At 64.5% G+C, this 55,697-nt stretch carries 54 protein-coding genes and 1 pseudogene (2 of these 55 running past the window's edge); 23 read left to right on the top strand and 32 right to left on the bottom strand.

All coding sequences use genetic code 11. The features are described from left to right. The 11 genes in view from CCOS191_RS12860 to CCOS191_RS12910 are tightly spaced (at most 57 nt apart) and all read right to left on the bottom strand, a layout consistent with a single transcriptional unit that may run on beyond the window. Positions 1–173, bottom strand: partial view of a hypothetical protein gene (locus CCOS191_RS12860; RefSeq protein WP_046855538.1) — the start only. 1,639 nt of this gene lie to the left of the window's left edge; 173 of the gene's 1,812 nt are visible here — the first part of the coding sequence; the start codon lies at positions 171–173; the stop codon falls past the left edge of the window. Between the two features lie 3 nt (positions 174–176). Continuing rightward, entirely contained in the window at positions 177–1,469 is a 1,293-nt protein-coding gene (locus CCOS191_RS12865) for a hypothetical protein (RefSeq protein WP_046855539.1), read from the bottom strand. 19 nt (positions 1,470–1,488) lie between these two features. Next, a complete protein-coding gene (locus tag CCOS191_RS12870) occupies positions 1,489–2,412 on the bottom strand; it encodes a hypothetical protein (protein ID WP_046855540.1) in 924 nt (307 codons plus the stop codon). 57 nt (positions 2,413–2,469) lie between these two features. Continuing rightward, entirely contained in the window at positions 2,470–4,857 is a 2,388-nt protein-coding gene (locus CCOS191_RS12875; protein WP_046855541.1) for a hypothetical protein, read from the bottom strand. A gap of 10 nt (positions 4,858–4,867) precedes the next feature. After that, positions 4,868–6,010: a hypothetical protein gene (locus tag CCOS191_RS12880; protein WP_046855542.1), complete on the bottom strand. Its 1,143-nt coding sequence runs from the start codon at positions 6,008–6,010 to the stop codon at positions 4,868–4,870. Beyond that, positions 5,989–7,434, bottom strand: a complete 1,446-nt coding sequence (locus CCOS191_RS12885) for an alkaline phosphatase family protein (protein ID WP_046855543.1) — start codon at positions 7,432–7,434, stop codon at positions 5,989–5,991. The genes CCOS191_RS12880 and CCOS191_RS12885 overlap by 22 nt, the downstream gene beginning before the upstream one ends. Next, entirely contained in the window at positions 7,424–8,656 is a 1,233-nt protein-coding gene (eboE, locus tag CCOS191_RS12890) for a metabolite traffic protein EboE (RefSeq protein WP_046855544.1), read from the bottom strand. The genes CCOS191_RS12885 and eboE overlap by 11 nt, the downstream gene beginning before the upstream one ends. Further along, a complete protein-coding gene (locus CCOS191_RS12895; protein ID WP_046855545.1) occupies positions 8,653–9,537 on the bottom strand; it encodes a TatD family hydrolase in 885 nt (294 codons plus the stop codon). Before CCOS191_RS12895 ends, eboE begins: the two co-directional genes overlap by 4 nt. A gap of 36 nt (positions 9,538–9,573) precedes the next feature. Continuing rightward, positions 9,574–10,335 carry an EboA domain-containing protein gene (locus CCOS191_RS12900; RefSeq protein WP_046855546.1) on the bottom strand — a complete coding sequence of 254 codons (762 nt, stop codon included), beginning with the start codon at positions 10,333–10,335 and terminating at the stop codon, positions 9,574–9,576. Next, positions 10,332–11,222, bottom strand: coding sequence for a UbiA family prenyltransferase (locus CCOS191_RS12905; RefSeq protein WP_046855547.1), 891 nt, complete (start codon positions 11,220–11,222; stop codon positions 10,332–10,334). Before CCOS191_RS12905 ends, CCOS191_RS12900 begins: the two co-directional genes overlap by 4 nt. After that, on the bottom strand, positions 11,219–13,081 hold the full coding sequence (locus CCOS191_RS12910; protein WP_046855548.1) for a 3-dehydroquinate synthase: 1,863 nt from the start codon (positions 13,079–13,081) through the stop codon (positions 11,219–11,221). The genes CCOS191_RS12905 and CCOS191_RS12910 overlap by 4 nt, the downstream gene beginning before the upstream one ends. A gap of 553 nt (positions 13,082–13,634) precedes the next feature. Between CCOS191_RS12910 and CCOS191_RS12915 the strand changes: the two genes are divergently transcribed. After that, positions 13,635–14,837: a DUF3142 domain-containing protein gene (locus tag CCOS191_RS12915; RefSeq protein WP_046855549.1), complete on the top strand. Its 1,203-nt coding sequence runs from the start codon at positions 13,635–13,637 to the stop codon at positions 14,835–14,837. Then, a complete protein-coding gene (locus CCOS191_RS12920; RefSeq protein ID WP_046855550.1) occupies positions 14,824–16,971 on the top strand; it encodes a hypothetical protein in 2,148 nt (715 codons plus the stop codon). Before CCOS191_RS12915 ends, CCOS191_RS12920 begins: the two co-directional genes overlap by 14 nt. Before the next feature lie 359 nt (positions 16,972–17,330). On the opposite strand, the gene CCOS191_RS12925 is transcribed toward CCOS191_RS12920, so the two are convergent. Genes CCOS191_RS12925 through CCOS191_RS12950 form a run of 6 tightly spaced genes read right to left on the bottom strand, consistent with a single transcriptional unit; the run spans position 17,331 to position 23,553 of the window. Next, positions 17,331–18,872 (bottom strand): ABC transporter substrate-binding protein, encoded by a 1,542-nt coding sequence (locus CCOS191_RS12925; RefSeq protein WP_046855551.1) that lies wholly within the window; start codon positions 18,870–18,872, stop codon positions 17,331–17,333. Positions 18,873–18,906: 34 nt separating this feature from the next. Next, on the bottom strand, positions 18,907–19,881 hold the full coding sequence (locus tag CCOS191_RS12930; protein WP_046855552.1) for an ABC transporter ATP-binding protein: 975 nt from the start codon (positions 19,879–19,881) through the stop codon (positions 18,907–18,909). Beyond that, positions 19,878–20,864, bottom strand: coding sequence for an ABC transporter ATP-binding protein (locus CCOS191_RS12935; RefSeq protein WP_046855553.1), 987 nt, complete (start codon positions 20,862–20,864; stop codon positions 19,878–19,880). The genes CCOS191_RS12930 and CCOS191_RS12935 overlap by 4 nt, the downstream gene beginning before the upstream one ends. Further along, a complete protein-coding gene (locus CCOS191_RS12940) occupies positions 20,861–21,715 on the bottom strand; it encodes an ABC transporter permease (protein WP_046855554.1) in 855 nt (284 codons plus the stop codon). The genes CCOS191_RS12935 and CCOS191_RS12940 overlap by 4 nt, the downstream gene beginning before the upstream one ends. Continuing rightward, positions 21,712–22,659: an ABC transporter permease gene (locus CCOS191_RS12945; protein WP_046855555.1), complete on the bottom strand. Its 948-nt coding sequence runs from the start codon at positions 22,657–22,659 to the stop codon at positions 21,712–21,714. The genes CCOS191_RS12940 and CCOS191_RS12945 overlap by 4 nt, the downstream gene beginning before the upstream one ends. Positions 22,660–22,662: 3 nt before the next feature. After that, on the bottom strand, positions 22,663–23,553 hold the full coding sequence (locus CCOS191_RS12950; protein WP_023631947.1) for a proline iminopeptidase-family hydrolase: 891 nt from the start codon (positions 23,551–23,553) through the stop codon (positions 22,663–22,665). A 172-nt stretch (positions 23,554–23,725) separates the two neighbouring features. On the opposite strand from CCOS191_RS12950, the gene CCOS191_RS12955 reads away from it, so the two are divergent. The 4 genes from CCOS191_RS12955 (at position 23,726) to CCOS191_RS12970 (ending at position 26,749) form a co-directional block, all read left to right on the top strand. After that, positions 23,726–24,487 (top strand): LuxR family transcriptional regulator, encoded by a 762-nt coding sequence (locus CCOS191_RS12955; RefSeq protein WP_046855556.1) that lies wholly within the window; start codon positions 23,726–23,728, stop codon positions 24,485–24,487. Between the two features lie 99 nt (positions 24,488–24,586). After that, positions 24,587–25,486, top strand: coding sequence for a proline iminopeptidase-family hydrolase (locus CCOS191_RS12960; protein ID WP_046855557.1), 900 nt, complete (start codon positions 24,587–24,589; stop codon positions 25,484–25,486). Positions 25,487–25,662: 176 nt separating this feature from the next. Next, positions 25,663–26,085, top strand: coding sequence for a PA0061/PA0062 family lipoprotein (locus CCOS191_RS12965; protein ID WP_046855558.1), 423 nt, complete (start codon positions 25,663–25,665; stop codon positions 26,083–26,085). 52 nt (positions 26,086–26,137) lie between these two features. After that, the gene (locus CCOS191_RS12970; RefSeq protein ID WP_046855559.1) at positions 26,138–26,749 is read left to right on the top strand and encodes a dTMP kinase; all 612 of its coding nucleotides are present in this window, start codon (positions 26,138–26,140) and stop codon (positions 26,747–26,749) included. Here CCOS191_RS12970 and CCOS191_RS12975 read toward each other — a convergent pair. Further along, positions 26,746–27,312: a GNAT family N-acetyltransferase gene (locus CCOS191_RS12975; protein ID WP_046855560.1), complete on the bottom strand. Its 567-nt coding sequence runs from the start codon at positions 27,310–27,312 to the stop codon at positions 26,746–26,748. The two genes, CCOS191_RS12970 and CCOS191_RS12975, sit on opposite strands and share 4 nt — an antisense overlap. Before the next feature lie 156 nt (positions 27,313–27,468). Between CCOS191_RS12975 and CCOS191_RS12980 the strand changes: the two are divergent. Together CCOS191_RS12980 and CCOS191_RS12985 are read left to right on the top strand one after the other, a co-directional pair. Continuing rightward, positions 27,469–28,323 (top strand): annotated as a pseudogene (locus tag CCOS191_RS12980) (helix-turn-helix transcriptional regulator). Between the two features lie 113 nt (positions 28,324–28,436). Then, positions 28,437–28,763, top strand: coding sequence for a putative quinol monooxygenase (locus tag CCOS191_RS12985; protein WP_046855561.1), 327 nt, complete (start codon positions 28,437–28,439; stop codon positions 28,761–28,763). A gap of 12 nt (positions 28,764–28,775) precedes the next feature. Here CCOS191_RS12985 and CCOS191_RS12990 read toward each other — a convergent pair whose 3' ends face one another. Continuing rightward, positions 28,776–29,546 carry an SDR family NAD(P)-dependent oxidoreductase gene (locus tag CCOS191_RS12990; RefSeq protein ID WP_046855562.1) on the bottom strand — a complete coding sequence of 257 codons (771 nt, stop codon included), beginning with the start codon at positions 29,544–29,546 and terminating at the stop codon, positions 28,776–28,778. Positions 29,547–29,658: 112 nt separating this feature from the next. Here CCOS191_RS12990 and CCOS191_RS12995 point away from each other — a divergent pair, with 112 nt between their 5' ends. Together CCOS191_RS12995 and CCOS191_RS13000 are read left to right on the top strand one after the other, a co-directional pair. After that, the gene (locus CCOS191_RS12995) at positions 29,659–30,198 is read left to right on the top strand and encodes a chalcone isomerase family protein (RefSeq protein WP_046855563.1); all 540 of its coding nucleotides are present in this window, start codon (positions 29,659–29,661) and stop codon (positions 30,196–30,198) included. Positions 30,199–30,200: 2 nt separating this feature from the next. Further along, on the top strand, positions 30,201–30,737 hold the full coding sequence (locus CCOS191_RS13000; RefSeq protein WP_046855564.1) for a DUF3833 domain-containing protein: 537 nt from the start codon (positions 30,201–30,203) through the stop codon (positions 30,735–30,737). Positions 30,738–30,749: 12 nt separating this feature from the next. On the opposite strand, the gene CCOS191_RS13005 is transcribed toward CCOS191_RS13000, so the two are convergent. The 7 genes from CCOS191_RS13005 to CCOS191_RS13035 all read right to left on the bottom strand — a co-directional run bounded on the left by CCOS191_RS13005 (position 30,750) and on the right by CCOS191_RS13035 (position 36,257). Beyond that, complete coding sequence (locus tag CCOS191_RS13005) at positions 30,750–31,238, bottom strand: DUF2878 domain-containing protein (RefSeq protein WP_046855565.1); 489 nt, start codon at positions 31,236–31,238, stop codon at positions 30,750–30,752. Positions 31,239–31,240: 2 nt separating this feature from the next. Continuing rightward, complete coding sequence (locus CCOS191_RS13010; protein ID WP_046855566.1) at positions 31,241–32,500, bottom strand: SAM-dependent methyltransferase; 1,260 nt, start codon at positions 32,498–32,500, stop codon at positions 31,241–31,243. Continuing rightward, entirely contained in the window at positions 32,475–33,284 is an 810-nt protein-coding gene (locus tag CCOS191_RS13015; RefSeq protein ID WP_046855567.1) for a DUF1365 domain-containing protein, read from the bottom strand. The genes CCOS191_RS13010 and CCOS191_RS13015 overlap by 26 nt, the downstream gene beginning before the upstream one ends. Then, positions 33,281–34,528, bottom strand: a complete 1,248-nt coding sequence (locus CCOS191_RS13020) for an NAD(P)/FAD-dependent oxidoreductase (RefSeq protein ID WP_046855568.1) — start codon at positions 34,526–34,528, stop codon at positions 33,281–33,283. The genes CCOS191_RS13015 and CCOS191_RS13020 overlap by 4 nt, the downstream gene beginning before the upstream one ends. A 6-nt stretch (positions 34,529–34,534) precedes the next feature. Beyond that, on the bottom strand, positions 34,535–35,287 hold the full coding sequence (locus tag CCOS191_RS13025) for an SDR family NAD(P)-dependent oxidoreductase (RefSeq protein ID WP_046855569.1): 753 nt from the start codon (positions 35,285–35,287) through the stop codon (positions 34,535–34,537). Further along, positions 35,284–35,706 (bottom strand): nuclear transport factor 2 family protein, encoded by a 423-nt coding sequence (locus CCOS191_RS13030; protein WP_046855570.1) that lies wholly within the window; start codon positions 35,704–35,706, stop codon positions 35,284–35,286. Before CCOS191_RS13030 ends, CCOS191_RS13025 begins: the two co-directional genes overlap by 4 nt. A gap of 104 nt (positions 35,707–35,810) precedes the next feature. Continuing rightward, complete coding sequence (locus tag CCOS191_RS13035; protein ID WP_046855571.1) at positions 35,811–36,257, bottom strand: PAS domain-containing protein; 447 nt, start codon at positions 36,255–36,257, stop codon at positions 35,811–35,813. Between the two features lie 143 nt (positions 36,258–36,400). On the opposite strand from CCOS191_RS13035, the gene CCOS191_RS13040 reads away from it, so the two are divergent. Then, the gene (locus CCOS191_RS13040) at positions 36,401–37,282 is read left to right on the top strand and encodes a MerR family transcriptional regulator (RefSeq protein ID WP_046855572.1); all 882 of its coding nucleotides are present in this window, start codon (positions 36,401–36,403) and stop codon (positions 37,280–37,282) included. 218 nt (positions 37,283–37,500) lie between these two features. Here CCOS191_RS13040 and CCOS191_RS13045 read toward each other — a convergent pair whose 3' ends face one another. After that, positions 37,501–39,069, bottom strand: a complete 1,569-nt coding sequence (locus CCOS191_RS13045) for a winged helix-turn-helix domain-containing tetratricopeptide repeat protein (protein WP_046855573.1) — start codon at positions 39,067–39,069, stop codon at positions 37,501–37,503. 236 nt (positions 39,070–39,305) lie between these two features. On the opposite strand from CCOS191_RS13045, the gene CCOS191_RS13050 reads away from it, so the two are divergent. The 4 genes from CCOS191_RS13050 to CCOS191_RS13065 all read left to right on the top strand — a co-directional run bounded on the left by CCOS191_RS13050 (position 39,306) and on the right by CCOS191_RS13065 (position 43,315). After that, positions 39,306–40,049: an SDR family oxidoreductase gene (locus tag CCOS191_RS13050; RefSeq protein WP_046855574.1), complete on the top strand. Its 744-nt coding sequence runs from the start codon at positions 39,306–39,308 to the stop codon at positions 40,047–40,049. 45 nt (positions 40,050–40,094) lie between these two features. After that, positions 40,095–40,523, top strand: coding sequence for a cupin domain-containing protein (locus tag CCOS191_RS13055; protein WP_046855575.1), 429 nt, complete (start codon positions 40,095–40,097; stop codon positions 40,521–40,523). Between the two features lie 69 nt (positions 40,524–40,592). Then, positions 40,593–41,663, top strand: a complete 1,071-nt coding sequence (locus CCOS191_RS13060) for an HlyD family secretion protein (RefSeq protein ID WP_046857779.1) — start codon at positions 40,593–40,595, stop codon at positions 41,661–41,663. Continuing rightward, complete coding sequence (locus CCOS191_RS13065) at positions 41,660–43,315, top strand: MFS transporter (protein WP_231867493.1); 1,656 nt, start codon at positions 41,660–41,662, stop codon at positions 43,313–43,315. The genes CCOS191_RS13060 and CCOS191_RS13065 overlap by 4 nt, the downstream gene beginning before the upstream one ends. Here the strand turns inward: CCOS191_RS13065 and CCOS191_RS13070 are convergent. Continuing rightward, positions 43,289–44,119, bottom strand: a complete 831-nt coding sequence (locus CCOS191_RS13070; protein ID WP_046855576.1) for an oxidoreductase — start codon at positions 44,117–44,119, stop codon at positions 43,289–43,291. The genes CCOS191_RS13065 and CCOS191_RS13070 overlap by 27 nt on opposite strands. A 127-nt stretch (positions 44,120–44,246) precedes the next feature. Between CCOS191_RS13070 and CCOS191_RS13075 the strand changes: the two genes are divergently transcribed. Continuing rightward, positions 44,247–45,137 carry a LysR family transcriptional regulator gene (locus tag CCOS191_RS13075; protein WP_046855577.1) on the top strand — a complete coding sequence of 297 codons (891 nt, stop codon included), beginning with the start codon at positions 44,247–44,249 and terminating at the stop codon, positions 45,135–45,137. Positions 45,138–45,215: 78 nt separating this feature from the next. Here CCOS191_RS13075 and CCOS191_RS13080 read toward each other — a convergent pair whose 3' ends face one another. Together CCOS191_RS13080 and CCOS191_RS13085 are read right to left on the bottom strand one after the other, a co-directional pair. After that, positions 45,216–46,151, bottom strand: coding sequence for a cyclase family protein (locus CCOS191_RS13080; RefSeq protein ID WP_156177567.1), 936 nt, complete (start codon positions 46,149–46,151; stop codon positions 45,216–45,218). Between the two features lie 171 nt (positions 46,152–46,322). After that, the gene (locus tag CCOS191_RS13085; protein WP_046855578.1) at positions 46,323–47,225 is read right to left on the bottom strand and encodes a LysR substrate-binding domain-containing protein; all 903 of its coding nucleotides are present in this window, start codon (positions 47,223–47,225) and stop codon (positions 46,323–46,325) included. Positions 47,226–47,340: 115 nt separating this feature from the next. Between CCOS191_RS13085 and CCOS191_RS13090 the strand changes: the two genes are divergently transcribed. Next, positions 47,341–47,796 (top strand): PACE efflux transporter, encoded by a 456-nt coding sequence (locus tag CCOS191_RS13090; protein ID WP_046855579.1) that lies wholly within the window; start codon positions 47,341–47,343, stop codon positions 47,794–47,796. A 38-nt stretch (positions 47,797–47,834) separates the two neighbouring features. Here the strand turns inward: CCOS191_RS13090 and CCOS191_RS13095 are convergent, their stop codons facing one another. Then, positions 47,835–48,053: a hypothetical protein gene (locus tag CCOS191_RS13095; protein WP_023630431.1), complete on the bottom strand. Its 219-nt coding sequence runs from the start codon at positions 48,051–48,053 to the stop codon at positions 47,835–47,837. A 298-nt stretch (positions 48,054–48,351) separates the two neighbouring features. Between CCOS191_RS13095 and CCOS191_RS13100 the strand changes: the two genes are divergently transcribed. The 3 genes from CCOS191_RS13100 to CCOS191_RS13110 all read left to right on the top strand — a co-directional run bounded on the left by CCOS191_RS13100 (position 48,352) and on the right by CCOS191_RS13110 (position 52,006). Beyond that, positions 48,352–49,212, top strand: coding sequence for an RNA ligase family protein (locus CCOS191_RS13100; RefSeq protein WP_046855580.1), 861 nt, complete (start codon positions 48,352–48,354; stop codon positions 49,210–49,212). Positions 49,213–49,226: 14 nt separating this feature from the next. Beyond that, positions 49,227–50,372, top strand: a complete 1,146-nt coding sequence (locus CCOS191_RS13105) for an AAA family ATPase (protein ID WP_046855581.1) — start codon at positions 49,227–49,229, stop codon at positions 50,370–50,372. A 233-nt stretch (positions 50,373–50,605) separates the two neighbouring features. Further along, entirely contained in the window at positions 50,606–52,006 is a 1,401-nt protein-coding gene (locus CCOS191_RS13110; protein ID WP_046855582.1) for an MATE family efflux transporter, read from the top strand. 192 nt (positions 52,007–52,198) lie between these two features. Here the strand turns inward: CCOS191_RS13110 and CCOS191_RS13115 are convergent, their stop codons facing one another. Next, positions 52,199–53,113, bottom strand: a complete 915-nt coding sequence (locus tag CCOS191_RS13115; protein ID WP_023629001.1) for a LysR family transcriptional regulator — start codon at positions 53,111–53,113, stop codon at positions 52,199–52,201. A gap of 102 nt (positions 53,114–53,215) precedes the next feature. Here CCOS191_RS13115 and CCOS191_RS13120 point away from each other — a divergent pair, with 102 nt between their 5' ends. The 3 genes from CCOS191_RS13120 to CCOS191_RS13130 form a co-directional block, all read left to right on the top strand. Continuing rightward, positions 53,216–54,184, top strand: a complete 969-nt coding sequence (locus tag CCOS191_RS13120) for an ABC transporter substrate-binding protein (RefSeq protein WP_046855583.1) — start codon at positions 53,216–53,218, stop codon at positions 54,182–54,184. Between the two features lie 76 nt (positions 54,185–54,260). Further along, positions 54,261–55,112, top strand: a complete 852-nt coding sequence (locus CCOS191_RS13125) for an ABC transporter permease (protein ID WP_046855584.1) — start codon at positions 54,261–54,263, stop codon at positions 55,110–55,112. Then, positions 55,109–55,697: the 5' portion of a quaternary amine ABC transporter ATP-binding protein gene (locus CCOS191_RS13130; RefSeq protein WP_052752609.1), read on the top strand. The gene runs 245 nt beyond the window's last position; only the first 589 of its 834 coding nucleotides appear in the window; its start codon is at positions 55,109–55,111; its stop codon lies off the right edge, out of view. Before CCOS191_RS13125 ends, CCOS191_RS13130 begins: the two co-directional genes overlap by 4 nt.

The following is a 55,697-nucleotide window of genomic DNA, read 5'->3' on the forward strand; positions in this document are numbered from 1 at the left end:
AACTGATCGTCGCTATAGGACTGGGCGCCCGGCGCCAGGGTCGAGGTGGTCAGGTCGAAGATCGGCCACTCGTCGTTGCCATCGAAGGGGATGGTCGGCGAGTTGTTCGGCAGGCTGACATCGGTGCGGATGCCACCCCAGAAGTTCAGGCGTGGGCCATTCAGGATGCTCATGGTTCAATCCTCGTCCTTGATGGTTTTGCCCAGGGGCGCATGGGCGAATTTGAACAGGTAGGAGAAGTCGGACTTGTACGGGCTCCTGACTGCGGTGGCCATGGAGTGGCAGTTCATGCAGCTGCTGTTGGGCTGGATGTAGCTTTCCATGGTGACATTGGCCGACAGTGCGGGCGTCGGCTGGCCCAGCGGATTGCCGGGGTTGTCGGGCATCAGCGGGCGCTGGGTGGTGACCAGCTGGTAGTACTTGAGCACGCTGCGTTGCAGCCCGGGGTCGGCGCGGTAGGCGGTGTTGACCTGTTGGGTGACATCGGCGATCGGGGTAACGCGGTTCAGCGGGTTGGGGGTCTGGAAGGTGGTGCCTAGCTTGGGCACGCAGACCAGTTGCGTGCCCTGGGTCTGCCAGTCGCAGGGCGACTGGTTGAGGCTCGCGGCGGGCGCGTCGGCGTTGAAGTAGGAGTAGGCGGTACCGGACGCAGGCTGGTCGACCCACTGGCCGCCCACCAGCGCTTTGGGCGGCACGTTGTCGATCTGCTCGAAGGTCGACCAGATCCACTGCGGATAGCCCTTGGCCTTGGTGATCACATGCAGGCCCACCAGGCCGAGGAAGGCCTCGGTCACGCCGTTGCGCCGGCCCTGGTCATCGAAGGTGGCCACCCGCGCCAGCATGGTCAGGTAGCGGCTGGCGTTGTCATGGGGGCCGAGGATGCGCCAGCTCGACTTGATCTCGATGACGCCATAGGGGAACTGGATATTGGCTGCCCTGGATACCACATCGGCGTTGTAGAACTGGTTGGCGACGATGTAGTCGTAGGACGCCTCGTTGGCCGAGATATCGTAGTAGGTCGGGTTGCCGGCCTGGTCGATCAGCCAGCCGCCGACCGCCTGGTCGATGGCGTTGACCAGCGAGCTGTTCTTCAGCGCGGCGATGTTGATGATGCCCAGGCTCCTGGCGCCCTGCGGGGTGTTCCAGGGGCCGGGATCGGCGCCACCGGGCAGGAAGATCTCGTCGACGCTCTTGTAGGTCTGCCAGACGGTGTAGCCGGCGTCCCCAGGCTGCCTGGTGCAGTCCGGGTTGCCGCGTTGGCGGTCCTGGGCCGGCCAGTTCAAGGCAATGAACAGCTGCCAGCTGTAGCGATCGAACTGGTCCTGGCTGGCGTTGGCGGCCGGGGCGCTGCTGGGCGGCTGGCAATCGAGCTGGGTGGCCAGGGATGAGGGCGAGGCCTGTTCCCTGGCCAATACCGGCAGGCTGGCCAAGCCCAGGGCTATCACGGATAAGCGCAGTATGGCTTTCATGGCGATCCTTCGTCGTGGTTCAGGGTTTGCGCTGCATCAGTTTGTTCCACTGCGCCTTGTGCCCGTTGCTCTGCGCCGCTGGCGGCTCGAACAGCTGGCAGGGCGGCGGGTTCGACGGGCACATGGCGGCGACCTGCGCCCAGGTCTGGGCGGGATCGGGCTTGGCGATGCGAAAGCCGGTGTAGTTCTGGCTGACGATCGGCGCGTTGGCGACACTGGCGTCCCCGGAAAAGTAGAACGACTGCGGTTGCCGGTAGGGCGGCTGGCCCGTGGCCTTGTTGTAGAAGGCATAGCCGAACAGGATCGGCCCCTGCGGCGAGTCCAGGTCCAGGGCATAGGCCTGCACGCTGGCGTCCAGGTGCTGGCTGCGGGTGGCGCTGTAGGGCAGGTGCTTGATGAAATCCTGCCGAGGCGGGTGGTTCATCGGCGAGAACATGCAGCAGGCCGGCATGTCCTTGGGGCGGTCCTGCGGGTAGGTGAGGAAGTAGGCCTTGTTGCCCAGGGACACGAACGAGCAGGTGTAGTTGTTGTTCTTGATCGGGAAGATCGGCAGGCAGTACTTCTCGTAGTGCTCCATCATGGCGCCGAAGCCGTCGCCATCCGCTGGAATGTAGGTGGTGTCGTAGTAGCTGGTGCCACGGGACACGGTGTAGTCGGCCGGGGCCAGGGTGGCCGGCGGGTTGCTGTAGGGCGGCGGATTCTGCTGGTAGTTGTGCATCACCCGGTACATCGTCCAGTCGCTGATCCAGTACGCCGGAAAGAACGGATCGGACGGGTCGCTCGGTGCGCGTTTGGCGATGCAGTTGCCGTTGCTTGCATCGCACCCCAGGGTGTTGTGCACACCCATGGTGAAGTAGACGGCGCTGTCGTCGGCCTGGGCGACCAGCGAGGGGCACAGCAGCAGGACAAGCAGCAACAGTCGGTCGAGGATGCGGGTGTTCATGGGACACTCCTGTGAAGTGTGCCGGGTGACAGCCTCGTCACCCGGCAGTCCTGCCGGTCAGCCTTGCGGGAAGTCGCTCATGCTCAGCGGGATGGGTGGGTAGTTGCGTTTCACCAGGGCCTGGGCCCAGAGCTCCAGCACTGCCCGGCGGCTTTGCGGCATGTCCCGGGTGATGGGCATCGCCAGGGTGCTTTCCTCCTGGTACTCCTTGCTGATCAGCACGATGAGCTGGTCGACCGCGCCTTCTATCCGTGCCAGGGAGTTCAGCGGCATGTACTTGTTCATGATCGGGTACATGTAGAAGAACGGCTGCAGGATGAACGGGTAGATGAAGCTTTCCCAGATCAACTGGCCGGCGTTCTGCTGCTTGTAGACCAGGTTCCAGGCATCGACGAACCTCTGCTGTATCTCCGGCTCCTGGGGCAGCACGCGCAGTGGCGCGAGGAAGTCGGTATAGGTTTGCATCAGTTTGAAGCTGAACGGGATCTGCGGCGGCTGCTTGCCGTCATGCACGAAGAAGCGCAAGGTCGGAAAGCCCGGTGCCACGGCCTTGACGGTCAGTTGGGCAACCCCGTTGGCGTCGGTGGTGATCTGCGTGGTGCTGTACTGCACCTTGCCGTTCGGCTCACCCTGCAGCGTGCCCTGACCCTGGATGGGGTTGGCGAACGCCAGGCTGGGGCTCAGGGCCACCGAGCCAGGCGTGGGCAGGTACTGCTGGTAGCTCACCGGATTCATGCCGGTGGTCGGGCCTGCAAGGTGCATCGCCGTAAGCCTGCGGCCCGTGCCTTCGCTCAGCTGCCGAGAGAGCGGCGGGGCGTTGTCGAAGTTCGGCAGGTTGGAGATGTTCTTGGCGCGGTCGTCAGGGTCGTCGAAGAACAGCGTGAAATCGGCCGGGTTGCTGAACGCCAGGTAGTAGTCGGTGGTGCACATCATGTAGGCGTTGTTGTACTCGGCCACCGTCAGCACGGTACCGGCCGGCGCCGGCAGGCCGTCGTACTGCACCATGATCTGCAAGGTCTTGCTGTCGCCGACGTCGATGAAACTGCCGCTCTCGACCACTTCGGCGGTCCACATCTGCTGGGTCGCCGCCTTCACCGGCGTGGTGCCTTGCTGCTGCAACTCCAGCGATCCACTTTGCAGCTGTTTCTGCGCCTCGGCGCTCAACGGCAGGTCGAGGATCCCCGAACGTTTGTCGAAGGCCGCCTGCTGATAGTCTTCGTAGCCGAAACTGGCCAGCGGCGTGAACTGCTCGCCCTGGCGTATGCCGAGTTGGTAGCTGCCGGCGTCGAACTTCGCCGCCACCGGTATCTTGGCCTTCGGGTCAAGCGAATAGCTGGGGAACCCATTGAGCAGGTCCAGCGACAGGGTGTCGTCATGCACCTGCGCCGAGATGACCCCCAATGTCATGGGTTTGAAGTCCACACCGTCCTTCTGCAACTGTACCGGATCACCAGGGACCAGCCGCCGCCCGGCCGGCGCCGTGGGGAACTCGTCGTCGAACCACAAACCCAAGGTGCCCGCAGTGCGGCTATAGGCAGGGTTGAAGAAGATGCTGCCGACATTGTCCAGGCCTTTCTGGTACATCGCCTGCACATAGGCCAGCGCTTGCGGGGTGGTGGCGCGGGTGTCGATGTACGGCTGGTCATTGAAGACGCCGTTCTTGTCGTAGCAGGTCAGGTAGGTAGAGAAACGGAACATCAGCCCTTTGGCCTTCTGCTGCTCCATCTGTTGCTGCAGGTTCTGCAGCAATTGCGAGTTGCCCAGGGCCCAGCTCAGGTTCTCTTTCGGGAAACAGGTCTGCCAGGTGGTGGTTACATACACCAGGCCACCAAGTCTCGCCCAGTTGAAGTTGAGGAAACGGTCGAGCATGCGGTGCTGGCGCTTGAGCGTCAGGCCGCACTGGGCGTCGCCGAGCACCAGCCGGTCGAAGTACAGCGCGGTGAAGGTGTTCTGCCAGGGGCTGACGTCGACGAAACGCGCCGGAGTAGGGGCATCGCTGCCGAACGGGTTGCCGAACAGGTTGTAGGTCTGGTTGATCAACGGGTCCTGGTCGACGTAGCCGCCGTTGGGCAGTTCGCCGCCGGTGATGACGGAGGCTGTCGCCGGGATAGTGGGGTCTGCCGGCGTGTAGTTGACGGTGCCGCAGGCGTTGTCGCCGAACAGGTTCCACTCGCCGGGGATCATCACGTCGACGCCCTGCGCGGCATTACCCGGCACCTGGATGACATAGGTGGGCGCCTCGAGCAGCACCTGCGGAGCGATGACCCACGGCATCAACTTGCTGCTGGCATTCGCCGGGTTAATCCCGTAGTACTCGAGGAAGCGCCAGTTCAAGCGCATCTTCGAGGCGTCGTAGAGCGGGTACATATCGTTGTTGTTGGCGGTCGGCGGGCTCCAGTACATGTGGCCGCCGAGGTAGATGCGCGGGAAGTTCAGTACGCTCATGTCATGCTCCTTAGCGTTGCCACTGGGCGCGTTTCAGCGACCAGACAAAGTCCAGTTTGTTGTACCCGGCGAACTCGGACGCCGGCACTTCGGCAGTCGGATAGACAATCCCGCCTTGCTGCTTCTGGGCGAAATTGAAATAGCCCTTGGTCTTGGAGTAGGCCGCCGTGCCATGGCAGGCGAAGCACGAGGACTGGCTCTGGAAGGCCGACTCGAGCTGGGAGTTGGCCAGCAGCTTCGGATTGGTCTCGGACTGGGTGCCGATCAGCTCGTACTGCGCCAGCGCCGGGTACATGGCCTGGAAGGTGGTGTTGGCGGTCTGCGCCGCCGGGGTCGGCCCGGTGCTGTTGCTCATCGGGGTCGGGGGAATCGCGTTGGTCACGGTGTACTTGCCGTTGTTGCGATTCTCGAAGGTGGTCCAGACCCATTGCGGGTTCAGCTTGTTGACCACGTGCAGGCCACTGAGCGCGGCGTAGCCGACCTGGTACTGGCCGTTGTCCTGCTGGTGGTAGGCCTGGGCGATGTAGTAGCCATCGCCTTGCAGTTGCTGCTGATAATCCGGGTTATTGCCGATCCACAGCCAGGCGGCCTTGAGCTCCCAGGCGGTGGAGGGAAAGGCCAGGTTGCTGGTCAAGGCGGCCTGGCCGTTCACGTTGTACACCTGCTTTTGCACGATGTAGTCGAAGGTGTCCTCGCCCATCAATAGCTGGAAACGCACGGGTTGCCCCTGTTGCGCGGTGGGTACCGCGCCGCCCATTTCCAGGATCAGGCCGTCCACCTGCTGCACGGCGTTGAGGTTGTGGAACGTGCGGCCGGGGTTCAGGCCCTGGGCCTGGGCGGCCTGCAGCACCGCGGCCGGCACCGGCTCGCTCTGGCCCCAGGGCAGCGGCGCGGCGCCATTGCTCAGGTAGACCTGGTCCGAAGGCTTGAGGGTTTCCCATACCCGGTTGGGGCTGTTCGACTCGACCGGCTGGTTCAGGCAGACGAACCAGTTCCAGCTCATGCTTTCCGGCCCTTGGGCGAAGGTCTGCCGGGCCTGGTCGACGTTGCCGCCAAACTGCATGAACTGGTTGCAATCGAAGGGGGTGGTGCCCTCGGCCTGGGCCAGTCCGGCCAGTGCGCTGAGGACGGTTATTGAGATGGCTCGCCGCATGTAAGCTCCTTGGCTTTGGCCAGGTCGGTGTATGAGTGCCCCAGGAAATGCTGCAGGAGCAGTTGCTTCACCGCTGTCGCCGGCAGGCTGCCCGGCAACGGCAGATCACAATCGGTAATGAGCAGTGGCCCGGTCTGCGCGCTGGCGGGCAGACGGCCGTGGCTGCCACGCACCATCGAGGTGTCGAGCGGGATCAGGTCCATGTAGTAGCGAAAGCCGAGCTTCTTCTGCAGCAGGCGCCGCGCCACTTTCAGCCTGGGGAAGCGGATGGCGGGGTCGATGAACAGCTCCAGCGGGTCGTAGCCGGGCTTGCGGTGGATGTCCACGGTGCGGGCGAAGTCCGGTGCCTTGCGATCATCGAGCCAGTAGCGATAGTCGAACCAGTGCTCGGCGGCGGCCACGGCGACCAGTTCGCCACTGCGCGCGTGGTCCAGCTGCCAGGCTTGCTGCTCGGTCCTGTCCAGCACCCGCTCGATGCCGGGCTGGCCTTGCAACAGGGCTTTGACCCGAGGGATGTCGCGGGCCTGGCGGACGTAGACATGGGCAATCTGGTGGTCGACGACGGCGAAGGCAGCGCTGGCGCCGGGGTCGAGCAGTTCCCAGGTCAGTGACTGGCGCACCTGCAGCAGACCTTCGGCGCGCAGCAGGCGATTGATGGACACCGATTGACTGACTGCCTCGATGCCGTACTCCGACAGCAGCATCACGGCCGCGCCTTGCGTCTTGGCGAAGCCCAGCAGGCGGCCGACCTCGGCGTCGATGGCCCGCACTTCGTCGACGATCGACGGGTGCCCTGGGCCCAGGCGCTGCAGGCAGTAGTCGAGGTGTGGCAGGTAGACCAGCTGCAGGTCCGGGTGATCGAGCTGGAACTCGGCCATGGCGCAATCGACGATCCAGCGGCTGGAGGCGATGCCGGCAGCCGGCCCCCAGAACGCCGGGAACGGAAACGCGCCGATCTGCTCTTCGATCCGCGCATGCAGGTTTGCCGGGGACGAGTACAGGCCGAACAGCTTGCGGCCATCGGCCGGATAGTGCGGACGCGGGGTGATGGCGGCATCGACGTCGGCGTACATGTTGTACCACCAGAACAACTGGCTGCAGCGAAAGCCCGGCAGCTCGCGCTTGAGCGTCTGCCAGACCTTCTCGCCCTGGATCAGGGCGTTGGGTTGCAGCCAGAAACGCACTTCGGCCTGGTCGCGAAAGTACCAGCCATTGCCGACGATGCCGTGCCCGGCCGGTGGCAGGCCGGTGAGGATCGAGGCCTGCACCGTGGAGGTGACGGCAGGGAACACCGGTTGCAGGCTGGCCATCCTGGCCTTTTGCAACAGCCGGTTGATGTGCGGCGTTGCCGTGCCCAGCAGCGCAGGCGTCAGCCCGACCACGTTGATCAGCAGCAGCGGTTGGCGGGGCTGTTCAGAGGGCATCGGCACACACCTCCTGTGTGTGGGATTGCAACAGGCGACGCTGGCGCAACTGCTCCTCGACCCAACGCAACTCGTCGCTGATGCCCTGTTGCTGGGCAGGGGCGGTGGTGGGTCGCAGTTGCGCAGGCAGAACGCCCCAGCTGTAGGTTTCCACTTCCAGCACGGGACGGATGTCCTCGTGCGCGGCGAGAAAATCGAAGGTCTGCGCCAGGGCGGCCTGGCTGGCGCCGAGTTCGGGCAGCAGCAGGTGTTCGCTGAACAGCGGGATGTGGAAGTGAACCCGCAACTCCCGGTAGCGCCCGGGCTCCGCCAGGCAGGCGGCGAGCGCAGCCGGCAGGTCCGCCCAGGCGCACAGGTGGCCTTGGCTGTCGCGCGCCTGCACCTGGTGCAGATAGGTGGCTTCGGCAAAGCCGCCCAGCACCTCGAGTACCTGGGCGCAACGGCGAATGTCCTGGGCCGGCAGGCGACAGATCATCGCATTGGACAGCTGGATCTTGCCGATGGGCACCGCGGCCTGGCGCAGCCTTTCCAGGGACTGCCGGCAGTCTTCGAACATCACCGCCTGGTGGCAGACGTCGAAGCACAGTGCCAGGTACTCATGGTTAGGGTCGCTGGCCTGCCAGTGGTGGAAGAAGGCGATGGCCTGGTCGGTGGTCTGCAGCACGCAGTCCGGCTCCATTTCCAGGCATATCATGATCTTCTTGCCGGTTTCCTGGTGCAGCCGGGCCAGCGCCGAGGTGAGCTGGCGCAGCTGTTCCTCGGCACGCTGCTGCAGCGCCGGGCTCCAGTGGGCGGCATAGCCCAGCGGCACGCTGGAAATCACCCCTTGCCGGCACTCCGGCGGCAGGGCCTCGGCCAGCAGCCGCGCCAGCTCCAGGCTGTACGCCAGCCGTTGCGGCTCGGCCCAGCTGGGCAGGTAGACGGCAGCCTTCACCGCGCCCTCATGGAACTGCCCGTAGGGAAAGCCGTTGAGCGAGGTCAGGCGCAGCCCGCTGCGTTGCAGCAGGTCGAGAAACGCCTGCCGTGCCGGCGCCTGGCGCAACTCGGAAGCGGCGCGGGCGCTGATCCACAGCCCGCTGTCTTGCACGTCGAGCCCGCGCAGTCTGCGCACGCCCTGGAAATGTTGCTCGATGGAGGCGCGCAGCGCGGCCAGGTCAGGTGCCGGGTGCACGTTGCCGCAATAGCCGAGCTGTGAGGCGCTCCAACCCCGGCCAGCACTCATTTGACCACCGGATCCTGGCCGCGCAGGGCCGAGTTTTCCTGCCACTGGCGACGCTGGTCGATGGGCAGCGGGGTGCTGACCAAGGCCTTGTCCAGCTGGCCACTCTGGGCAAAGAAATCCACCGGGTTGTGGAACAGCACCTGTTCGACCTGGGCCTCGCTGAAACCTGCGGCCACCATCGCCTGGCCGGTCTTTGGCACCTTGAGCGGGTCACTGATGCCCCAGTCGGCGGCGCTGTTGACCACCATTTTTTCCGTGCCGTACTGCTGCAGCAGCGCAACCATGCGTTGCTCGGACATCTTGGTGTTGGGGTAGATGGAATGGCCGCGCCAGCAATCGCTGTCGAGCACCAGCGGCAGGGTCAGTTCGTTGAGGTGGTCGATGATCACCAGGTGCTCGGCGATGCCGACTTCGCGGATCACCGCCAGGGTGCGCTTGGTACCGCCGATCTTGTCGCGGTGTGGCGTGTGCACCAGCACCGGCAGGTTGAATTGCTTGGCAAGCTCAAGCTGCGCGGCGAGAAAGCGGTCTTCTTCGGGGGTGATGTCGTCGTAGCCGATTTCACCCACCGCCACCACCCCGTCCTTGACCAGGTAGCGCGGCAGGACCTCGAGTACCTCATAGGCGATCGACAGGTCGTTGGCCTCCTTGGGGTTGAGGCCGATGGTGCAGAAGTGATGGATGCCGAACATGCTGGCGCGAAAGCGCTCCCAACCCAGCAGGGTGTCGAAGTAGTCGACGAAGCTGCCGAGGCTGGTCCTGGCCTGGCCCTGCCAGAACGCGGGTTCGATCACCCCGGTGATGCCGGCGGCAGCCATGTTCTGGTAGTCGTCGGTGGTGCGGCTGACCATATGGATATGCGGGTCGAAGTACTTGGGCATGGTGAATCCTCGTCAGGGAGAAGGCATCGTCGGGTATCAGGTGGCCAGGTGCTCATGCCAGCCGCGGGGCAGGCATTGCTGGCGGCAGAGGCCGAGCAGCCGCTGGTGCTGCGCCGGGCTGAGCAGGTTGAAGGCAATCGCCAGGTACAGACCGCCGGAGACCGGGCGCGCGGCAGCCAGTTGCTCATCCAGCAGATCGAGGGCCAGTTGGTTGAGGGTGACGCCCTGGCGCTCGCTCAGGCCGTGCAGGCGGCTCACGTCCAGCCCCATGCCGAGCGCTTTGAGCACCAGTTGGTGGAACGCCCGCTCCGGGTAATGGCGGGACGGGTAGAGGGTGTCGAGGGCGAGGGCGGCGAACACCTGGCTGTTGCTGGTGCGCCCGGCCTGCAAGGCCAGCTCCAAACACGCCCCACGGCTGTCGAGCCAATCCAGGGCCTTGAGCAGGGCGACCTTTTCCTGGTCGTCGCCCCAGTGGAACAACTGGCGCAGCAAAGGCAGCTGCCCGGCCTCGGGTTGCTGGTCGAGGACCTGCGCCAGCAGCAGCGCGCGAGCCAGTTGCAACTGGCTCCAGCCCTCATCGTCGGGCATGGCCCGGTCGCCGATCCGGCGCTTGCACTGGCTGCTCAGCAGGGCGGCAGTGTTGGCGTCCGGCGACTGCCCGAGGCGTTCCTGCGCCTGGTGCCACCACTGCAATTCGGCCTGATCGAGTTGCGCGACCAAGGCCTGCTGCCGTTCGGCCAGGCAGTCGTGGCGCATGTCCAGCGCCGCCGTTGGCGACGAAGCGATATGACTGTTCATGTCGGTTTGATCCAGCGTTGGAGGTGTGGAAGCAGGAAGAACACCAGGACGCACAACAGGCTGCCCAGTGGCTGGTCGGCCACCGCCAGCACCAGGGCATCGAACAGCGGCAGGGCCGCCAGCCCCGCGCCGATGAAGGCGCGTACTTGCCGGCGCCGCGGATCGGCGAGGTGCAGCCAGTAGTGCCAGCCCAACCAGCCCAGCCACAGCAGCAACACCGGCCAGAACCACAGGGTCTCGGCGTAAGCCGCCAGGGCCAGCGGGCTGAGCATCAGCAGCAGGGGCAGGCGGCTGAGCAACTGGTTGAGGTGCTCCTGGCGTGCCAGGTAGGTCAGGCCGCTGATGTACACGCCCAGCAGGATCGCGCACAGCCAGATGGGCTGCGCCGGTACCGCCAGGCTGGCCGCCGCGGTGAGGTACAGCGCCGAGCGGCACGCGCCCATCAACCAGACGCTGTGGACGTGGGTCTTGTGCAGCAGGTTGTAGCCGAGAATGCAGCCCACCAGCAGGGTGACGCTGCCCAGCAGCCAGTGCGGCTGTTCGACCAGGCGGCTCAGGCCGAGCGCCGCGGTCGCGGCCAGCAGCAGCAACCCGTAGCTGGCCAGGCGCACCTGCCGTCGGCTGACCAGCCCGAGGGTGATGGGGCGGGCGTTGCTGTGCTGTTGGTCCCAATCGGCGTCCAGCAGGTCGTTCAGCAGCATGCCGGCCAGGTACAGCAGCGACAGCATGGCCAGCAGCAGGAGCCACACCAGCGACGAGGGTGGCGCCAGGGCGCCGGCGCTGCTGGCCAACAGGGCGGCGGCGAGGGTGTTGGTCCACACCGTGGGCAGGTTGGAGACCCGGCCAACGGTCATCCAGGTTTTCAGGTCCGGCGCGATCGGGTTCATTGCGCGCAGCCCTCGCCCAGGGTGAGGGGCGCGCGCTGGCTGACCAGCCGCAGCAGCGCCTGTTCCATCAGTGCGTCATCGATCTCGTGCAGGTCGACCGATGTGCCGATGCAGCTGAGCATGGGGATGGACAGCTGCCCGCCCAGGTGCTGGCGAAACTCCTCCAGCCCGAGCAACACCCGCGAACGACCATGCGCATCTTTCAGGTCCAGCTCCGGTGGGCACAGGTTGAAGCCAAGCCTGAGCAACAGGCTGATGACGCGCTCGCTGTCGGCATCGCTCAACAGACCCAGGGCATTGGCATAGAGCCCGTCGAGGGCCATGCCCACCGCCACCGCTTCACCATGGCGCAGGCGGTGCTGGCTGAGGTTTTCCAGCTTGTGCGCCGCCCAGTGGCCGTAGTCCAGGGGGCGCCCGTTGCCGCGTTCGAAGGGGTCGCCAGCGCCGGTGATGTGCCCCAGGTGCAGCTCGGCGCAACGGCGGATGGCGTAGCGACTGGCCGGATGATCGAAGTGGGCGAGGGCGTCGGCCTCCCGCTCCATCCATTCGAAGAAGGCGCGGTCCTTGATCAGCGCCACCTTGACGGCCTCGGCCAGGCCGGCGATGCGGTCGCGGTGGGCAAGCGTGGTGAGCAGTTGGAAGTCATTGATCACTGCGCTGGCGGGGTAGAAGGCGCCGAGCAGGTTCTTCTGGCTGAAGGCGTTGATACCGTTCTTCACGCCGATGCCGGCGTCGTTTTGTGCCAGTACCGTGCTGGGGATGCGGATCAGGCGCATGCCCCGGTGAAAGGTGGCGCAGGCGTAGCCCACCGCGTCCAGCACGGCGCCGCCGCCCAGGGCCAGGACGAAGCAATGACGGTCCAGCCCATGGCTCAGCATGTCGCTGTACAGCTGTTGCAGGACCTGTGCGTCCTTGCTCAGCTCACCGGCCGGCATGGCGATGGGCGCGGCTTTCAGGTTCAGGTCCGCGTCATGGGCGGCAAAGTAGGCGTCGATCTGGCCCGCCAGGTGCGGTGCGCAGCGCAGCAGCTGTTCGTCGGCGAAGACCAGCACCGTTACCCGGCCACGCTGCTGTGCGGTGAGCTGGCGGTGCAGGCAGGTGTTGAGCGGATCGAACAGGTGCTCGGTGAACACCACGGGGTAGTCGTAACTGACCGTGAAACGCCCGCGCAGTGGTTCACCCTTGCGCAAGGCCTTGAACAGGCTGTACCCGGCGATGAACAGCGCGGGCAGGACCATGCCGGCGAGCAGGGTCACCAGCAGCGCGTTCTGCGCGACCAGGAAGGTGCCGATGGCGCTGTAGGCCAGTGCCAGCCCGGCATTGGCCAAGGTGGTGACCAGGATGAAGGCGCGCAACGGATAGCGCTGCATGCCGGCCGCCACCACCGAGGTTTCCGCCAGCACCGGCACGCCACGCAGGCAGATCAACGACAGCGTGCCCAGCCGATACGCCAGTTGCCCCGGCTGGCGCTGGTGCAGGCCCAGGCGGCTGGACAGCAGGCGAAAATACCCGGCCCCCAGCGCATACCCCAGCCCGGCACCCAGGCACAGGCCGATGAAGATCACCAGGTAGCCGCCAACGCTGCCAAGCGTCGCCACCGCAAGCAGCGCGACCATGCTCGACGGCACGGGTAGTACCACGTCCAGCGCCAGCAAGCCGATCAGCAGCAACGCCAGTGTCAGCATCTGGGCGGGGGTCGAAGGCAGGAACTGTTCGAGGTGGGAGAGGAAGCTCTGGATCTGTTGTTCGAATAATACAAAGCTGGCGATCACCAGGCCTGAGAAGCACAGTACTGACAACCAGAAATGTTTGCCCGGCCCTCTTTGCGAGAGCGCACGATACCCGCGGCTGCGCTTCATCAAGCGTCCCTCTTGTTATTTGACTGATTTCCGTTTCAGCAATCGAGCGTCACGCCCCATGGGCGCGAGGATATGGGCTCCTCTGAACTTAATGGCGGGGGAGTTGTATTTATGATGTTGGCGTAGACAAACACAAACCTAGTCGGGCGCTTCGCTTTTGCAAGTGAATGTGGGGCGAAGGGTTAGATGAAACACTTGATTTTTATGCGTGCATTAGAATGCTTGCGAATTATTAATCGTGACTATACACAAATAATTAATCTTGATGTTTGTATGGTTTGGCTGGCGAATGATAATCAATTAATCTGGTCATTATCCTTCGGCTTGCAAGTTCGTAGTTGAAGTCAAAGTTAGATAGTCTTCTAACTAGTACGCAGCTATTTAAAATGACGCGTGCTGAGTGAAGGCGCTTTACTCACCAACGGTAATCCTGGCCTATACGCCCAGGGAGAACATCTGTACTCCACAGCTGGCAGGACGCCGCCTCGAGGCTGAGTTGAGGTAATATCGCCACCTCGCCACCGGCAGCCCAACGCGCCAGACAAAGGATTGCATGCCCGCCACCCCGTCCCTGCGTCACCTGTTCTTCTGTGTCGTGCTCGGAGCGCTCGCCGGCTGCCGGCCTGAGCCCGCACCGCCGCTCGACCAGCAGCTCTATATCTGGCAACGCCAATGGCAACCCGCCCACGAGCAGGCCCTGGCGGACAGCCGCGCCGACTTTTCGACCTTGCGCGTGCTGGCCTTGCAAGCGCAACCCAAGGCCGGGTGGAGCAGGGCGCTGGTCGACCTGCCACGGCTCAAGGCCGATGGCCGGCCGGTGATCGCCGTGGTGCGCCTGGACGGCCAGTTGCCGACGCTGGACCTGCAGGAGGCAGGCCCACAGATGGCGCGCCTGCTGGCGGACTGGCAGGCCGCGGGTGTGGCCCTGGAGGGGCTGGAGATCGACCATGACAGTGGCAGCGCCCGCCTTGCGGGCTATGGCGAATTTCTCCTGAAACTGCGCGCACAGCTGCCGCCGGAGCTGAAGCTGAGCATCACCGCGTTGCCCGCCTGGCTCGATAGCCCGCACCTGCCGGCGCTGTTGCAGGCGGTGGACAGCAGTGTGTTGCAGGTACACGCAGTGAGCGACCCGCGTCGCGGCCTGTTCGATCCGGCGCAGGCCAGGCAATGGGCCGAACGCTGGAGTCGCGTCGGCGACAAGCCGTTCTACCTGGCTTTGCCCGCCTATGGCGTCGCGTTGCTGCCTGATAGCGGTGGCGCGCCCGTTGTGGAAAGCGAAACACCGTTGAACCGTGGTGGCGAACGCCGCGAACTGCTGGCCGATCCACAACAACTGGCGGACCTGGGCAGGCAATTGCGCAGCCAGCCACCTGCGCACCTGGCCGGGTTGATCTGGTTCCGCCTGCCGTTGCCCGGCGACCGCCGCGCCTGGAGCCTGACCACGCTGAAGGCGGTGGCGCGAGGCGATGCGCTCGCCAGCCACTGGCGGGTGGAACTGTCTGGCCAGGCGGGGCTGCGCGACATCACGCTGGTCAACGTCGGTAATCTCGACCTGCCGATACCTGCGCGGGTGGAGCTGAACGTCGCCTCCTGTGACGCCGCCGACGGGCTCAACGGCTACCGCTTGCAGCAATCCCCGCAACACCTCATCTTCAACCGCCAGTCCAGCGCGCGTCTCGCCGCTGGCGGCCGGCGCGTCCTCGGCTGGGCGCGCTGCCATGGAATCGATCAAGGAGCATGGAATGTCTACCCGTAACTGGCCCCGGCACCTGCTGTACCTGTCCCTGAGTGTGCCGGCCGTTCCGGCGCTGGCCTGTGGCCCGGACTTCCCGATGCAGTTGCTCGGCGACCGAGCGCACACCCTGGCCGAGTTGCCGGAAGGCAATTTCGGTTTCGAGGTGAATCGCCTCGGCGAGCAGATTGCAGGCCTCAAGCCCGCCACCGATGCGACCCTGACGCCTTACTGGGACAGTGACGACAACGACCGACCTTACCGTGAGCAGCGCAGCCGTATCGAGGCAAGCGAGCTACCGCAATCGCTGCGCGAGAAGGTCGCGCAACTGCGTGCCCTGGCGGATCCGCAACAAGTGCTGGAGCAGGGCGCTGAACTGCCGGATGAACTGCGCCTGTACATTGCCGGCGCGGTGGCTTTCGACACAGGCGAGCACGCCCTGGCCGTGGATTATTTCGCCAAGGTGCTAGCCCTGCCAGCTGAACAACGCAAGCTGCGCAGCACCTGGGCGGCCTACTCGCTGGGGCGGGCCTTGATGGCCCGGAGCTTCGAGGCCAGTGATGACCCGCAACAGACCCCGCAGGCCCTGCAAGCCCAGGCGCGCGAGGCTTTCCAGCAAGCGCGCGCGCTCAGCGCCGAAGGCTTCAGCGACCCATTGGAACTGGGAGTTGCCAGCCTTGGCGAGGAGGCCCGCCTGGCCAAGCTCGCCGGCGACTGGAACAGCGCCATCCGCTTGTATGCCAGCCAGAGCCGCCTGGGCTCGGGCAGCGGCTACAGCTCGCTCAGGCAGATTGCCAACGAACTGGTGAGCCTGCCGGATGAACAGCTGAAGACGCAGTTGGCGCAACCGATGCCACGCAAACTGCTCACCGCTTATCTGCTCAGCCATGTCGGTTGGGACTACGACGGCCAGCCGCCAACCCAGGCCCGGCGCCTGCCCGGGTTGCTGCAGGCCAGTGTCGGCGACCAGCTGGAAGACGCCGACCGCTTGGCTGCGTTGACCTACCAGCAAGGCAACTATGCCGCGACCAGGAGCTATCTGCAGCAGGCTGGCGATACCGGCCTTGCCTGGTGGCTGCGCGCCAAGCTGGCCTTGCGCGATGGCGACAAGGTCCAGGCTGCGGCTGCCTATGCCAAGGCCGCCGCCGCGTTCCCCCGCGAAGAGTCGTGGGGCTCGAGACAGACACCCGATTGGGACTACGAAAGCGTCAAGCCCGGCTGCCGGGTCGAAGGCGAGGGCGCGATCCTGGCGCTGGAGCGCGGCGACTACCTGCAGGCCTTCGACTTGCTGTACCGCAGCCAGGAGATCTACTGGCAGGATACGGCCAACGTGGCCGACCGCGTGCTGACCCTGGACGAGCTCAAGGGCTATGTCGACGCCCATGTGCCGGCGCCACCGGCACCCAAGGTGGAAGAGGGCGGCTATGTACCGCGACCGGTGGCGACGCAGCTGCGCGAGCTGCTGGGCCGGCGCCTGCTGCGCGAGGGCCGTTACGACGAGGCGCCCGGCTACTTCGCCACGGCGCAGTTGCAGGCTGATGCCAAGGCCTACGGCCAGCACCGCCAGGAGGCCGTCTCGCGCTGGACGCCCACGGGCCGTGCCGAGGCGCTGTTTGCCGCGGCCACCTTGGCACGCGGCGCCGGCATGGAGATCCTCGGCTACGAAATGGCGCCGGACTATGCCTGGCTGGGCGGCAGCTTCAGCCTGGGCAGCGCCACCCTGCAGCCCGGGCCGTTCATCGGTGCCGGCGAGGTGCAGCGCCAGTTGGCGACCGAGGCCAAGCCCGACCAGCGCTACCACTACCGCTATGTCGCCGCCGACCTGGCCAACCAGGCCGCGGACCAGTTGCCGCGCAGCAGCCAGGCCTTCGCCGCGGTGCTGTGCACGGCGGCGGGCTGGGTGCCGGGCACCGAGCAGGAAAGCGCGCTGTACAAGCGCTACGTCCAGCAGGGGCCGTTCGTGCAGTGGGCAGAGGATTTCGGCAACCAGTGCGAAGCGCCCCGGTTCGACCAGGCCAACAAACGCTACGTGACAGAGAAGCTGGCTGCCGCGCGGGCGGCATTGCGGCCGTACAAGGCGCAGGCGCTACCGGTAGGGTTGGTGGTATTGGCGGGGGTTGCCTGGGTGTGGCTGCGGCGGCGCAAGGCCAAGGTGTGAAACAGAAAGGGGGCGGCGTTGGCTTCTCGAGGTGCATGACGAGAGAGTTGCAGCGCCTATCAGACCGAGCGCCGCCCGCGCGGCGCATCGCGGATGAATCCGCTCCTACATTTGTTGCAACGTACCGAACCTGTCAGGCCATGGTTGCCAGCCTTGCCCGCCGAAAAATCGCGTCGAGCGCACAAGGCTAACAACCATGGCCTATCAGGCATGGCCACGTTGCAACAAATGTAGGAGCGGATTCATCCGCGATGCGCCGCGCGGGCGGCGCTCGGTCGCAAACGCGCTACGAGGCTACCGCCAGGCACCTGTCTGCCACAACACAGTCAAGAAGGCGGCCAGGAGCCGCCTCACTGGTTTCAGTTCTGCGCGGTCTTCTGACCGGCCTCGAGCTTCACGGTCTCCTCAAGCGTGAAACGGCCCAACGGGTTCTGCAGGAAGTTCTGGATATTGCTGCGCGAGATGTTGATGTACGGGCTGTAGTAGAGGTCGATCCAGTGCACGTCCTGCTTGGCCAGCTTCTGCAGGTCCTGGTACATCTGCCCGCGCTTGACCGGGTCGGTTTCCACCCGGGCCGCGGCCACCAGGTCCTTGACCTTGTCGTTGTGGTAGCGGGTCATGTAGTTCTGGTTGGTGTCGTGGCCAAGCACGAAGGTGGTCTTCTGGTCCGGGTCGAGCACGTCATTGGTCCAGTACATCACCGACAGGTCGTAGTCGCCATCGACCAGCATCTGCCAGCTCTGGGTCGGGTCGACCTTCTGCAGGTTGGCGGTGATGCCGACATCGGCCAGTTGCTTCTGTACCAGCACGGCGATCTGCTCGTCGGCCTCGTTGCCGGCGTTGACCACGTAGTTGACCTTGAGCCCCTCGGCACCGGCCTTCTTCAGCAGTTCGCGGGCCTTGGCCGGGTCGAACGGGCGTTGCGGGTTGTTGGCATTGTGGTACAGCGCGCCCTTGGGAATGTACGAGTAAGCCGCCTCGCCATGGCCGAAGGTCACGGTTTCCACCAGCGCCTTCTTGTCGATCGCCAGGTCGATGGCCTCGCGAACCTCGACCTTGCCCAGCAGGCCTTTCTCATGGTTGATGAGCAGGTGGTCCTCGCGGGTCGACGGGTCGATGTGGATGGTCAGGCTCTTGTCTTTCTGCAGCGCGTCGACGCGGGAGAACGGCACGAAGATCGCCGAGTCCAGCTCGCCGGCCTGGACCTTGAGCATGCGCGTGTTGTCGTCCGGGATGGAGATCCACTCCACGCCGTCCAGGCTGACCTTGTCGGCTTCCCAGAAGTAGGGGTTCTTCTCCAGGATCACGCGGTCGCCGCGCAGCCACTCCTTGACCTTGAACGCGCCGGAGGTCACCGGCTCCTGGGCGTAGGCCTCTTCGCCGATGGCGTCCATGGCCTTTTTCGACAGGATCGACACGTTGGCGGTGGCCAGCTGCGCGAGGAACGGCACGGACTTGTTCTTCAGGGTCACCACCAGGGTGCGGTCATCCGGCGCTTCGGCCTTGTCGATGATCTTGTAGGAGTCGGACCACAGCGAGCCGGGGTTGTCGCGGATGCGCAGCAGGGAGAACGCCGCATCGCTGGCAGTCAGCGGCGAGCCGTCGGAGAACTTGGCTGCGCGGACCTTGAAGGTGTAGGTCAGGCCGTCGTCGGAAACCTTCCAGCTTTCGGCCAGGCCCGGCAGCAGCTTGGTGCCGCTGTTGTCGACGCGCACCAGCACGTCGTAGACGTTGGCGAAGACCCAGCTGTCGCGGTTCTGCGCGCTCTTGATCGGGTCGAAGGTGGTGCTCTCCTCGCGGCAGCCGATGGTCAGCACGCCGGCGGCCTGGGCCATGCCGCCGGCCAGGGTGCTGGCGGCCAACACGGCGGCGGTGAGTAACTTCATTGCGGTGGGTTTCATGCTCAAGCTCCGTTTGATGGTCATGTGGGGTGGGTCAGCACGGCAGGCGCGGGTGGACGCAGGCGTGGTAGCGGCCACCTTCTGCGTGGCTGGGGGGAATATCTGCGCCGCACTGGGGCAACGCGTGGCGGCAACGAGGGTGAAAGGCGCAGCCGGACGGTGGCTGCAGCGGGCTCGGCGGCTCGCCGGCCAGCGGGTGCTGTGGCAGGCGCCGGGCCGGGTCGATGTCGGCGATGGACTGCACCAGCGCGGCGGTGTAGGGATGGCGCGGGTCGTCGAAGACCTCGGTCACCGGGCCTTCCTCGACGATGCGCCCCAGGTACATCACCGCCACCCGGTCGCACAGGTGGCGTACCACGCCCAGGTCGTGGGTGATGAACAGCAGGGCCAGGCCCATGCGTTGGCGCAGTTCCAGCAGCAGGTTGATGATCTGCCCCTGGATCGACACATCGAGGGCGGCAACGCACTCGTCGGCGACGATCAGCCTGGGCTCGACGGCCAGCGCCCGGGCGATGCCGACCCGCTGGCACTGGCCGCCACTGAGCGAACCGGGCTTGCGCTCGGCGAGTTCCGCGCGCAGGCCGACCAGGCCGAGCAGTTCGGTGACCCAGGCGGGGATCTGCGCGGCGGGCACCTTGCGCTGCACCCGCAGCACCTCGGCGAGGATCTGGCCGATGCGCTGGCGTGGATTGAGCGCGCTGTACGGGTCCTGGAAGATCATCGCGGTCTCGCGGCGCAGGCGCTCGATATCCAGGCGGTTGCCCTGGCGCATGTCGCTGCCGTCGAACAGCACCTGGCCGCTGCTGGCCGGGGTCAGTTGCAGGATGGCCCGGGCCAGGGTGCTCTTGCCGCAACCCGACTCGCCCACCAGGCCCAGGGCCTGGCCGGCGGCGAGGCTCAGCGAAGCGCCGTTGACGGCGTTGACCTTGCGCGGGCGAAGGTTCAGCAGGCCGCCGCCCGGGGCGGGGAACTGCACATGCAGGTCGTTGACCTGCAACAGCGTGGTCATGACAGGCCTCCGGCCAGCAGCGGGGTATGGCAGGCCAGGCGATGGCCGGGGCCGATCACCCGCAGTTCCGGCAATTGTGCCCGGCAGTCAGGCGTGGCCTGCGGGCAGCGCGGTTCGAAGCGGCACCCTGCGGGCAGGGCGTCGAGCAGCGGCGGTTGCCCGGCAATGGTGTTCATCAGCCCCGCGTGGCGCCGCGCCGCGGGGTGACAGGCCAGCAGGCCGGCGCTGTAGGGGTGGCGCGGCTGGCTCAGCAGGGCCTGCTTGGCGCCGTGTTCACACAGGCGCCCGGCGTACATCACGGCGATGCTGTCGCAGGTCTGCGCGACCACGCCGAGGTCGTGGCTGATCAGGATCATCGATAGGCCGCGGCGGTCGCGCAGCTCCAGCAGCAGGCGCAGGATCTGCGCCTGCACGGTGACGTCCAGCGCCGTGGTCGGCTCGTCGGCGATCAGCACCTTGGGGTTGCAGCCCAGGGCCACGGCGATCATCGCCCGTTGCCGCATGCCGCCGGAGAACTCGTGGGGATAGTTGTCGACGCGGGTTTTCGGATCGGGGATGCCGACCTGGCGCAGCACCTCGATGGCCTCGGCCCGCGCTTCGCGCCGTGAGGCGCCCTGGTGCAGGCGGATGCCCTCGGCGATCTGCGCGCCGATGCGCATCAGCGGGTCGAGGTGGCTGCTGGGGTTCTGGAAGATCATGCCCAGCTCGCGACCGCGCATACGGCGCATGCCGGCCTCGTCCAGGCGCAGCAGGTCGTTGCCGGCCAGGCGCACGGCCTGGCCTTCGAGGCGCAGGTTGGGCGACGGCAGTAGGCGCATCAGGCCGCGACAGGCCAGGGTCTTGCCCGAGCCGCTTTCGCCCACCAGGCCGAGGATCTCGCCCTGGCCGAGGTCGAACGACAGGCGATCGACGAGGGTGATATCACGTTGGCCGGCGCGGGCGATGACGCTCAGTTCGCGGACTTGGAGCAGGGCAGGGCTCATGTGCGGTCTCCCAGCAGCTCGGCGACGCCGTCGGCCAGCAGGCTGAAGCCCATGGCCAGGGTCACCACGGCCAGGCCCGGGAAGGTGCAGATCCACCAGGCGCTGGTGATGAAACTCTGCCCCTCGGCCACCATGGTGCCCCACTCCGGGGTGGGCGGTTGCACGCCAAGGCCCAGGTAGCTGACGGCCGCGCCGTTGAGCAGCACCAGCACGGCATCCGACATGCAGAACACCACCGAGCCGAACAGGGCGTTGGGCAGCAGGTGGCCGAACAGCACGCGTCGGTGGCTGAACCCCAGGCTACGGGCCGCCAAGGCGAAATCGCCTTGCTTGAGCACCAGGATCTGCGAGCGGATCAACCGCGCATAGGACACCCAGCCGACCAGGGCCATGGCGATGTAGAAGCTGCCCAGGCCCGGGCCGAGGATGGCCATGATCGCCAGCATCAGCACCAGGAACGGGAAGGCCAGGACGATATCGACCAGGCGCATGCAGAGGTTGTCCAGCAACCCGCCGACATAGCCGGAAACCGCGCCGATGCAGGTGCCGAGCAGGAACGGGAAGATCACCCCGATCAGCGCCATCTGCAGGTCGATGCGCGCGCCCCAGATCACCCGTGAAAGGATGTCGCGGCCAAAATTGTCGGTACCGAACGGGTGACCAAGGCTCGGCGCGGCCAGGCGTAGGTCGGCGTTCTGCGCCAACGGGTCGAACGGGGCTATCCATGGCGCGAACAAGGCCAGCAGGCACCAGCCGAGGACGATCGCCAGGCCGCAGTACAGCGTCAGGCGGCCATTGCCCAGGTGCCAGGCCAGGCGCCAGCGCAGCGCCAGTGCGGGGCTCTGGCTCATTGGATGGTCACCCGCGGGTCGAGGGCGGTGGTCACCACGTCGGCGATGAAGTTCACCGCCACCGTGGCGCAGGCCAGCACCATGGCCACGCCCTGGACCACCATGTAGTCGCGGGTGAAGATGCCGCGCACCAGCAACTGGCCGACGCCGGGCAGCGAGAACAGGCTTTCGATCACCACGGTGCCACTGATCAGCCAGCCGATGTTGACCGCCAGCAGGTTGATGGTGGGCAACATGGCGTTGGGCAGGACGTGCCGGCGCAGAATCGCGGCTTCGCCCAAACCACGGGCGCGGGCGGCGGTGACGTGGTCGGCCTGCAGCTCAAGGAGAATGCTTGCGCGCAGGTTGCGCACCAGCACCGCCGAGACCGCCAGGGCGATGGTCAGGCACGGCAGCACCAGGTGGTGCAGTTTGTCTGGCCAGGTGCGGCCATAGCCGGACACCGGGAACAGCCCCCAGTGCACGCTGAACAGCAGGATCAGCATCAGCCCCAGCCAGAAGGCCGGCAGGCCGAGCCCGGCGGTGGTGAACAGGCGGATCAGGTTGTCGGCCCAGCCGCCCTTGTGCCGGGCGGCGAGGGTGGCCAGCGGCACGGCGATCAGCAACGCCAGCAGCACGCTGCCCAGCACCAGCAACACGGTCGGCTCGATGCGCCCGGCAATCAGCGGCAGGGCATCGACCTTGTACAGCAGCGACTTGCCCAGGTCGCCGTTGAGCAGGTTCTTCAGGAAGTACAGGTACTGCACCCAGATCGGCTCGTCGAGGCCGAACTGGGCGCGAATCTTCGCGATCGCATCCGGCGTGCTGCGCGCGCCCAGCAGCACCCGCGCCGGGTCGCCGGGGATCGAGCGCACCAGCACGAAGGTGATGATGCTGATGCCCAGCAGTACCGGCAGCAGTTGCAACGGGCGGATCAGGACGAACCGGTAACGTGCCAGGCTCATCGATCAACCCCGGTTGCGCTGCAGGAAGTCCAGCAACACCGGGAAATAGGCCTGGGGCTCTTCGTAGAACGGCATGTGGCTGCTGTTGGGGAACACGTGCAGCTCGGCGCGGCCGTGCAGGGCCAGGTTCATGCGCATGGCGCAGGCGGGGGTCAGCTCGTCGTGCTGGCCGGTGGTGATCAGCACCGGCATGCGGAACTCGCCCATCTGCTCGAGGCGGTTCCAGTCCTTGAGGTTGCCGATATAAAGGAACTCGTTGGGGCCCTGCATGGTGCTGTACGGGCCCATGTTCCAGTCACCCAGCGAGCGCTGGATCGGCGCCGGCCACTGCTCGAGGCGGCAGACGTGGCGGTAGTTGAGCAGGGTGATGGCCGCCTGGTACTGGGGATGGTCGAGGGTGCCCAGGGCCTCGTGGCGCTGCATCATCGCCACGGTCTCGCTGCCCAGCGCGCCGCGCAGGCGCTCAAGCTCGGTGATCAGGTGCGGAATGTCACCGACAGTGTTCTCGAGAATCAGACTTTTCAGCGACTGCGGGTGATGGATGGCGTACTCGATTGCGAGCCAGCCACCCCAGGAATGCCCCAGCATGTGCACGCGGCCCAGGTCCAGGGCCTGGCGCACGCGTTCGACCTCGGCCACGTAGCGGGTGATGTTCCACAGGCTGTCGTCATCCGGGCGGTCGGAGGCGCCGGTGCCCAGCTGGTCGAAGGCGACTACGCGGATACCCTTGTCCTTGAGCCAGGCATGGGCGTCGCGCAGGTAGTCGCAGGGCAGCCCCGGCCCGCCATTGAGGCACAGCAGCACCTCGTCACCTTCGCCAAAGCTGTACACCACGACGTTGTGGCCATCGACCTCTACATCGAACCGCTGGTCAGGTTGCATCTCACGCCACATCGCTACTCTCCTGTTGGCCATGGCTTGGGGCTATAACTAGCGCAGGAGAATTCGTCGCCTACAAGCTAGTGTTTCCTATAGGTTTTGTATGGCAGTCCCGCGCCAAGCCGTGGCATTCTACGTGCCGGACTTCGAGATGGAAATCCAAAAGGAATCACAGGGAGTGTCAGGTATGCAGGCCAAGGTGGCTGAACTCAATTCGCGTCTGGCGTCAGGCAACAGCCTGGACGAACAGATGGACAGCGTCGCCGACCTGGCGGCGCAACTGGGCTTCGACGCCCTGGTGTATGACTACAGTCCGGTACCGCTGGACCACACCGGCGAGCTGATCACCCCGTCCGTGGTCAGGCTGCGCCAGACCCCGAAGGACTGGCAGGACCTGTGGTGCTCCGAGGGCTTCTACCAGATCGACCCGGTGCAACAGGTGGCCGTGTCCTCCATCGCCCCCTTTGTCTGGTCGTACCTGCCCAAGGGCGAGACCGTCCTGCAGCGCTTGATCGACAGACGCCATGCCCCGGTGGTCGGCTACTTGCACGATGCGCAGCTGACCTGCGGGGTAACCGTGCCCATTCACCTGCCGCGCGGCGGCCTGGCGACCCTGACCGGCCTGCGCCCCCAGGCCAGCCAGCGCGACCTGGACGACGCCTGGGAACACCTTGCCGATTTCAGCCTGATCGCCCATGCCTTGCAGGAGGCCGCCCACCCATTGCTGGCCAAGGAGTCGGCCACCCGCGCCATCCGCCTGACCCGTCGCGAGGCCGAGTGCCTGCGCTGGGCCGCCGAGGGCCTGACGGCGGGGGAGATCGCCGACAAGCTCAACCGCTCGCTGGCGACGATTTCCCTGCACCTGACCTCGGCCATGCACAAGCTCGGGGCCAAGAACCGCGTCCAGGCGGTCGCCCGGGCGGTGCATTACCGCCTGCTCGACCCGTGAAAGGGGCAAAAAAAACCGAAAACCTAGCGAACTCTCTAGTTATGCCGCGTTGCGCATAGGGTTATCGTGTGTTCCATGATTCACATGGAGCCGGATGAAATGGAACTCACCTCATCGCGTGAAGGTTTTGCCCCCTTTGGCGAATACCAGACTTGGTACCGCGTCACCGGCGACCTGGCCTGTGGCCGCACCCCCCTGGTCATCCTGCACGGCGGCCCGGGCTGCACCTACGACTATGTCGATGCCTATAAAGATGTCGCCGCCGGTGGCTACCCGGTCATCCACTACGACCAGCTGGGCAACGGCCGTTCCACCCACCTGCCGCAGATGCCGCCATCGTTCTGGACGGTGAAGCTGTTCCTGGATGAGCTCGACAACCTGCTCGAGCACCTGGGCATCAGCGAGCGCTACGCACTGCTGGGCCAGTCCTGGGGCGGCATGCTCGCCAGCGAACACGCGGTGCGCCAGCCCAGGGGCCTGCGCTGCTTGGTGATCGCCAATTCGCCGGCCGACATGCGCACCTGGGTGCGCGAGGCCAACCGCCTGCGCGAGGAACTGCCCGAGGACGTCCAGGAAACCCTGCTGCGCCACGAAGCCGTGGGCGACTACACCGCGGCCGACTACATCGCCGCCACCCAGGTGTTCTACGACCGCCATGTGTGCCGGCTCAAGCCCTGGCCGGAAGAGGTGGCACGGACCTTCGCCCAGGTGGAGGCCGACCCGACCGTGTACCACGCGATGACCGGGCCCAACGAATTTCACATCATCGGCAGCACCAAGGACTGGACCATCGTCGACCGCCTGCCGCGAATCAACGTGCCGAGCCTGCTGATCTCCGGGCGCTATGACGAGGCGACGCCGCTGGTGGTCAAGCCGTACCTGGACCTGATCCCCGGTATCCGTTGGGCGTTGTTCGAAAACTCCAGCCACATGCCGCATGTGGAAGAACGCGTGGCGTGCATGGGCACCGTGGTCAAGTTCCTCGACGAGAGTCTGTAGCTTCAACGGCCGCCAGCTGGCCGACAGTTTCCCTTCCTCAGGCCTGTCCGGGTTCAACCCGGCGGGCCTGAGTTTTATCTCCTCCCAAGTTATGAGCACCAGCGCGTTCCCACGCGGTGATTAACAACCCAACGCCCCAGCGCTATCCTTAACCCAGTTCCCCAAGGAACCTCGCCATGCGCCGGCTGCTACTGCTGTTACTGATCACCGTCATCCCAGGCTGCCAAACCCCACTGCCAGCCGCCAACCCGCAGATGGCCTGGGTCGACCTGTCGCTGCCATTCCCCAATGACCGCGTCCTGCTGGCCGAACGCCTGGACAAGCAACGCCTGGACGAAGGCCGTTTCTTCCAGGTCAGCCCTGGTAGCCATCAACTGGTGGTGCGATTCGACTATGAAACGAACGGCGGAGGAGGCATGAGCATGCTGGGCGGCACTACCGTTCGCCAATGCTACCTCACCCTCGATTACGCCCATTTCCAGGCCGGCCAGCGCTATGTGCTGGAAGCCCGCTCCATGGCCCTGACACCCGAGGCGAGGCTGTACAATGCCGCCCGGGAGATCGTGGCAGAGGTCAGCGAGTTCTACTGCCTGATGTGACCGAGCCCGGTTCATTGACTGTTCGTGAAGGAATTCAACCGTTGTGTGAAGCATGAGTCGTTCGCTGTTCATTTCCCTGGATGGCCCCAAGGGCACCGGCAAGACCACGCTGCTGGAAGCCGTCACCAAAGCGCTGAGGGCGGACAACAGGAAGGTGATCCGCATCTGCGAGAAGAAAAGCGATCCCTACCGGGGCGAAACCATGGTCCTGGTCAACCAGTTCGTCAGGAATCCCTGCCGGGACCTGGAAATGAAGGTTTGTGAGCGCCTGGCGGACAGCCGTGCCTGGATTTCCCGGCACGCGCTGGCCAGGCAGCCGACGGACAGCATCATCCTGATCGATCGCTGGTACCCGTCCGATGCGGCGTTTCGCCGGCTGGTGCCGTTTGCCGAGATCCTGCGGTTGAACATCGAACGCAACGTGCGGGTGCCGGACCTGCATGTGGGCGTTGTCACCGATCCTGAAGTCTCGTGGAAGAGGGCAGCGGCGCGGTCGCGCGGGTTGAGCAGTACCGTGATGCACGCGCTGGAGGAGCATGTCGCTTGCACCGAAGCGTTCGAGCGGGTGGTTGCCGATCAAGGGTGGGTTTTATGTCGTAACGAAGGAACCCTTGAACAGGCAACGCAGGCGTTGGTATCAGAGATCCGCAGCCTGTTTGATTAACCTGCTCGAAAAGTGCCTTCTTTCGTATGCTCGAGCCACTGCTCATAGGTAATGCGGCTGATGTGCTCCGTGCGGTAGTCCTGGAGGAACGGGTTGTACTTGTTCTCTTCAGTATGGTGATGACGGAAACCACACTTCGACTGCGCGACAAAGGACTGGCTGTTGTTGGCAAAGTAACCACACCACAGCGCTTTGAGCTTCAGGGTTTCGAAGGCGTGTCGCATCACTTCCCGCACGGCTTCGGGAATCAGGCCCTGGCCCCAGTACGGTACTCCGATCCAGTAGGCGATTTCGCCTTCCTGCGCACTGATCTCGAAGTTGCTATCGCCACCGATAAGGATACCGACGCACCCTACCGCACGGCGATTTTCCCTCAACTCGACGGCATAGACCTCAGGGTGATTGAAGACCGTGCGTATGATCTCGGCACTGTTTTCCACACTGGTGTGCTGGGGCCAACCGGCGATAGGACCGACTCGCTGGTCCTTGGCGAATTCGTACAGATCCGCAGCGTCGGTGTCCCGCCAAGGGCGCAGCAGCAGTCGGGTTGTTTCCAGGCTCATCTCATGTCCTCTGTTGGCTGATCAGGTGGGGAGCAGAGTAGGGAGGAAGGCCGGTTCGGTACACATCAGTACCTCGGTGATTTCGGTACTTTTCGAAACTAGATGACCGATGGGTGATAGGATTTATCCCGTTTCAGGTCCTGGCATCTAGAGGCAATGCAGCATATTCCGCAACTTTTTACTGCTGACGACCCACCGCACATGGGTGATACCACCCTGGCCGAAGGGCTGGGAGTGCCACTCTCCTTCGGCCACGCCTATCTGACGCTGCTGGTCTGCCTGTCCGGGAGCGCCCGCTTCACGCTCAACTTCAAGGAGCATGCGCTCCGGCGCGGTGATGTGCTGCTGCTGGCCGAAGACACCATTGCCTTGCTCAAACGTCGCTCACGCGGATTCAAGGTATTTTTTTGCCTGATGCCAAAAGGTTTCGCGGCGGAGGTCGCGTACCAACTGCCCAACCCCCTGTTCATCTTCTTGCATGAACATCCACATTGCGTCCCGGCCAGTGATGACAGGTCGTTGATAGAAGGATGGCTGGCGCAGATGCGGGATATCGTGAAGTGCTGCCCAACTTACCGGCACGTCATGCTGCGCAACCAACTGCAGAACCTTTTCCTGAAAATTGCCGAGCAGCTTCCAGCTACATACAAAGGCAGCAGGGCGTTCAGCCGCAAGGAAATGCTCAGTTGGCAATTTTGGGACTTGATCGGCAAGCACTGCACCAGGCACCGGGATGTGAAGTTCTATGCCGACGCGCTGAGCATTACGCCGTTCTACTTGTCACAGCTGACCAAAGCGTTTTTCAACGACACCGCCAAAGGCCTGATAGATCGGCAGGTGACCCAGGAAATCAAGGCACTGCTTTCCTACAGCAATCTGGCGATCGGCCAGATCGCCGACGAGCTGAACTTTGTCGATGCCTCTTAGCTGTGCCGCTACTTCAAGCGACAAACCGGTGTTTCGCTGTCTCGCTATCGCCTCCAGGAACAGAAGGAAGCAGGGCAGGCGTGAATCGAGACCGGGCATTTTCACTGTTGTAAGGAAAGTGTTCACGCGCACAGCCGGTTTTTCCCAGGCGCCGGGCACGCCAGACTGGCTGGCAATCAACTGACCAGGAGCTTGACGTGAACACACAAGACCTTCCACTCGTTTCCCTTGCCATCCTCAAGGCCAAGCCAGGCCAGGTAGCAGCCCTGAAAGAGGCCTTGCTGGCCCTGATCGAGCCGACCCGGGCTGAGCCCGGCAATCGTGACTACATGTTGTTCGAGCGCAGCGATGAGCCAGGGACGTTTTACATGCGCGAAGCGTTCGACCATCAACAGGCCCTGGACACCCACCTGGCCACCGAACACTTTCAACGTTTTGCCGAGCAGGCTGACCGGCTGCTGGCGGAGCCGTTGCAATTGATCTTCCTTGACCCAGTGTCCAGCGTCGTTGCGCCTCATCCCTGACAAGCCTGCGAGTCACCAGGGAATCGGCCTGCCATCCCAGGCCCAGAAGGTACCGGTCTGTGATGGCCCATGCCGGCCGACAAGTTCGAGGATGCAACGGGCGGCAAACGCTGGCGCGAACAGCTTTTCGATTGGCACATTGCCCTGGAAGGGGCGCGAGAGCTGGGTGTCGGTAGTCCCGGGGTGCAAGGCAAGGACTGTCGACGCGGGGTTGAGCCGTTTGAGTTCGATGCTGGCCGTGCGCAACAGCTGGTTGAGCGCGGCCTTGCTGGCGCGATAGCTGTACCAGCCGCCAAGGTGGTTGTCGCCGATCGAGCCGACCCGGGCCGACAGGGCGGCAAAGGTAACCGGCTGCTGGCGCAGCAATGGCAGCAGGTGCTTGAGCAGCAGGACAGGGGCAAAGCAGTTGCTGACGAAGCTGGCCTGCAACCCCGCCATGTCCAGTTGCGCCAGCGACTTCTCGGCGCGTGCCGGAGGCTCGTGGAGCACACCGAGGGTACTGATGACCAGGTTTAGCTGCGCACAACTGGCCTGGACCTGCGCCGCCAGTGCTTGCAATGCCTGTTCATCCCGAGCATCGCAGTCGATGCGCATCAACCTGCGGCCATGCGTCAGGGCCAGGGCATCGAGCGGCGTGCTGCGGATTGCCCGACGCGACACGGCGATCAGCAGGCCTACGTCTTCGCGTGGCAGCAGTTGTTCACACAGGGCTAGGCCGATGCCTTGGCTGGCGCCGCAAACCAGCACGTTTGCGGGGCTGTGGAGGTTGGTGATGAGGCTCATCCGAGGTGCTCCCTGGTATGAATCGCGCTGCCCTTAATTTCTATACAGCATTGGAATTTATCTGTACAAAACCATAATCTTGTACAGAATTTGTTTTCTGTACAGGTTTGTCATGGTTTCCACCGGACGATTGGCCTGCCTCTGCCTGCTGCTGATGTCGCTCACCTCGGTCGGCGCTGACTGGCGAGCCACGCTTCCGGCGGCGCAACGTCTGGGTGAAGGCGAGTTCACCTGGTTCGGCCTGCGCCTGTACAGCGCCCGGTTGTGGGCCGACGGACCGGTACTGGACTGGAGCCGGCCATTCGCCCTGGAGCTGACCTACCACCGGTCGTTGTCCCGTGAAACGCTGGTCAAGGCCAGCGTGGAGGAGATGCGCCGTCTTGGCGCCGGCCGCATCACGGCGCAACAGCTCGACGCCTGGTCCCGTGAGATGCAAGCGGCATTCGTGGATGTGCGTCCCGGTATGCGTATCACGGGGGTGTACCTCCCGCAGACAGGTTGCCGCTTCTACATCGATGGCCGGCTGCGCCATGAAGTGGCCGACGTGGCCTTTGCCCAGGCCTTCTTCGCCATCTGGCTGGACCCGCGGGCCCGGGATCCGCAACTGCGTCAGCGCCTGCTCGGCCTGGCCGGCAACGATCGAGGACACTGAACATGTACAAAGCATTGTTGTTGGCCGGGTGCCTGTTGCTGGGCAGCTGCGGCAACGTCGGCGTCGAGCACTACGCCGGCGAGCAACCCAAGCTGGACCTGGCGGCCTTCTTCTCACGTCCGGTAGAGGCCTGGGGCATGTTCCAGAAGCGTTCCGGGGAGGTAGTGAAGCGCTTCCATGTGCGTATCGACAGCCGCCGCGACGGCGAGCGGCTGATCCTCGACGAGCAGTTTCTCTACAGCGACGGTACCCGACAGCAGCGCACCTGGACGCTGGTGCCCGATGGCCCTGGTCGCTGGCGTGGTACCGCGGGCGACGTGATCGGCGAGGCCCGCGGCGAGGTGGCCGGCAATGCGCTGCGCTGGCGTTACCAACTGGACCTTCCGGTCGACGGGCGACACTGGCAAGTGGACCTGGACGACTGGATGTATCTGATGGACGACGACACCCTGATCAACCGCTCGCGCATGAGCAAGCTGGGCGTGGAGATCGGCCAGATCACCCTGTTCTTCAGGCGCCTGCCGGAGCGTGCGCGGTGATTCCACAGGCGCTCAACGACGCACCGCGAGGCGCACCAGCAAGGGCAGGGCCAGGACCCACACCGGCACCAGCAGCAAACCCGTGACCACGGGCCCCAGGGGTAAGGCAACATCGGCGAGCCTGGCACCGCCCACGTACGCCAGCGGCCCACCTAGCGCGCCGACCGCGGCACCGCGCCAGAACGGCCGACCTGCCCATGCCAGGCTGTGGCGCAAGCCGCTGGCCAGCACCAGCCACAGCAGCGCCAGCCACAAGGGCAGTGGCCATGCCTCGAAACGAAACATACCGGTCGCTCCCAGCAGGCCATCCAGCATGCAACCGGCCAAGGTCACGCGTAACAGTGCGCCGACCTCGGCGCTGCGGGCCGGGCACAGTTTGAGGTGAACGGCCAGCCCCAGCGGCACCAGCAGTAATAGCGACGGGACCTTCGCGCCCAACACACAAGCCCACCAGCCGACCTGCAGCCACAACGCATTGGCGATCAGCCAGCCAGAAGGCATCGTCATTGCCCGGACAACGGCGCCCGCCGCGCCTGGGGCGCGGCCCACAGTAGTTGCGCCACGCCGATGGCCCGTTCCTCGAAGCCGCCCTGGCAGTAGCACAGGTAGAACTCCCACAGGCGCTGGAACGTTTCGTCGTAGCCCAGTGCAGCCAATGTGCTGCGCCCCTGGCGCAGGTTATCGCGCCAATGCCGCAGGGTCAGCGCGTAGTCGGCGCCGAAATCTTCCAGGTGCACGAGGTTGAGCGCGGTGCGGCGGCTGGCGGTGTCCAGCAACACGCTGAGCGAAGGCAGGGCGCCGCCGGGAAAGATGTAGCGCTGGATGAAATCCACCGAGCGCCGCGACTGGGCATAGCGCTGGTCGCGGATGGTGATGGCCTGCAACAGCATCAGCCCGTCGGGTTTGAGCAGTGACGCGCACTGACGGAAGTACACCGGCAGGTAGCGGTGGCCCACCGCTTCGATCATCTCGATGGAGACCAGCTTGTCGAACGTGCCCGTCAGGTCGCGGTAGTCATCGCACAGCACCGTCACCCGCTGCTCCAGGCCAAGGGCCTTCACTCGTTGCAGGGTGTAGGTGTACTGCGCGTGCGACAGGGTCGTGGTGGTCACCCGGCAGCCGTGGCGGGTGGCGGCGTGGATCGCCAGGCTGCCCCAGCCGCAGCCGATTTCCAGCAGGTGGTCCTGTGGGCTCAGCTCGAGCTTCTGGCAGATGCGCTCCAGCTTGCGCCGCTGGGCCTGCTCCAGGGATTGTGCAGGGTGTTCGAACTGCGCGGCCGAATACATCATGGTCGGGTCCAGCAACTGCTCGAACAGGGTATTGCCCAGGTCGTAATGGGCCAGGATGTTGCGACGGGCGCCACGCCGGTTGTTGCGGTTGAGCCGGTGCAGCAGCCGCAGGGCAGGGCGGCCCAGGCGGGCCAGGCCACCCTCGAGGGCGTCGAGCACATCGAGGTTGGCCACGAACAGGCGGGTGACCAATGCCAGGTCCGGGCTGCGCCAGTGACCATGGATGTAGGCTTCCCCCGCGCCGATCGAGCCATTGCCGGCGACCAGACTCCAGGTGGCGTCATCGAGTATCTCCACCTCGGCCTGCATCGTGCTGTCGGGGTCGCCGAACGCCCACTGCCGACCGTGGCAAAGCAGGCGCAGATGGCCATGGCGCAGCTTGCCCAGCTGGGCGAGCACGGCCTTGCGCGCCAAGCCGCCGAGCAGTGGCGCCAGGCCCGCGGACTTGCTAACGCTCAGGGTGGGAGTCGACATGATCGGGGTCCTCGCAAGGGTGGCCGAGCGCCAGGTTGCCCCGGCTGGCGGTGTGGTCGTGGATGGGCGTGCGTTTGATGAACAGGCGCAGGGCTTGCCAGTAGATGACCGAGACGGTGCGCAGGCTGATCCAGGGGAAGGCCAGCACGTAGTCGCGCACGGCCTTGCGATCCAGCGGCCGGCGCTTCAGGGCCAGGTCGGCCTCGAACACTTTCTGGCCGCCTTGCCAGTTCTCCATGTGAATGCGCACCTGTGCCTGGTCCAGGTGAAAGCGCACGCGATAGTCCATGTCCAAGGGCATGAACGGCGACACATGAAAGCGCTTGGCCATGGCGAAGGTCTTCGCCGGGTCACCTTGCACCGGCAGCACATAGTGGAAGCGCTGGCGCCACGGGGTGTTGCGCACCTCCAGCAGGATCGCCGCCAGGTGCCCGTCGCGGTCATGGCAGAAGTAGAAACTCACCGGATTGAACGACAGCCCCCAGCAGCGCAGCTGGGTCAGCAGGTGCACCGGCCCGTGGGGCATTTGCCCCGTGGCCTGGCGCACCAGCAGGCGCGCGGCCTGGGCCAGCGGCTGGCCGTTGCGGGTGAGCGCCGGCAGATAGTCGGTTTCCCGCCAGCACAGCGGGGCCAGGCGCCAACGCCCCAGCCAGCGAGACAGGCTCATCAGCCAGGCTTGTTCGTCCAGATCCAGGTAGAACAGGCCGATCCGGTAACGGAAGGCATGGGGCCGCGGACTCAGGCGCCGATGACTGAGCCAGCCCAGGCACAGGCCACTGTTCACAGCTGCTCTCCAAAATGCCTGGCCACCTGCAACGCGCTGACCACGCCGTCCTCGTGGAAGCCGTTGCCCCAGTAGGCGCCGCAGAAGTAGCTGTGCTGTTGGCCTTGCAGTTGTGTCTGCCGGGCCTGCGCGGCGGATGCCGCCAGGCTGTATTGCGGGTGGGCGTAGCTGAAGCGAGCGAGGATCTGCGCAGGGTCGATCAGCGCGGTCTGGTTCAGGCTGACGCAGAAGGTTGTCGCTGCCTGGAGACCCTGCAGGATGTTCATGTTGTAGGTCACCGCGGCCGGCGCCTGCTCGGGGCCGCCCAGGCGGTAGTTCCAGCTGGCCCAGGCGTTGCGGCGGCGCGGCAGCAGGCGGGTATCGGTGTGCAGCACCACGTCGTTGTCGGCATAGCCGATGGCACCCAGCACCGAGCGTTCGTGCACGCTCGGCGCTTCCAGCAGCGCCAGCGCCTGGTCGCTGTGGCAGGCGAACACCACGTTGTCGAAGCGCTCGGTGCCGGCGTCGCTGACCAGGGTGACACCCCCTTCGTCGCGGCCGACCCGGTGCACCTTGCAGGCAAGGCGGATGCGTTCGGCGAAGGGGCGGCACAGCGGGGCGACATAACTGCGTGAACCGCCCGCGACGACACGCCACTGCGGGCGCTGGTTCACCGACAGCAAGCCGTGGTTGCGACAGAAGCGCACGAAGAACGCTAGCGGGAAGCCGAGCATGTCGGCACGGGACATCGACCAGATCGCCGAGCCCATGGGCACGATGTAATGTTCGATGAAACGCGGGCCGTAACCGCGCTCATGAAGATAAGTACCCAAGGTGGTGGTGGCGTCGATACGCTGTTGTTCGAGGTCGGCGAGGGCCTGCCGGTTGAAACGCAGGATATCGCGTAGCATGCCCCAGAAGCCCGGCGACAACAGGTTGAGACGCTGGGCGAACAATGTGTTCAGGTCGTGCCCGTTGTATTCCAGGCCACTGCGCGGATCATGCACGGAGAAACTCATCTGGGTCGGCTGCGAGGCGACCCCGAGCTCTTCGAGCAAACGGATGAAATGGGGGTAGGTCCAGTCGTTGAAGACGATGAACCCTGTGTCGATGGCATGCCGCTCACCGCGCCACACCACGTCGACGGTGTGGGTGTGGCCACCGACCCAGCCGGCGGCCTCGAATACCGTCACTTCGTGCTTGCGCGACAGCAGGTAGGCGCAGGTAAGGCCCGCAATGCCGCTGCCGATGATGGCTATACGCATGGTTGCTCAGTCCGCTTCCCGGCGTGCCAGACGCCGGCCCAATGCCAGGCGCGCCCGCGCCGGCAGCGCCCCGAGCAGGCGCAATCCCCAGGTGAACAGGCTCGGAAAGTTGATTTCCAGCGGCCGGCGCGGCAGCCGCCTGGCGATATGCCGGGCGGCGCGCTGGGCCGACCACAGCTGCGGCATCGGGAAGTCGTTGCGCCGGGTCAGCGGCGTGTCGACGAAGCCCGGGTTGACCAGCGTGACGTCGATGCCGGCTTGCGCCAGGTCGATGCGCTGCGACTCCACCAGGTAGCGCACGGCGGCCTTGGACGCGCCATAGGCGCCGGCCCGTGGCAGGGCCAGCCAGGTCACCGAGCTGCCCATCACCACCAGGTGAGGACGTGCGCCGGCCCGCAGCAGGGGCAGGGCGGCCGCCAGGCAATGACTCAGGCCCAGCAGGTTGGTGCGCATCACGCGCTCGACCAGCGCCGGGTCGAAGCGGCCGGGTTCCAGGTATTCGCAGGTACCGGCGTTGAAGATCGCCATGTCCAGGGCGCCCCAGGCCTGGCGAATGCGGTCTGCTATCTGCGCGACCTGCTCGGGATCGTCCAGATCGCCATTGGCCAGCAGCACCTGCCCGGGAAAGCGCTCGGCGAACGGCACCAGTTGCTCGCTCCGGCGCCCGCCCAGGGCAACCTGGTGGCCTTGCTCCAGCAAGCACTGCGCGAGCGCCGCGCCGATGCCGCTGCTGGCACCGGTCAACCAGCAGCGGCTCATGCCAACCGCCCCTTAAGCCAGCGAATTGCCCCGCCCATCAGCGGAATGTGCTCGTAGAGCAGGGCGCCGGCGTCGAAGAAATCCTGGTGGAAATGCACCCGCTCCCGCCATTGCAGGTAGCTGCAGCCCTGCAGGGAAACCGGGCGACCGCCGGCCAGCCGCGGGTGACGAAACTGCAGGGTCCAGCGCAGGTAGCCCTGCCCGGGTATCACCTCGTCGGCACCGGCGAAGACATAGCGGATGTCATGGGCGTTGGCGTACAGCTGGGCGAAGTAGACCCGCAGGTCCTTCAGCCCATCGATCCGATGCAGAGGGTCGCGGAAAGTGATGTCTTCGCTGTACAGGTTTTCCAGCGCATCGAGGTGATTACCCTCGAGCTGGGCGAAGCGCTCGGCGAATTGCTGCAGGTACGTTGACATGCTCGGCTCCGGGCAATCCTGTACAACCTGGTATTTATGTACAGGTATATTGGAAGCCTACGATTAAATCTGTACAAGTCAACGTTCTTGTACAGATATTTTGCTCAGCGCCCGGCCGCCTCCAGTTGACGACGCAGGTCGGCGACTTCGGCTTCCAGCTCGCGCACGCGTTGCTCGGCGGCGACCTGCGCCGAAACGTCCTGCTGGATGCCGATGTAGTAGGTCAGCTGGTCCGCCTCGTTGCGCACCGGGGTGATGGACAATTCATTCCAGAACAAGCTGCCGTCCTGGCGATAGTTGCGCAGTACCTGGCGGCAGGGCTGGCCCGCGCGGATCGCCTCGCGGATCGCGGCGATACCCGGCTGCTGCTGATCCTGGCCCTGGAGGAAGCGGCAGTCCTGGTAGAGGATATCGTCCGCGCAGTAGCCGGTGAGGCGCTCGAAGGCGGGGTTGGCGTAGATCAGGATGCTGTCGTGGCCTTCCTGCTCGGCGACGACGATGCCATCGTTGGAGTGCTCGACCATCAGTTGCAGGAGTTTTGCATTGATCATTGCGGCCACCCGTAAAAAGCCTGAACGGTAAGCCGGTACTGTGCGAAGCGCCGGCGCGATTCGCTACATAATGGCCTACCTGCGCTCCCCGCAGAAAGAGCCTATGGGTTTAGAATGTGCCACCTCTGCGACGAACCCTCGTGATGACCGAAGCCACCTCACCCGATTTACTGCCCATGCGCGACGTGGTCAGCCTGACCGGCATCAATCCGGTGACCTTGCGTGCCTGGGAGCGGCGCCACGGGCTGATCCGCCCGCAGCGCACCGAAGGCGGCCATCGCCTGTACACGCCCGGCGACGTTCAGCGCATCCGCGACATCCTGCACTGGACAGCCAACGGCCTGCCGATCAGCAAGGTCGGCGAAATGCTCGCCGCCCAGCGCCAGGCGCCCGTGCAACAGGACTCGGCCTTCCACGACTGGCGCGCCACCGTGAAACGGGCCGCGATGGCATTCGATGCACGGGCGCTGGAAGGTGTCCATGGCCAGCTGTTCACGCTCCTGCCCAAGGCCACCGTGCTGCGTGAGGTGCTGCTGCCGGTGTGGCAGGAAATGGCGGTGGGCAGGGCCTTCGGGGAACGCAGCCAATGGTTGTTCCTCGACACCTTCCTGCGCGCCCGGCTGCTACTGCGCCTGCAGATGAACCAGGCCGACGCGCCAAGGGTGCTGCTGGCCGGTACCGAGGGGCATGCCGAACTGCCGTTGCTGTGTACCGGCCTGCTGCTGAGCGCCGAGCAACAGCGCGTCGACGTGCTCGGCTGCGGGCAGCCGCTGGAGGAACTTCCCCTGGTGTGCGCGGCGACCCAGCCGGCGGCGCTGGTGATCGCGGTGCAGGGGCCGGTGAGCGCCGGCCTGGCCAGGCGACTGCGCGCGTTGCAGATGGAGATTGCCTGCCCGCTGGCCCTGACCGGGGTGGCGGGTTCGCAAGCGGAGTTGCAAGGCATCCCGCTGCGTGTGCTGGACGAGCAGGGGGATGATGTGGCGGGGATGCTCAACGCCTTGCTCAGGGGCGCCCTGGATCTCTGAAAGCAGGGCGGTGGCGCAATGCCTGTCAGTTCAGCAATAGGGGCCGCTCTGCGGCCCATCGCCGGCAAGCCGGCTCCCACAGGGACCGCGCAATCAGTGAGGCCTACGCTGTACTTGTGGGAGCCGGCTTGCCGGCGATGGGCTGCGTAGCAGCCCCAGTGACGCTAACGACAGTCATCAGACGGTGGCCCGGCAAGCGCTTGATCCGGTATCGGCACCTACTCCGGCAACCCTGCCCGACGCAGTCCCTCAGCCAGCAGGGCAAGATCTTCATCCCGATAGATCGGCAGCCAGTCCCTGAGTTGCGAAACCCTCAGGTTCGGGTCCAGCTCACGCAGCCTGGTCATGGCCTGTCTGGCCTCGTCCTCCCGCCCCAGGTGCGCCTGGCTGGCCGCGACCAGCACGGTGGCGGCCAGCAGGCTGGAGAGATTGCCCAGGGCTTTTTCGGCCCAGCCCAGGGCGCAGTCGAAACGCCTGGCAAAAAAGTGGGCCAGGGCCATGCCCACGTGCATCCGGAACATTTCCGGATCCAGGGGGCTCAGGCGTGCCGCGTGCTCCAGGTTGGCGATGGCCACCTCGGCCTCGCCGCGCAGCGCGCGCAGGATCCCGCCAAGGAACCAGGCCGGCGCCAGGTTGGGGTTGAGCAGGCGGGCGCGGTCGAGCAGGGCGATACCTTGATCGAGGTCCCTGGCCAGGTGGCCCAACGCATGGCCGCCGCGAGTCAGGGCAACGGCGTCGTCGCGGCCGAGCTCCACTGCCAGCCTGGCCAGCCGCGCGCCTTCGGCAATCTCACGCGGGCGATCGGCCATCCAGCCGTTGAGCTTGCGCCAGAAATGACACCAGGCCGCCATGCCGTAGGCCGAGGCGAAGTCCGGGTCCAGCTCGATGGCGGTGTAGAATAGCGCCAATGCCTGCTCCACAGCCTCGCGCGTGCCGATGTGCAGCCTCGCGGTGCCGCGCAGGTAGTAGTCATAGGCGCACAGGCTGTCGGTGGGCTTGCGTTTGGCTCGCTCAATCTCGGCGCGCTCGAGCTGTGGCGCGATCGCCCCGACCACGCTTTCGGCAACCTGGTCCTGGAGTTCGAAGATATCGTCGAGCAGGCCTTCGAAGCGTTCCGCCCAGATATGCGTACCGCTGGTGGCATCGATCAACTGGCCGGTGATACGGACCCTGTTCGCCACTTTGCGCACGCTGCCTTCGAGCACATAGCGCACTCCCAGGGTGCGCCCCACCTCGATGATGTCGACTGGGCGGTGCTTGAAGGTAAAACTGGAGTTGCGGGCGATGACGAACAGCCAGCGGATGCGCGACAGGGCAACGATGATGTCTTCGACGATGCCATCGGCAAAGTAGTCCTGCCCGGGATCGCCACTCAGGTTGTGGAAGGGCAGGACGGTGATGGACGGTTTGTCCGGCAGGCTGAGGTTTTGCTCGGCTGTCTGCTCGGCGGGCTCAGTGGCGGGCTGTTCGAGGCCAGGAACTTCCCGGGCTTCACCGACGAAGCGATAGCCTTTGCGGGCGACCGTGCGCAGCAGGCGCTGGGCCTCGCCAGAGTCGCCGATGGCCTTGCGCACGGCATTGATATGGCTGGTGACCGTCGATTCGGAGACCACCCGCCCGCTCCAGACCGTCTGCAGCAACTCGTCCTTGCTGATCACCCGGTCACGCTGGCTCACCAGCAACAACAACAGATCGAAGACCTGCGGGCCGATGGTCACCACCTGGCCACGCAGGGCCAGCTCCCGGCGTTGTTGATCGAGCACGTAGTCTTCAAACACGAATTGCAACGTCTTGTCCCCTGGCCGAGCGCCTTAGGCATCGTGTCCGAGGCGATTGCTTCATAAGTGTCGCCGTTGATGATACGGCAGCGCGAAACGCCCTGCACTGTCCGCACGGGCTTGGACGCAAAACCAAGCTTTCTTGAAGGTAAATACAGCCTCCCTGCAAAGACTCCCAAGGGCCCGGAGCGCATCTTGATCCTGCATCGACGGCAATGGTTGCGGTCGAGAACAGGAGAGACCCCATGAAGATCGTTGTCATCGGAGGCACCGGCCTTATCGGCTCGAAACTCGTCAAAAGCCTGAGTGAGCGCGGCCATGAAGCCGTGGCGGCGGCGCCAAGCACAGGTGTCGACAGCATTACCCGCGAAGGGCTGGCAGCGGCCATGGACGGTGCGGACGTGGTCGTCGATGTCGCCAACGCGCCGTCCTGGGAAGACCAGGCCGTGCTGGAGTTCTTCCAGACATCGACCCGCAACCTGCTGGCCGCCGAGGCGGCGGCCGGGGTTCGCCACCATGTCGCGTTGTCGATCGTCGGTTGCGAGCGCCTGCCGGAAAACGGCTACTTCCGCGCCAAGGTCGCCCAGGAGGCGATTATCAAGGCCTCAAGCATCCCCTACACCCTGGTACGGGCTACGCAGTTCTTCGAATTCGTCAGCGGCATCGCCCAGGCGGCCACCGTGGCTGACGAGGTGCGCCTGTCGCCGGCGCTGATCCAGCCGATGGCCTCGGCCGACGTGGCGGCGGCGCTGCTCGAGGTGGTACTGGCGGCGCCGGCCAACGACACCGTCGAAGTGGCCGGCCCAGAGGCCATGCCCCTTGACGAGCTGGTCCGACGCTTCCTGCGCCTGACCGGCGATGCGCGCACAGTCGTCGCTGACGTGCATGCCCGCTATTTCGGCGCCGAGCTCGATGACCAGTCGCTGACACCGGGTAGCGCGGCGCGCCTGGGCAAGACCCGCTTCGAGGACTGGCTAGCGCGTTCCTGACAAACAGCTGTTTCCACCTCAAACAACCTTCACCAGGAGTTCATCATGTCCCGTCGAATCCTCGGTGCCGTGGTAGTCGCGGCACTGTCACTTACTGCTGCAGCCATCAACCCGGCGTTGGCCGACGAGCGCCCGGCCAGCAAGGTCACTGTCGTGTTCGACAAGCCATTGCCGAATGTCCCCGGCAAGAGCATGCGCGGCGTGATCGTCGACTACGCCCCGGGGGCGTCGTCACCCTCCCACCGGCATCCGAAGTCCGCCTTCATCTACGCAACCGTGCTCGAAGGAGAGATACGCAGCAGCGTCAACGGCGAGCCGGAAAAAACCTACAAGGTAGGCGAGAACTGGTACGAGGCACCCGGCGCGTTCCACGCCGTCAGTGCCAATGCCAGTGACACCAGGCCTGCTCGGTTGATGGCGGTGTTCGTGCTGGACACCACCGAGACCGTGCTGGTGACCCCCAGCGCGAAGTAAGCGACGTCACCACTCAAGGCACCCCGGTGGCTGGCAAGTCGCCGGGGGCCGCGCACAGGAACCCGGATGATGAACACCCACGAGGAGCCAGTCGCCACGGGCGACAGCACCAGGCCCGCCAACAGAAGGCGCATTGGCATCGTCCTGTGCATCGTCGCCCTGGCGGTGCTGGCCGCAGGGTGGGCCATTGCCCGCTCGAGCAGTGCGACGTACACCGACAATGCCTATGTGCGCGGCGATGTCACCTCGCTGGCTGCCAAGGTGGCGGGTTATGTCGTGGCGGTCGAGGTCGAGGACAATCAACGCGTGCAGGCGGGGGAGGTACTGTTTCGAATTGACGACCGCGACTATCGGGCACAGCTCGCGCAGGCCGAGGCCAACCTCAAGGCGGCCGAGGCGAGCCTGGCCAATGTCGAGGCCCAGACCCAGCTGCAACGCGCGCAGATCCGCGAGGCGGAGGCCAGCGTGCAGTCGGCGCTCGCCCAGCGCGGCCTGGCCAACAAGACCCATGAACGCAGCCGTAAGCTGATCGTGTTCAGTGCCGTCAGCCAGTCGGTGGTCGACCAGACCGATGCCGCCCGCAGCAGCGCCCAGGCAACGGTAGCGGCCGCGTCGGCCACGCTCGAGGCCCAGCAGCAACGCATTGCCGTGCTGATGGCCCAGCGTGAGTCGGCCCTGGCGACGATCGCCCAGGCCCAGGCCGCGCGCGACCTGGCCAGACTTGAACTGGAACACACGGTGGTGCGCGCGCCGGTATCGGGTGTCGTCGGCAACCGCCAGGTGCGCGTCGGGCGCTTCGTTACCCCGGGCGGGGCACTGCTGGACCTTGTCCCCGTGGAGAGTGTGTGGGTGGTGGCGAACTTCAAGGAAACCCAGGTTGCGCAGATTCAACCGGGGCAGCGGGCGCAGGTGACGATCGACGGTTATCCGGACGGCGCGCTCGAAGGCGTGGTCGACAGCTTCGCGCCAGGCAGCGGTGCAGCGTTCAGCCTGCTGCCGGCGGACAACGCAACGGGCAATTTCGTGCGGGTGGTGCAGCGCGTGCCGGTGAAAATTCGCCTGGTGCACAACCCGTTGCCGGGGCGCATCGTGCCCGGGCTGTCGGCGCGGGTCGAGGTTGCAGCCGGAGGCGGCTCGTGAACGCTCCCGGCCCCGGCGCCGAGGGTGCTGCATTGATCGAAGGCCGGTCGCTGCAGGGGCTGCTGCTGATCATCGGGATCGTCCTGGCCGCGCTGACCGAGGCCTTCGCCAGCAGCGTCCTGGCACTTGGCCGCAACGACATGCAGGGCGATACCCATGCCACGCCGGACGAATTCGCCTGGCTGGATGTCGGCTACACCGCCTGCAAGCTCATCGGCTTCATGAGTACGGCCTGGTTTCTGGCGCGTATCCAGCCACGCAACGTGATCATCGTGGCGACCTTGGTCATGGGGCTGGCCTGCGGTATGTCTGCCTTCACCGCCAGTCTTGACCTGCTGACCGTGCTTCGCGTGCTCCAGGGGCTCGCCGGCGGCGTGCTGCTGGTGGGCGGGCAGGCCTTGATCTTTATCGTCTGCCCACGAGGCCAGCAGCCTGTGCTCCAGGCGCTTTTCGCCATGGGCGCGGTGGTTGCGCCCGCCACCCTGACGCCAGCCTTGCAAGGTTGGCTGATCGACAGCCAGTCATGGACCTGGATTTTCTTCAGTGTCCTGCCCTTGGCCCTGGCCGCGACAGGCGTGCTCCTGGTAGCGGGCGTGCCGAACGTCGCGCTGCCGGCCGCCCCAAGGTCCGACGCCGTGGGCATGCTGTTGGCGTTCTCCAGCCTCGCCTGCCTTACCTACGTGCTGAGCCAGGGCAGCCGCTGGGACTGGTTCGCAGAACCGCACATCCTCGGGGCCACGGCAGTCGGCGTCGCGGCATTGCTGCTGTTCCTCGGTCATCAGTTGTTGAGCAACCGCCAGGGCCTGCTCGACTTCAGCCTGTTCCGCTGCCGCGACTTCACCTTTGCGTTCATCGTCAGTTTCGTCGCGGGGGCTGCGTTGTTCGGCAGTGCCTACCTGATCCCGGCATTTGCCCTGTCGGTGCTGGCCTTCACGCCCACCGACGCCGGCTTGCTGCTGTTGCCCAGTGGCGCGTGTTTCATCGGCGCGCTGCTGTTGGCGGCCTATCTCATCCAGGCCCGTGGCGTGGCGCCATTCGCCACGGTGCCCTTCGGCATCCTGATGATCATGGGGGCGATGTGGATGCTCTCGGGTTCGACCAGTGAAAGTGGCGCGCCGGACATGATGGCCGGCGTGCTGTTGCGCGGGCTGGGCCTGGGTTTTCTGTTCCTTTCCATCACCCTGATCGCCTTCGGCAAGCTGACGCCTGAAAACCTCGCCTGCGGAATCGGCCTGTTCAACGTCGGGCGCCAACTGGGCGGGCTGATGGGCGTCGCCGGCTTGCAGACGCTCATCGACCAGCAACTGGCGCACAATGCGGCGGTGCTGGGCGCCCATGTCACGGCCGGCGCCACCACGGTCATCGAACGGCTTGGCAGCACGGTTGCCATGCTGCAGGGCAGGGGGCTGGACACCCTCGCGGCCGGCCGGGCTTCGCTGGCGCTGCTGGGACGCGCCGTGTCGGGGCAGTCGGCGGTAATCGCCTTCGATGTGGCGTTCACTGCAGTGGTACTGCTGTTCGCTGTCGCGGCGCCTTTGCTGGTGTGCATCAAGGTTCTGCTTGCGCGTCATGCCACTGGACCTGAAGCGAAGTATCCGGTTCAGGTCCAGCGCGACCACCACGACCTACGAAGCGAAGTCAGTGGAAAGTGACAGTTCCCGCCATTGCGCCAACTCCCGTTCGACTGCGCTGTTCTTGGCCTCGATACGTGCCACGGCGTCACTGCCAAGGGCCAGGCGCAGCGGTGGTTGGCTGGCATTGGTCAGGGCCATCAGGGCCTCGGCCAGCTTCTCGGGGTTGCCGGGCTGGGCATGGTTGGCGGCTTGTGCATGGCTGCGCATGGCGCCGACGGTGGTAGCGTAGTCAGGCAGTTCCAGCGCCGTTTTCACCAGGGACTGTTCATCCAGGAAGTCGGTACGGAAGAAGCCGGGCTCGACAACCGTCACCTTTATGCCCAAGGGCGCCAGCTCCTGCTGCATCGCTTCACTGATCCCTTCGACGGCGAATTTGGTCGAACCGTACACGCCCCAGCCCATGTAGGCGTGGTAGCCACCGAGCGACGAGATGTTGATGACGTGGCCACTGCGTTGGCGGCGCATATGGGGCAGCACGGCGCGGGTCACGTTGAGCAGGCCGAAGACGTTGGTGGCGAACAACCGCTCGGTTTCGCTGGCGCTGGTTTCCTCGACCGCGCCCAATACGCCGAACCCCGCATTGTTGACCAGCACATCGATCTTGCCGAAACGCTGGATGCCGGCAGCGACGGCTGCGTGGGCTTGCTCCTCGCGGGTCACGTCCAGGCGCACTGCCAACAGGTTGGCGTGCTTGCCCAGACGCGCCTCGATGTCGTCGGGGTTGCGTGCCGTTGCAATGACCGCGTCGCCAGCCGCCAGGGCTTGTTGGACGATCAAGCTGCCGAAACCACGGGAAGCGCCAGTAATGAGCCAGGTACGCATATCAACTCCTCCTGTATCCGACCCTGCACCATGCGGGCCTTCTCGATGAGTTGAACGAACTTTAAAACGCAGCTATTGATGTGATAATCCCACTAATTTTTTATGGGCCTTTGAGTTTTATTCATCAATGAAGCCGACCAGTACCGCTGACCTGTCGTTGTTTCTGTGCATTGCCCGGCATCTCAACCTGAGCCGCGCCGCGCTGGAGCTAGGGCTCACGCCCTCGGCGCTGAGCCACGCCTTGCGGCAGTTGGAGACACGTCTGGGTGTGCGCCTGTTCAACCGCACGACCCGTAGCGTGGCCTTGACCGAGGCAGGGGAGCGCCTCCAGGCCCGGCTGCAACCTGCGTTTCGCGACATTGCCGATGCGTTGGAAGACCTCAACGCCTTTCGCGACAAGCCATCGGGCAACCTGCGGATAACGGCGGGTCGCGCGGCTGCCGAACTTGCACTCCTGCCCCTGGCCAACCGTTTCCTGATCGCCTACCCGGATGTGAGGCTGGAAATCGTCAGTGACGACGCCTTCGTGGACATGGTCGGAGCAGGTTTCGATGCGGGAGTGCGGCTGGGTGAGCGACTGCAGGCCGACATGGTGTCGTTGCCCATTGGCCCTTACCTGCGCTCGGTGGTAGTCGGCTCACCCGCGTTCTTCGAGCGTCATCCCATTCCGCACCACCCGCAGGACCTGAAAACCCTGCCCTGCATCGGGCATCGCTTTCCCAGTGGCGCGCTCTACCGGTGGGAGTTCGAACGTGGCGGCATGCAACTGGAGGTCGATGTCCAGGGGCCGTTGATCCTGGGCGACCTGAGCCTGATGCTGGCGCCCGCCCTGCAAGGCCTTGGCTTGGCCTATGTCTTCGAGGACATGGTCAAGGAACAGCTGGAACGCGGCCAACTGCTGCAAGTGCTGGACGACTGGTGTCACTACTACCCAGGGCTGCACTTGTACTACCCGAGCCGGCGCCAGGTGCCCGCGGCGTTGAAAGCGTTCATCGAGTTCGCACGGGAGCAGCGCTGATAGCTGTTTTTGCACAACGGGCTTTCACCGCGTAATTGGCGGCGGCAGGTAGCGGGCAGGGCGTGCGATGGCTCGCAGTCAGTGGATGGCCACCGGGTTGATATTGACCTGGGTCGACCCCTTGTACAGCGGCTGGCCCAGTACGAACAGGAACTCGAAGGCCTTGTCGCGCACCAGCGCCCGGGTATCGATCAGCTCCAGGTTGTAGATGCCGCGTTTGGCCAGCATGTACTGGTTGACCGGAAACTCTTCACCGGTGGGGTTCGGGTAGACCTCCGAGGCCCAGGTGTCACCGCCGAAGGCGACGATGCCCTGGTCGGCCAGCCACTCGGCCGCCGGCAGGTCAATGCCCGGCTCGGTGGCGAGGAACTGCTGGTTGTCCTTGCCGATCAGCTCCAGCCAGCCGGTGTTGAACAGCACCACGTCGCCCTTGCGCAGGGTGATGCCTTGTCGCTTCAGTACCGTCTTGATGTCGTTGACGGTGAACGACGTACCGCCCGGCACAATGGCCTTGCCGTAGTACGCGGTCATGTCCAGCACCACGCCACGGGTGACCATCGGCGGCACTTTTTCCACACCAAGCTTGGTCACGCCTTCGACGGTGACGAAGTCGGCGGCCTTGTTGCCGTTGTAGTAGACGTTGTCGATGCCGATATGGCCGATGCCATTGAGCTGGGTACCGACACCGGTCCAGCCGTTGACCAGTTCATCGTTGAAGCTGAACTTGTTCTTGCCCAGGGTCTGGCCGGCCTGTTCGCCGGGCTGGATGTTGTAGAGGTGGAAGCTACGGTGGCGGAAGGCGGGCAAGTCCTTGCTGACGGGCACGGCGAGGGGGTAGGTCTTGCCGGTTTTCACCAGGCTGATGGCTTGCTTGACCACCTCGGGACTGAGGAGGTTGGCGGCGCCGATTTCGTCGTTAGGGCCGTAGGGGGAGGATTGCCATTCGGCGGCCTGGGTGGTTTGGGTGATGGTGGCCAGGGCCAGAGTGAATAGCAGAGGTTTGAAAGGGGTCAATTTGCAGGCTCCTGAACGTGATGTGATGTCAGGGGCGGATTGTGGGTGGCGCTGGCAAAGGGAAACAGCGGTGAAGGGGACAAGGAGTTTTGCGTGCAAGTCAAAGGAGTGCTGCCTTGCAACTTCCGTCAAAGAAAGCAGGGCTGCCCGCGCCTGATCCACAGGCGTTACTCAACGCACGTCCGTCACCGTCGCTGCGGCCACTTCGGCCAGCCAGGCCAGCAGCGCCTTCATGTGTGGCTGCCGTTCCCGGCCCGGTACGCAGACCACCATGTAGCGCGGCCCCGGCAGGCTGACGTCGGGCCGGAGGGCCGCGAGTTCGCCACGTTGCACGCTATCGGCCACCAGTACGTTGCTGGCGAGCACCAAACCCTGGCCAGCAACGGCGGCGCTCAAGGCAAAATGCTCGTCATCGAATTCGCGCATGCGTGCATGCTCCAGCCAGTCTTGGCAGCCCGCCGCCTCACACCAAAGCTGCCAGCTGATCGAACAGCCTTGCGGGACCTGCCAGCGCAGGTCGATCAACTGGAGCGGTTTGACCTTCATGGTGGCGAGCACCTCAGGCGCGGCATAGACCGCGAAACGCTCCTCCATCAACGGCAGGTTGAACAGCTTCGGGTCGGTGTGGCTGACGGCTCGAATTGCCAGGTCGATGCTCGAATCGCGCAGCAGGTCGACCAGTTCGTTGCCGGTGTCGATGCGCAGGTTGAACGCCTCGAAAGCACGGTAGAAATCGCCCAACCTCGGAATCAGCCAGGCGGCGGCCAGCCCGGGCGTGGTGGACAGGGTCAGGGACTGTGATGCGGTGCCGGGCAGGAAGTGCTCCAGGCTACGACTGATATCCAGGAGTGCGCCATGGGTCTGGCGATAGAGCCGCTCGCCTTGCTCGGTGAGCCTCACGCCCTGCGCGCTGCGCTCGAACAGCAAAGTGCCAAGCCGGGTCTCCAGCACCTTCACCTGGTGGGAAATGGCCGCTGGCGTGACCGAGAGCTCCTCGGCCGCGGCCTTGAAGCTGGTGAGGCGCGCCGCGGCCTCGAAGCTGCGCAACGCGTTGAGCGGAAGCGAAGAGAACACCGACCACCTCGGGGATGAATTGGATTGATGCCCGCTCAATTTATCTCATTTTTCGTGGCGCTCACCGAGCGCTAACGTGGCGGCATCCGCTTTGACTGCCCACAGGTGCACTGCCATGCAAGGTCCCGCCCGGAAGATCGTCCAGGCCGTTCTTTACGAGGCGATCGCCGTCGCTGTGCTGTCACCGGCCATCGCCCTGGTCTACGACAACGGTTTGGCGCATGCCGGCGCGCTGTCGTTGATGCTGTCCGCCAGCGCGCTGGCCTGGAACGTGGTGTACAACTATCTGTTTGAGTTTTGGGAGCGCCGTCAGCCGAAGCGTGTCCGCACCCTCGGCAGGCGCTTGCTGCACTCGGCGGGGTTCGAAGGTGGGTTGGTGCTGTTGCTGGTGCCACTGGTGGCCTGGTGGCTGCAGATTTCCTGGTGGGCGGCGCTGGTGACCGACCTGGGGCTGTTCGTGTTCTTCTTCTTTTATGCGCTGGTGTTTCAGTGGGCGTTCGACCGCGTGTTCGATGTGCCTGTCTCGGCGCAGGGCGAGGTATCGGCCGAGGCTTGTGCGGGGCGAGGGTAGGGCGGCTGCGAGGCGAGGTGCCGAGCCGCCCGGATGCGTCAGTCCTTGCTGGCGTTGAGCTTGCGCAGCTCTTCGTAGGTGGCCGACTGGACGAACCAGAAGCCGGAAACGATGCACCAGCCGAGGCTGCCGACCACGAACACACCCAGGGCTGGCAGGAATCCGCCGGTGAACAGGGTGATGAGGGCGAACAGCCAAATAACGGCCAGGGAGACGTAGAGGACGATGTTGTTGACGCTGATGACGAAGTCTTTCACGAAGCGTATTCCTTGCGGGATATCAAAAGATTGCCCCTCCAGGGGCGCGCGGATGCTATCACATTGCTGCTATCGAGGGCTTGACCCGCGACCGATACCTGCTGTTGAATATGCGCCCTCGAATCCCCGCAACCTTTTGCCAAAGTGGTGAAGCCAGTGCCCTGCGCCATCAAACACGCCTGATACCGACGACGGTCCATCGTGCCTGATGGCTGCCCGTGCTTGCGCGCGGCGGCGCTTCATCCTCGTACCTGCCTGATCCTGTCGTCGGTTTTTCCCTATTTCCAAGGAGAAACCCATGAACATGGATTTTCGTGCCGATGCACATTCCCTCGAACTGCTCAAATACCCCCGCACAGCGCATCTGCAAGGCTCGCGCCTGCAGGACGGCGACAGCGATGCCGGCCAGGTGGCCTATGGCTCGCTGGTCGGCCAATGGCTGGTGGTGGAAGAGAAACTCGACGGTGCCAACGCCGGCATCAGCTTTACCAACGGTGGCGAGCTACGCCTGCAATCGCGTGGCCATTACCTCAGCGGCGGCGGCCGCGAGCGCCAGTTCAACCTGTTCAAGCAGTGGGCCGTGGCCCACGAACACTGGTTGCTCGAGCGTCTTGAAGACCGCTTCGTGCTGTATGGCGAGTGGCTGCACAAGAAGCACTCGGTGTTCTACGACCATCTGCCGCACTTCTTCTGCGAGTTCGACGTGTGGGACCGCGCCACAGGCCAGTTCCTGTCCACCGCGGCGCGCCGACAGCTGCTCGCGGACGGCCCGGTGCTGTCGGTACCGGTGCTGTACGAAGGCCCGGCACCGCGCCGCTACGCAGACTTGATGGCGTTGCTCGGCGACTCGCTGGCCAAGACCGTGCGTTGGCGCGAAGTGTTCGAGCAGGTGGTACGTCGCGAAGGCCTCGACCTGGCCCGCGCCTGGCGCCAATGCGACCGCTCGAGCCGCATGGAGGGGTTGTACCTGAAGCTCGAAGACGAGCGCCAGACTCTGGGCCGGCTCAAGTGGGTGCGCCAGGACTTTGTCCAGGCCATCCTCGACGCCGACCAGCACCATGCCAACCAACCGTTCATACCCAATCAACTGGCCGCCGGCGTCGATCTCTACGCACCGCGCCTGTCCCTGGACTGGCACGGCGAACGCCGCGGCTACTGAAGGAGCTTCCTGAAATGGATATTCGCCAACTGCAACAACTGGTGCCCGACCCCGGGCACGACATGGACAGCGCCGCTTGCCTCGCGGCCATCCCGGCCCTGGCACGCCTGGCCGACACCCCGCAGGATCCGACCTATCACGCCGAGGGCGATGTGTGGGTCCATACCCGCCTGGTGGTCGAAGCGTTGCTGGCGCAGAGCGCCTACCGCGACGCCAGCGCCGAGCAGCGCTTCGTGCTGTTCTTTGCAGCCCTGCTGCATGACATCGCCAAGCCCGACACCACTGTGATCGACCCGCAGACCGGGCGTATCGGCCAACCCGGCCACTCGCGCCGAGGCGCGGTGGATGCACGCCTGCTGCTGTGGCGCGCTGGCGTGCCGTTCGCGCTGCGCGAACAGATCTGCCGGATCATCACTGTGCATCAACTGCCGTTCTTCGCCTTGCAGGGTGACCGCAGCGGACGCAGCGCGGAGTTTCTGCTGCACAAGCTGTCGTGGGAGCTGCCGGTGTGGATGCTCTGCGCGGTGGCCGAGGCCGACATGCAGGGCCGCCACTATGCCGGCAAGGCCGATGTGCTGACCGCCATCGAGCTGTGGCGCGAACTGGCCGCGGAGGAGGGGTGTTTGTACGGCCCACGGCCGTTTGCCGACGACTACACGCGCATTCAGTACCTGCGTGGCGCCCGCGTGCACCCTGACTATGCGCTGCACGAACCCCTGGGCTCCCAGGTGGTGATGCTCTCCGGCCTGCCGGCCAGCGGCAAGGATACCTGGACCGCCCGACACCACCCGGACCTGCCGGTGGTGTCGTTCGACGACGCGCGCCAGGCCCTGGGCCTGCGCCACGGCCAGAACGAAGGCGCGGCCGCGCACTACGCCATCGACCGGGCCAAGGCGCTGTTGCGCGAGCGCAGGCCCTTCGTGTGGAACTCGACACACCTGTCGGCGCAGATGCGCAGCCGTACGCTGGACTTGCTGTACGGCTATGGGGCGCAGGTGGAGATCGTCTATCTGGAGCGGCCGGAGGACGAGATCATGCGGCGTAACCAGCGCCGCGATACGTCGCTGCGCAACGACGATATACGGCGGATGATGTTCAAGTGGGAGGTGCCGCTCCCGACCGAGGCGCATCGGGTGAGGTATGAGGTGGTGACGGGCTGAGCATCGATCAGAAGAATATTGACAAGTTTCGCACTCTTCTGACTTTAGTGCGCTTTTTCAATCTGACGGGCTTGTTCGGAGTTGTCTTAACGGCGAAAAGCGATCAGTTGGCAGCTTGTCCGCTCTAGTGGGAAAACCGCCACAGGCGGGGTATATCGGTCAGGTATGATTTAACACTGGCGTAGCGCTGACTAAGTGCCCTCGCGGTAGCTGCTAAACAAAGGAATGTGAATATGCGGCACTGGTTTGACTCAGGAGTGGCGAAAAGAATCTTCACTGTCTCGTTTCCGTTGATGGGAACGATGGTCGGCAATTTACTGATGATGCTGGTCGACAGACTATGCCTGGCGCACTACTCACAAGATACGCTGGCCGCGTCTGGCCCTGCGGTATTCACAAGCATGGCGATTATCGCGTTTTTCTGTAGCACCGTGGGGGTGGCACGTTCCTTTATTGCGCAGGCGCATGGTCGATCAGGGCTCAGTGCAGCTTCGCGTGAAGCTGCACTGGGGCTGCTCCTTGGTATGGCCTGTGGGGCCCTGCTGTTCATCGCAGCCCCGCTGATCGCGATGATTCCACAGCTCAGCTCTCGACCAGCGCAGATTGTCAACCTGGAGTCGCGGTACATGCTCTGGGCGGCGCTCTTCGGTGGCGTAATGACGATCGACACGGCGCTGTCCTCGTTTTTCAACGGTGTTGGTCGCACCCGCGAAACACTTATAGTGGGAATCATCGGTCAAGTAGTCGACTCGATCTTCACTGTCGGCCTGGTCTTCGGCAAGTTCGGGCTGCCCGAAATGGGCATGACTGGGGCCGCTGTCGGTACATTGATCGGCACGCTGTCCATGCTGGCATGCTATGCCGTAATGCTGCCTCGAGAAGTCTGGCTTGAGGTGATGAACATCTTCATTGCCCGCAGCGAGCACCTAGTGCCGCAGCTGTTTTTCCGGTTGCGTAGAGGTGTTCCCGGTGGCCTATCCGCCGGAGTGGATCAGCTTGGAAACACTGCGTTCATCTGGATTGTGGCGGTACTGGGCGCCAGTGCACTAGCGGCAAACAACGTCAACCTAACCGTGAATTACCTAGGCATCATCCCAATCATCGGTTTAGGCATTGGTTGCAGCATTCTGTGTGCCACTGCAGTGGGCAAGGGGCGCTACACCGAGTTGGCAATGATCTTGCGGGTCACGGTGATCATTGAACTGCTCTACGTCCTGCTGGTTTCCACCGTTCAAATCACTGTGCCGCAGGTCTTGCTCAGGGCATTTGGTGACCTGGGACAAAACGCGCAGACCATGGCCCTGGCCATCGATACACAACGCGTACTGTGGACATTCTCCACCGCTTTTGTCTTCTCGATGACCGGGGCCGCCGTCCTGGAGAGTATTGGCATGGCCCGATTTTCACTGGTCGTGCGCCTGACGCTGATGTGGTGCATGAGCATTCCGTTGATCTATTGCGTTGCCATGAGCAATCGTGACGCCCCGTCGTCGCTAATAACTTGCTGGGTTATTGGTTCGGTGTTCGAACTTTTGATTGGCTTAATTTACTTCTGGCGAATCGCCAAAGCCATTCGGGGGGCCGAAAACCGTCTTCACCTGGAGTCTCATTCAGCTAGCGAGAACGCTTTGTGAGCCTGAATGCGAGCAGGATCTGAACTGCCCTCAGTTTTTTGTCCTGCGATAGATTAGTGATACCTTCGTACGTCTCATCGTGTGGGGGCCGTACATTGCTGGGTCAAGGCAAAGTGGCAGCTTCCGACCCAATGAAGTCACTCCTCAGCCGAGTATCAGCCGTCCTCCTGTGACATGCGCCCCAGCTGTTGTTCATTCGGATGCAAACGACGGTCGCTCGGCGAACCATGCCACCGCCAGCTCCTTGAACGCCTCGGCCGAAGGCGTCAGCGGGTAGCGCTGGTCATGCGCCAGTACGATGCTATGGGTTGGCAGTTTCTCTTGAGTCGGCCGACACACCAGCGCTTGGCCATCGTAACTATGGTCACCAAATGGCCGGGTATAGATCAGCGCCACGCCAAAGCCATTGGCGACGAGGCTGCGCTGCAACTCAAAAGTGCGTACACGGTGCACAACCGCGGGTGAAATGTCGTAGAAGCTGAACAGATCCAGCACATGCTGCCAACTGTGGACCTGATCGGTGACGACCAGGGTGTATTCGGCCAGCGCCTTGAGACTGACGCGCGGCGCCTTGGCCAACGGGTGATCGGCCGACAGCAGCACCTGGGCGGTCAGCTGGCACAGCTGGGTGCATTGAGTGTTTGGCGGTAAACCCAGGTCATAGGTGATGGCCAGCTCTATCGCGCCCTCACTGAGCCGCTTGCCCACATAGTCGAAGCTGCCATCGCGCATATCGACCGTGACCCTTGGGCAGGACTGCTGCATCCGTCGCACGATCTGCGGCAGGCAATAGGGCGCCAGATCTTCAAAACAGCCCACCACCAGTTCCCCGACACACTCTCCTGCATCGGCATTGATCTCGGCAAAGGTCTGGGCCTCTGCCAGCACGCGACGCGCTTGCACCATGACGGTACGACCGAAGGGAGTCAGCGATATGCCAAGACCACGCTGGCGTATGAAGATTGCCTGGCCCAGCACTTCCTCCAGTTCGGTGATGGCCGCCGAGATGGAAGGCTGTGAAACATGAAGCTCCATGGCGGCAGTGGTCAGGTTTCCGTGCTTGGCCGCTGCGAGCGCGTAGCGAAGCTGCCTGAGCGTGAACTTCATAGGTTTTTCCGTGGTGATGCATCAGGACTTATTATTTTATCCTTTTTTATCGTTGTGAAATATTTCTCCTGCGCAGTGATCATCTTGTTTGGGAGCGTCACAATGACAATTACAAAAGCTCTGCTGTCCACGACACTTTCCTTAGGGCTCTTGGCGTGCGCTGGCGCCAGCCAGGCCGCCGGTTGGTGCGAGTCTGGCAAGCCGGTGAAATTCGCCGGTCTGAACTGGGAAAGCGGGATGCTGCTCACTGAGGTGATGCAGTTCGTGCTGAAAAATGGCTATGGCTGTGACACCGACAGCCTGCCGGGTAACTCCATCTCCATGGAGAACGCCCTGAGCAGCAACGATATCCAGGTGTTCGCCGAGGAGTGGGTAGGGCGCAGCGAGGTCTGGAACAAGGCGCAGGCCGCCGGCAAGGTCGTCGGTGTCGGCTCGCCGGTGGTTGGCGCGGTCGAAGGCTGGTATGTGCCGCGTTATGTGATCGAAGGCGATGCCAAGCGCAAACTCGAAGCCAAGGCACCGAACCTCAAGAGCATTGCCGACCTGGGGCAATACGCCCAGGTATTCAAGGACCCGGAAGAACCGGACAAGGGGCGCTTCTACAACTGCCCGGCCGGCTGGACCTGCGAGCTGGACAACAGCCAGATGCTCAAGAGCTATGGCCTGGAAAACACCTACACCAACTTCCGCCCGGGCACCGGCCCGGCACTGGATGCCGCCGTGCTCTCGAGCTACAAGCGTGGCGAGCCGATCCTCTTCTACTACTGGTCGCCAACCCCGCTGATGGGCCAGGCCGACCTGGTCAAGCTGGACGAGAAGCCAGGCGTGGACAAATCCGTGACCATCAAGGTGGGCGTGTCGAAGACCTTCCACGAGCAGGCGCCGGAACTGGTGGCGGTGCTGGAAAAGGTCAACCTGCCGATCGATCTGCTGAACCAGAACCTGGCACGTATGACCAGGGACCGTATCGAGTCGGCGGAACTGGCGAAGGCGTTCCTCAAGGAGCACCCCGAAGTCTGGCACAGCTGGGTCAGCGAAGACGCAGCCAAAAAGGTAGACGCGGCACTCTAAAGGGTGTGGGCCGGTCCGGCGCCTGCCGGGCATGCCACACAGCAGTCCGCTTCACGCACTTGCTCGAGAGAACTCCATGTTTCCCAAAGACTTCACGTTTTCCATTGCCGACTGGGTCAATGGTTGGGTCGATGCGCTGGTCACCAACTACGGTGACGTGTTCCGGCACATTTCCGACACCCTGCTGTGGGCCATCGTCAACCTCGAAGGTTTACTGCGCGCAACACCCTGGTGGCTGATGCTGGCCATCGTCGGCGGTATTGCCTGGCACGCCACCCGCAGAATCGTACCCACTGCAGTGATCGTCGGCTTGCTGTTCCTGGTCGGTGCGGTAGGGCTCTGGGACAAGCTGATGCAGACCCTGGCGCTGATGCTGGTGGCCACGCTGATCTCGGTCCTGGTCGGCATTCCGCTGGGTATCCTGTCGGCGCGCAACGATCGCCTGCGGGCGGTGTTGATGCCGCTGCTCGACATCATGCAGACCATGCCCAGCTTCGTGTACCTGATCCCGGTACTGATGCTGTTCGGCCTGGGCAAGGTGCCGGCGATCTTTGCCACCGTCATCTATGCCGCACCGCCGCTGATTCGCCTGACCGACCTGGGCATTCGCCAGGTGGATGGCGAGGTCATGGAGGCGATCAACGCGTTCGGTGCCAATCGCCTGCAACAACTGTTCGGCGTGCAGCTGCCACTGGCGTTGCCGAGCATCATGGCCGGTATCAACCAGACCACCATGATGGCCCTGTCGATGGTGGTCATCGCCTCGATGATCGGTGCCCGTGGCCTGGGTGAAGACGTCCTGGTCGGCATCCAGACCCTGAACGTGGGCCGCGGCCTCGAAGCGGGCCTGGCCATTGTGATTCTGGCGGTTGTGATCGACCGCATTACCCAGGCCTATGGCCGGCCACGGCATGGGGTGGGCAAATGAGCGCCAAGCAGACGATGAACAAGATCGAAGTCAAGAACGTCTTCAAGATCTTCGGTGCGCGTGCCGAAGATGCCCTGAAACTGATTCGCCAGAGCAAAAGCAAAGAGCAGGTCCTGGCCGAAACCGGTTGTGTGGTGGGGGTAAACGATCTGTCGTTGTCCATCGGCAGCGGCGAGATCTTCGTGATCATGGGGTTGTCGGGCTCGGGCAAGTCGACCCTGGTGCGTCACTTCAACCGCCTGATCGACCCCACCAGCGGCCAGATACTGGTCGATGGGCAAGACATTCTGCAGTACGACATGCAGGCCCTGCGCGAATTCCGCCGGCGCAAGATCAGCATGGTGTTCCAGAGCTTCGGCCTGTTGCCGCACCGCACCGTGCTGGACAACGTCGCCTACGGCCTGAAAGTACGTGGCGAGAGCAAAGCCCTGTGCACGGAGCGAGCCCTGCACTGGATCAACACCGTGGGCCTGAAGGGTTACGAAAAATCGTACCCGCACCAGTTGTCGGGCGGCATGCGCCAACGTGTGGGCCTGGCGCGTGCGTTGGCTGCCGACACCGACATCATCCTGATGGACGAAGCCT

It is taken from the genome of Pseudomonas sp. CCOS 191 (assembly GCF_001007005.1).
GTDB classification, from domain to species: domain Bacteria; phylum Pseudomonadota; class Gammaproteobacteria; order Pseudomonadales; family Pseudomonadaceae; genus Aquipseudomonas; species Aquipseudomonas soli.

Bases quoted from the DNA above. Each gene is read 5' to 3' on its own strand.
- CCOS191_RS13115 (WP_023629001.1), bottom strand. From the start codon at position 53,113: ATGAAGTTCACGCTCAGGCAGCTTCGCTACGCGCTCGCAGCGGCCAAG.
- CCOS191_RS12995 (WP_046855563.1), top strand. From the start codon at position 29,659: ATGGTTTCCACCGGACGATTGGCCTGCCTCTGCCTGCTGCTGATGTCG.
- CCOS191_RS12915 (WP_046855549.1), top strand. From the start codon at position 13,635: ATGCCCGCCACCCCGTCCCTGCGTCACCTGTTCTTCTGTGTCGTGCTC.
- CCOS191_RS13055 (WP_046855575.1), top strand. From the start codon at position 40,095: ATGTCCCGTCGAATCCTCGGTGCCGTGGTAGTCGCGGCACTGTCACTT.
- CCOS191_RS12990 (WP_046855562.1), bottom strand. From the start codon at position 29,546: ATGAGCCTCATCACCAACCTCCACAGCCCCGCAAACGTGCTGGTTTGC.
- CCOS191_RS12945 (WP_046855555.1), bottom strand. From the start codon at position 22,659: ATGAGCCTGGCACGTTACCGGTTCGTCCTGATCCGCCCGTTGCAACTG.
- CCOS191_RS12885 (WP_046855543.1), bottom strand. From the start codon at position 7,434: ATGCCCTCTGAACAGCCCCGCCAACCGCTGCTGCTGATCAACGTGGTC.
- CCOS191_RS13025 (WP_046855569.1), bottom strand. From the start codon at position 35,287: ATGAGCCGCTGCTGGTTGACCGGTGCCAGCAGCGGCATCGGCGCGGCG.
- CCOS191_RS12930 (WP_046855552.1), bottom strand. From the start codon at position 19,881: ATGACCACGCTGTTGCAGGTCAACGACCTGCATGTGCAGTTCCCCGCC.
- CCOS191_RS12955 (WP_046855556.1), top strand. From the start codon at position 23,726: ATGCAGGCCAAGGTGGCTGAACTCAATTCGCGTCTGGCGTCAGGCAAC.
- CCOS191_RS12895 (WP_046855545.1), bottom strand. From the start codon at position 9,537: ATGCCCAAGTACTTCGACCCGCATATCCATATGGTCAGCCGCACCACC.
- CCOS191_RS12975 (WP_046855560.1), bottom strand. From the start codon at position 27,312: ATGAGCCTGGAAACAACCCGACTGCTGCTGCGCCCTTGGCGGGACACC.
- CCOS191_RS13020 (WP_046855568.1), bottom strand. From the start codon at position 34,528: ATGCGTATAGCCATCATCGGCAGCGGCATTGCGGGCCTTACCTGCGCC.
- CCOS191_RS13070 (WP_046855576.1), bottom strand. From the start codon at position 44,119: ATGCGTACCTGGCTCATTACTGGCGCTTCCCGTGGTTTCGGCAGCTTG.
- CCOS191_RS13105 (WP_046855581.1), top strand. From the start codon at position 49,227: ATGGATATTCGCCAACTGCAACAACTGGTGCCCGACCCCGGGCACGAC.
- CCOS191_RS13050 (WP_046855574.1), top strand. From the start codon at position 39,306: ATGAAGATCGTTGTCATCGGAGGCACCGGCCTTATCGGCTCGAAACTC.
- CCOS191_RS13005 (WP_046855565.1), bottom strand. From the start codon at position 31,238: ATGCCTTCTGGCTGGCTGATCGCCAATGCGTTGTGGCTGCAGGTCGGC.
- CCOS191_RS12870 (WP_046855540.1), bottom strand. From the start codon at position 2,412: ATGAACACCCGCATCCTCGACCGACTGTTGCTGCTTGTCCTGCTGCTG.
- CCOS191_RS13120 (WP_046855583.1), top strand. From the start codon at position 53,216: ATGACAATTACAAAAGCTCTGCTGTCCACGACACTTTCCTTAGGGCTC.
- CCOS191_RS12910 (WP_046855548.1), bottom strand. From the start codon at position 13,081: ATGAAGCGCAGCCGCGGGTATCGTGCGCTCTCGCAAAGAGGGCCGGGC.
- eboE (WP_046855544.1), bottom strand. From the start codon at position 8,656: ATGAGTGCTGGCCGGGGTTGGAGCGCCTCACAGCTCGGCTATTGCGGC.
- CCOS191_RS12940 (WP_046855554.1), bottom strand. From the start codon at position 21,715: ATGAGCCAGAGCCCCGCACTGGCGCTGCGCTGGCGCCTGGCCTGGCAC.
- CCOS191_RS12865 (WP_046855539.1), bottom strand. From the start codon at position 1,469: ATGAAAGCCATACTGCGCTTATCCGTGATAGCCCTGGGCTTGGCCAGC.
- CCOS191_RS12905 (WP_046855547.1), bottom strand. From the start codon at position 11,222: ATGAACCCGATCGCGCCGGACCTGAAAACCTGGATGACCGTTGGCCGG.
- CCOS191_RS13030 (WP_046855570.1), bottom strand. From the start codon at position 35,706: ATGTCAACGTACCTGCAGCAATTCGCCGAGCGCTTCGCCCAGCTCGAG.
- CCOS191_RS13075 (WP_046855577.1), top strand. From the start codon at position 44,247: ATGAAGCCGACCAGTACCGCTGACCTGTCGTTGTTTCTGTGCATTGCC.
- CCOS191_RS12920 (WP_046855550.1), top strand. From the start codon at position 14,824: ATGTCTACCCGTAACTGGCCCCGGCACCTGCTGTACCTGTCCCTGAGT.
- CCOS191_RS12880 (WP_046855542.1), bottom strand. From the start codon at position 6,010: ATGCGGCGAGCCATCTCAATAACCGTCCTCAGCGCACTGGCCGGACTG.
- CCOS191_RS13035 (WP_046855571.1), bottom strand. From the start codon at position 36,257: ATGATCAATGCAAAACTCCTGCAACTGATGGTCGAGCACTCCAACGAT.
- CCOS191_RS13000 (WP_046855564.1), top strand. From the start codon at position 30,201: ATGTACAAAGCATTGTTGTTGGCCGGGTGCCTGTTGCTGGGCAGCTGC.
- CCOS191_RS12950 (WP_023631947.1), bottom strand. From the start codon at position 23,553: ATGTGGCGTGAGATGCAACCTGACCAGCGGTTCGATGTAGAGGTCGAT.
- CCOS191_RS13010 (WP_046855566.1), bottom strand. From the start codon at position 32,500: ATGTCGACTCCCACCCTGAGCGTTAGCAAGTCCGCGGGCCTGGCGCCA.
- CCOS191_RS12965 (WP_046855558.1), top strand. From the start codon at position 25,663: ATGCGCCGGCTGCTACTGCTGTTACTGATCACCGTCATCCCAGGCTGC.
- CCOS191_RS12970 (WP_046855559.1), top strand. From the start codon at position 26,138: ATGAGTCGTTCGCTGTTCATTTCCCTGGATGGCCCCAAGGGCACCGGC.
- CCOS191_RS12900 (WP_046855546.1), bottom strand. From the start codon at position 10,335: ATGAACAGTCATATCGCTTCGTCGCCAACGGCGGCGCTGGACATGCGC.
- CCOS191_RS13110 (WP_046855582.1), top strand. From the start codon at position 50,606: ATGCGGCACTGGTTTGACTCAGGAGTGGCGAAAAGAATCTTCACTGTC.
- CCOS191_RS13090 (WP_046855579.1), top strand. From the start codon at position 47,341: ATGCAAGGTCCCGCCCGGAAGATCGTCCAGGCCGTTCTTTACGAGGCG.
- CCOS191_RS12935 (WP_046855553.1), bottom strand. From the start codon at position 20,864: ATGAGCCCTGCCCTGCTCCAAGTCCGCGAACTGAGCGTCATCGCCCGC.
- CCOS191_RS13040 (WP_046855572.1), top strand. From the start codon at position 36,401: ATGACCGAAGCCACCTCACCCGATTTACTGCCCATGCGCGACGTGGTC.
- CCOS191_RS13060 (WP_046857779.1), top strand. From the start codon at position 40,593: ATGAACACCCACGAGGAGCCAGTCGCCACGGGCGACAGCACCAGGCCC.
- CCOS191_RS13125 (WP_046855584.1), top strand. From the start codon at position 54,261: ATGTTTCCCAAAGACTTCACGTTTTCCATTGCCGACTGGGTCAATGGT.
- CCOS191_RS12925 (WP_046855551.1), bottom strand. From the start codon at position 18,872: ATGAAACCCACCGCAATGAAGTTACTCACCGCCGCCGTGTTGGCCGCC.
- CCOS191_RS12960 (WP_046855557.1), top strand. From the start codon at position 24,587: ATGGAACTCACCTCATCGCGTGAAGGTTTTGCCCCCTTTGGCGAATAC.
- CCOS191_RS12875 (WP_046855541.1), bottom strand. From the start codon at position 4,857: ATGAGCGTACTGAACTTCCCGCGCATCTACCTCGGCGGCCACATGTAC.
- CCOS191_RS13100 (WP_046855580.1), top strand. From the start codon at position 48,352: ATGAACATGGATTTTCGTGCCGATGCACATTCCCTCGAACTGCTCAAA.